The organism is Microcoleus sp. SVA1B4 (assembly GCF_036700545.1).
Taxonomy (GTDB): domain Bacteria; phylum Cyanobacteriota; class Cyanobacteriia; order Cyanobacteriales; family Microcoleaceae; genus Microcoleus.
This window is the reverse complement of record NZ_JAUBPB010000013.1, coordinates 1-57,671: the sequence shown is the minus strand read 5'-3', so window position 1 is coordinate 57,671 and position 57,671 is coordinate 1. Positions and strand designations below refer to the sequence as shown.

Genomic DNA, 57,671 nt, shown 5'->3' with positions numbered 1-57,671 from the left:
CTGTCAGCCTGCAATATTTCGCCACTGTATTGGTCGAGATAAATGGTGCTAACCCCGTTTGGATGCGGCTCGTTGGGAAATTTTTTCCGTACTTTAAAAATTGCTTCCGGCGTCAAAGGCAGAGAAATAAAAGTGGTTTTAGCTTCTGGCCAAACGGTATTAACTTGGTGTAAGATTTCGTCAAGGTTTTGCCTTGAACGGCTAGAGTGGGGATGAGAAGTCAAGGCTGGCTGTGGCTTTTCATTGGTTAGCCAATACAATGTCGATTCAACCGGCGCGTAAAAAATTATCGCTGTGCCTGTAGCGGAGATGAGTATGAGAAAAGCGACCGATACAATGCCAGAAACGTTATGTAAATCAAATACAGTCCGCTGCCAGTGAGCTTTCCAATTAATCGAAAATCCGCGAGCCAAATTGCGCCAACCAGTCCACAGCACCAAACCAGTAAAAGTTAGTCCTAGCATTACTAGACCGCAAATCCCTACAACAAGATGACCAAATTCTCCTCCAGCTAATTCCGCGTGTAACGTAAAAATAAAACCTGTAAAAGTTTCTTTCTTAAGGCGCGCACCCTTAATTTTTCCGCTGTAAGGATTGACATAAACGTTAACTACTTCCTCACTCTTTGACAGCATCGAAACTTGGCAAACTTCCTTCGCTTTTCGGGGCAGCAAGATACTAAGAGCTTGATTTTGCGGATAAGCTTTTTCGACAATTTGCAGGACATTTTCCAGCGGTATTCGTTCGGCTTGAGGAATTACTTGCAGGAGTTGGGGATTGAACAACCGCTCGATTTCAGGCCCGAAAACCAGTAAGCTGCCCGTTAAAGCAATTACTGCTAGAAATATTCCTACTACCAACCCCAAATACAAGTGCAGTTTGAATGCGAGTTTGCGGAACTTCATCTCTAGATTTTTCTCAAAGCCGTTAACTGTTATCATTAAGGTAAAACCGGTAGTCCGACAGGGAATGAATTCCCTGTCTCAAAGCTAAAGTCCTCTTAAGAGGACTGAGAAAAACACTTTTCAACTCATTAGTCCTCTTTTAGAGGACTTTAGCTATTAGACAGGGGTTTCAACCCCTGGCGGACTGGCGGACTAGCGGGTGGCCGCGAGGACTGGCAGACTAACAGCTTAAATTGACACCAATGGGTTCTTGGAGTGTCCCTACGGGGGATATTGAATCTACTTCATAAACCTGCAATCTGTAATTACCAGTTAAGGCGGTAATTAACACTGAGAGTCAAACCTCTGCCTGCATAATTAGAGCTGTCCGATCCAAATCCAGCTAAGTATTGGGAGATCACGGGAAAATATTGATTATTCAATAAATTCTCGACTTTGATTTGTAGCAGCCCAGAGCCAATTTTAACCGCGCTGACGTAATCCAGTGTGAGATAGCTGCTAATCAGGCCGCCATCCGAGCCGTCTTTGAAGGCTTGATCGCGATTTCCAGAATATAATAACTGTAACCGATTGTTCCATCCCGGCAAAGTTTCGTTTTGAACATAAGCTGTTAGCTTGAGGGGTGGAATTCTGCTGCTATCGAGGGCGATGTAACGGTTGTCCTCCTCATATTCGCCATGAAGATAGGTAGCAGTCCCGCCGATCGACCATGCTCGTGCAGGTTGCCAATCCACAGTCCCTTCTAAGCCGTAAATGCGTTCTGGGGCGCGGATTAGTTCCAGGCGACCTGTGTTGCCAACTGGTTGAAAACTGATTCCTAGATCGGAGGTATTGTAAAAAGCGGCAAGCGACATTTGCACGGATCGCCACCCTCCTCGAATGCCAATTTCGTAGCTGTTGACTTTTTGCGGTTGAGTTACTTCTAACGAAGATTCAATTCCCACAAAATCGTCGGGGGGTTGGCGGAGAATGCGGCCGAAATCTGGAACTGAGAAACCTTGAGAAAAGTTGCCAAATACGTTGAAGGTGTCATTAATTTTATAGACAGCCCCTGTATTAAATAGGGTGGCGTTAAATTTGCGATCGCCTCCTTCGATCTGGCGATCGTTAAAAGTGGTATAATCATTGACGTTTAACCCGACGCGTTCGTGACGTATCCCCCCACTTAGAATCACGATATCGTCAATATTCCATTCCAATTGACCGAAAAAGCCAAGGCTGTTGTAAGTGTAAGGAGGGACGAAAGGACGCTCGGAAATTTTCCGGTAAACCCTGCCACCACTTGCGTCAACTCTCTCTGGGTCGTACAGGTCGAAACGCTGTTTGCTATCTTCAGTAACATAGTCAGAACCCCAAGTTAATCGAAGATTTTCGGCACTGGATAAAGGAGTGGTGACCGCAAGCCTTCCTCCTATTTGTTCGTTCTCGGCTCGCGAACGAGCAACGCCGACAAACGGGCCAAAGAAATCGGACGTGCGAAAATCAGAGGGAACACTTACATTGGAATTCGTTCGATAGTAAATTTGACTTTGAAGGCTGCTGCCAAAAAGGTTTTGGTTGGTGTAACTGAGGTTGAGCTGTGTACTTTTATTTCCCGGTGTTTCCCCGTCAATATCCAAATCTCCGGTTCGGATGGCGCGGGCTTTTTGCCGTCCTTCCTGGTCGTCAACACTAAAGTCGGGAATCACATTGGGATCTTGGGTTTCCCGATAGTGATTGACAGTTAGTTGCAGCCGCTGGTTGGTGTCCAAATCTACCCCGACTTTGCCCATCACGTTGAAGAGGGTGCTGCTATCTCCGCCGAGTTCAAAATAGGGAATGCGCGAGCCTTTGGCATCGTAAAAAGCTCCACTTCTAGAGAGCGAGACAGTGCCCGTCAGATCGACATTGCCCGATCGGCCAGAAACCGTCTGCTGAGCGTTAAAGCTTAGAGCATCATCCGTGTTTGTTAAACCGCTACTGACGCCCACTTCAGTAACAGCACTTAGCCTTTCCTCAGTTGGCCGACGAGTAATAATATTAACCACGCCACCTGTAGCCTGAGCGCCGTAGATTGCGGTAGACCCCCGCACTACTTCAATGCGCTCGATCGCGCTAGGATCGATGTTTCTAAATTCTCTGCCAAACGATTGAAGATTGGTCGTTTGTGGCACGCCGTCAATCAGAACGGAAACGTCCCTACCCCGCAAAGTTTGTCCATAAGTGGCAGTCAATTGAGTCGGGGGCGCGAAACCGGGAACTTGATTTGCCAGAGCTTCCCCGATATTTCTTGATTGCCCTACCTGCTGCTGAAGTTCTTCGGAGTCTACCACCGTTATAGAGCGTGGCACGTTGGTCACTCTTTCTGCGGTTCGTGTTGCAGTGACGACGATTTCAATCGGGTCTCTCCCCGCCTGTGGCGTCCCAGGTGGCTGCGCTGTCGGCGGCAAGGGTGATCCGGGCGTCCCAGGTGGCTGTGCTGTCGGCGGCAAGGGTGATTCGGGTGTCCCAGGTGGCTGCGCTGTCGGCGGCAAGGATTCTCCGGGTGTTCCAGGTGGCTGCGCTGTCGGCGGTAAAGGTTCTGCAGGTATCTCTACCGGCTGCCCTGTCTGTGGGAAGGGTGCTGCAGGTGCCCCCGGCCGCTGTGTTGTAGGAGCAGGTGCCCCCGGGCGAGCCGTCATCTCCGAGGTGGGTTTTAAACTGAGAATCAGACCTGCAGCATTAGGAATCACCCGTGCCACTGGTTGACCCCTCTCGCCAACGACTTTGATTCGGATGCTGTTGTTATCTAAAGGAGTAACGGTGACAGAAGCAATTCCGGCTGCAGGCTTGTCTTGACGAAACTCATTTCCCCCCGGTAATCGCAGTTGAGCGGTGATGACATCAGCTTGTAAAGTTTCGCCAAAGCTGGCGCTGAAGACTTGCAGGGGTCTTCCATCTTCAGTATCTAGGATGATTTCAATGCCTTCTGACGTGGGGTTGAGGCGAACGCCCGTCACCTGCGCGATGTTGGAAGCGCACGCCGACTGAGCGACTACCGCCGACACGACTCCTGCCAGCCCAAGGCTACTTAGTAATTTCTGCGATCTGTTCATTACTCTTAAATCAACAATTAATGGAACTTCGGATATGTGGTTTGCGTTGCTTGCACAACATGATTTGTGGCAGCGTTGCTGCTCTTCTCTGGTTCCTGAAACTGACCTGCGGAAGATGCGGCCCTGTTGTCGGGCGCAGTTCGCTCCGATGCTCCCGTCGCTAGTGGCATTTGTCTGGGAATACAGCAGGCGCGTGAGGGCGAAATCCTCAGTCCGGTGGCGCTCTGGACGATCGCCCACGGTGGGCATTTTCCTCGGTTAAAGGAAGTAGTCGCTGGACGCTTAATGAGAAAGTGACTTAATTAGATAACAGAGCACTCACATCTGTCAAGAGTTAACTAATGAAAACTTATTGCATCTTAAGATAGGGGGTCAGACCCCTCTAGCTAGTTAGACACCACTTGCCTATTATGGTTTTGGCAAGGGCTAGACAAACGATCGCCTAAAATGCTATGGCAAGAGTTAGAAAAGATTGTCATATAGGAAACGATTGTAGTCAATAAATATTTCAACTACTCTTGACAATAAATATCATCTAGCATAGGATACTTAAAGTCGATAGCGGTAAAGCCCCTGAAGCTGATCTCGAAGCTGGCTCGGACTGAAATCGCCCCGGAGCCATTGTCGAACAGCGCGATCGACAACAAAACGTGAAAAAAAGCGCTAATACCCGAATTGAAGACTCAAACGCGCTGATGGGAGACTCGTAACGTCCGAAAGCTATTCACAGAAAGTCTATGTGGAAAGAATTTGGCGGAACTGGTTGGCGTACTGCAAACAAGATTTATTAGGTAAAAAGAATCATCGATGAGTGACGCAAGCATTAAGGGAAACCAACTCACCGAAAGTTGTACAAATTTAGTAGAACTCCTACAAAACAGAGCACTACACCAACCAGAGCAGAAATATACATTTCTGTTAGACGGAAAAACTGAAACCGCCAGTTTGACTTATCGAGAGTTAGATGCGATCGCCCGATCGCACGCCGCGCGACTTCAGACATTGGGAGTCACTGGCGAACGAGCCTTACTGCTTTTCCCGCCAGGATTGGACTATCTAGCCGCCTTTTTCGGATGCTTGTACGCCAAAGTTATCGCCGTTCCCCTCTATCCACCGAAGCTGAAACGGAATTTAGCGAAAATAAGTGCGATCGCCAAAGACGCAGGAGCAACAATTGCGATCGCACCCGCGCGACACCTGGAAAATTTAGAGCAGCTATGCGAGCAAGCGCCGGAACTCAAAGGGCTGCACTGGCTGAGTGCAGAAGCGCTTTCGGATGACGGCGAAAAGTGGCAGCAGCCACCCATCCATCCCGACGAAGTAGCTTATCTTCAGTACACTTCCGGCTCAACCTCCACCCCCAAAGGCGTAATGGTGAGCCACGCAAACGTTTTGTACAACATCGAATACATTCACCGAGGCTTTGACCACGATGCCGAAAGCGTTGCGGTAACGTGGCTTCCCCCGTTTCACGACATGGGGTTAATTGACGGATTGCTCAAACCTTTGTATCTGGGAATTCCCTCTTACTTCATGCCGCCAGCGGCTTTTATTCAGAACCCGATGTGCTGGTTGGAAGCGATTTCGCGCTACAAAGCTACCCACAGCGGCGGGCCAAATTTTGCTTACGACTTGTGTGCTAGCAAAATCAGCAAAATGTTGCTAGCACAATTTGAGGATGATGATTGTGGGGTAGGCGTCGGGCCTGCTGTGAAAATACACGGGACGGGCGGGACGCCCATCCCACAAAACAATCAAAATCATCCCGCTATTATGCAGCGCAAAATCTTGGGCGATGGCCAAAAAATGCTCGACTTGAGTAGTTGGCGCGTGGCCTATAACGGTGCAGAACCCATCCACAAAGAAACCCTAGAGCGATTTACCAAAGCTTTTGAGCCCTGCGGTTTTCAGGCGGATGCCTTTTGTCCTGCTTACGGAATGGCAGAAACCACGCTAAAAATTGCCACGGTTCGCAGCGGGACAACACCGACTTTCTTAGCTGTTGACGCTGGGGCGCTGGAAAATAATCACATTGTAGAAGTTGTCGAAGGCGAGGGGGGCGCGAGAACTTTAGTCGGCTGCGGTTTCCCTGAATTTGGCACTAAAGTTGCGATCGTCAATCCCGAAACTCTGACACAATGCCAGCCGCAGGAAGTCGGAGAAATTTGGGTAGCTGGCGAAACAGTGGCGCGAGGCTATTGGAATCGCCCAGAAGAAACAGAAAAAACCTTCCAAGCATATCTTTCAGATACGGGCGAAGGGCCATTTTTGCGAACAGGAGATTTAGGCTTTTTACGCGACGGAGAACTGTTTATTACAGGGCGACTCAAAGATTTAATTATCATCCGAGGTCGCAATCTTTACCCCCAAGATATAGAAAGAACAGCAGAACGCAGCCATCCCAGTTTGCGGCCAGGGGCGATCGCGGCATTCTCGGTGGAAGTCGCAGGCGAAGAACAGCTCGTTATCGTGCAAGAATTACAATCTCGCAAAGCACCGGATAATGTCGAGGAAATTATCAGCGCCATCCGTTCCAGCATTGCTCAAGAATCAGAAGTGCAAGTTTATGGAGTAGTGCTGATTAAGCCCGGAAGCATTCCGAAAACGACCAGCGGTAAAATTCAACGTCGCGCCGCCTATGCTGACTTTCTAGCTGACAATTTGGAAGTGGTCGCCAGTAGCATTTTAGAGTTAGCTGATTTTGGTGAAATAGAGAATCGCCTCACGCGAGAAATTCTGCTTAAATCAGAGTTAGAAGAACGGCAGTCGCTGCTTGAAGCTTACCTTTGGCAGCAGGTAAACCGCCGGGGAATGAATTCCCCGGCTAATAGCCAAAGTCGGCTAAAGCCGACTGAAATCGATCGACCTCTCAGTAGCTTTGGACTAGATTCTTTAAGAATTTTTGAGTTAAAAAATCAGATAGAGAGCGACTTTGGCGTTACTGTATCGGTTGCCGATTTGTTTGAAGATAGGAGCATTGCTCGACTAGCAGTGCAAATTCTAGAGCAACTGACAGGAAATACCAAAGCAGTCGTCCCAAGGCCAGTTTCTCGCCTACAAAATATTCCCCTGTCTTTTGCCCAAGAGCGCTTGTGGTTCTTCGACCAATTGGAACCCGGAAACCCATTCTATAACCTCTGCGGTGAAGTTCAGATCACAGGACAGCTCTATGCAGAAACACTTAGGCAAAGTATTGAGAAAATTATCGAGCGACACGAGATTTTAAGAACTGCGTTTGGTGGTGGCAAAAAAGAACAGATACAAGTTATTTTTGATGCGAAAACTTTCCCATTACCCCTGATAGATTTGAGCCATTTTCCCCCTGCGGAACGCGAGAAAAAAGCGCAAGAAATGTCGGCGGAAGAAGCACAGTTGCCCTTTGATTTAACTCAACCCAATCTGCTCCGTGCCAAACTTCTGCGCCTATCGGAAACAGAACATACCCTGCTTTTATCTGCCCACCATATCATTTTTGATGGGCTGTCTTTGGGCGTATTTTTACGGGAATTAGCGGCATTTTATGAAGAATTTACTAATAATAATTTAGCCACCATTCCACCTCTGCCAATTCAGTATGCAGACTTTGCCACTTGGCAGCGCCAACAAATGCAGGGAGAAATATTAGAAACTCAACTTACTTACTGGAAGCAGCAGTTAAGTCGCAGCGCAGCGGTTCTAAATTTACCAACAGACTTTTCTCGTCCCGCTGTTCAAAGTTACAAGGGAGGTCGGCAATTATTTGAATTGCCAGAGCACTTAACCGAGGCAATTAGGCAATTGAGTCGCAGTGAAAAAACTACTTTCTTTATGACATTGCTGGCAGCATTCAAAACACTGCTTTACCGCTACACAGGGCAAGAAGATATCCTCGTCGGTTCACCAATTGCCAGCCGCAACAGCAGCGAAACCGAATCATTAATTGGATTTTTTGTCAATACTTTAGTCCTGCGGACTGACATAAATGGAAATCCCACTTTTCGAGATTTGCTGAGTCGAGTGCGAGAGGTTGCATTAGGTGCTTACGCGCATCAAGATGTACCGTTTGAGAAGTTGGTTGAAGAATTGCAGCCGAATCGAGATTTAAGTCACTCGCCTTTATTTCAGGTGATGTTTGCCTTTCAAAATGCCTCTGAATTTGCCTTAGAATTGCCGGATTTAAGCTTGAACTGCCAACAGATTCACAGCGGTACAGCAAATTTCGATTTAACCCTGGAATTAGAAGCCACAGCAACAGGTATTAGAGGCTGGTTTGAGTACAGCCTAGACTTATTTGAAGCGGCTACGATCGCGCGAATGGCAGGACACTTTCAGAACTTATTAGAAGGCATCGTTGCGAATCCCTCCGCGCGTCTATCCGATTTGCCCCTGCTTGCAGAAACAGAACGCCAGCAACTTCTATTTGAGTGGAATAACACTGAGATAAAATACTCCCAAAATGAGTGCGTTCACCGTTTGTTTGAAGCGCAGGCTGCGAAAACCCCTGATGCGGTTGCGGTGCGATTTGAATGCCAAAGTTTGACTTACCAAGAATTAAATAATCGCGCGAATCAACTTGCCCATTACTTGCACTCCTTCGGCGTAAAACCCGATGCGATAGTCGGCGTTTATATGGAGCGATCGCTCGATGCGATCGTCGGAATCTTAGGCGTATTAAAAGCAGGCGGCGCTTATTTGCCCCTCGATCCGCATTATTCCAAAGAACGTCTTAATTTTATGTTAGAAGACGCTGGAGTTCGCGTATTGCTAACGCAAGCAAAATTAGCCACCGACTTGCTAGTCCCCAATATTTCCGCGATTTGCTTGGATGCAGAATGGGAGATAATTTATCAACAAAATCAGTCAAATCCTGATAGCGCCGTTTCGCCAGAAAACCTCGCTTATATCATCTATACATCCGGGTCTACCGGCCAGCCAAAAGGAGTGATGGTGCAGCATCAATCTTTGGCAAATTATACGCAGGCTGCAAGTGTAGAATATGGCATCGAACCAGGCGATCGCGTTCTCCAATTTGCTTCCCTCAGCTTCGACGCCAGCGCCGAAGAAATCTATCCCTGTTTAACGCGAGGCGCAACTTTGGTACTGCGCGGAAATTCCATGTTAGACAGCATTTCTTCCTTCCTGAAAAAGTGCCGGGAATGGGAAATCACTGTATTGGATTTGCCGACAGCTTACTGGCGCGAATTAACTGCCAGACTCAGCGCCGAAAAATCCGAATTTCCCCCGTCAGTGCGCTTGACAATTATTGGCGGAGAAACCGCACTTTCAGCATCCCTGAATCAGTGGCAAAAATGCGTATCAGAAAAAGTCCGGCTAGTCAATACTTACGGCCCCACAGAAACAACCATTGTCGCCACGTGGTGCGACACTCTCCCCTCTTCCTCCTCCTCTTCTCTCCCCTCTGCGCCCTCTGCGCCCTCTGCGGTTAAAAACTCCCCAAAATCGCTACCAATTGGACGCCCAATTCCAAATGCCCGCACCTATGTACTTGATGCTAATTTGCAACCAGTTCCCATCGGAGTCCCCGGCGAACTTTATATCGGAGGTGCGGGCGTTGCCAGAGGCTATCTCAACCGTTCAGATCTGAATCGAGAAAAATTTATTCCCGATCCTTTTAGCAGCAAACAAGGCGATCGCCTTTACAAAACAGGCGATTTAGTCCGCTATCTCCCCGACGGGAATTTAGAATTTCTCGATCGCACAGATCGTCAAGTGAAAATTCGCGGTTTCCGCATAGAGTTAGGAGAAATCGAATCCACACTCAGCCAACATCCAGACGTGCAAGAAGCAGTCATTCTCGCGCGAGAGGAAGATTCAGGCGAAAAGCGCTTAGTTGCTTACCTCGTTTTAAACTCAGCACTCAGCATTGGCAACTCTGCACTGATTAAAAATCTGCGTTCTTTTCTCCGGGAACAACTGCCCGATTATATGGTTCCTGCTAGTTTCATGTTTTTGGAATCGATGCCACTGACACCAAACGGCAAGGTAGATTTTAAGGCACTTCCCGCACCGGAAACCAACAGTTTAGAGGCAGATTTTATCGCTCCTGATACTTTAGAAGAACAAGTATTAGCGGAGATTTGGGTGGAGGTTCTGGGTTTAAAACAGGTGGGAATTAATGACAATTTCTTTGAGTTGGGAGGTCACTCTTTGCTGGCAACTCAACTGATTGCCAAGGTGCGCGATCGCTTTCAAGTTGAGCTATCGCTGCGCTGTCTGTTTCAATCCCCCACTGTCGCCAGTTTGGCAGTTGCGATCGCACAAGCTAAGAGCCAGCAGTCGCCCGAACCCCTGATTTCACTGCCCGCGATCGCCCCCGATCCTCAAAATCGCTATCAACCATTTCCGCTCAACGAAATGCAGCAGGCGTACTGGATCGGCAGAAATAGCTTTTTTGAAATGGGCAATGTTGCCATTCACGGCTATGTAGAAATTGAGAGCGACGAGTTAGATTTAGAGCGGTTTAGCCTCGCGTGGCAGCGAGTTGTAGAGCGTCACGATATGCTGCGGGCGATCGTACTTCCGAACGGACAGCAGCAAATTCTGGAAAACGTGCCCGCTTATAAAATTGAGGTTTTGGATTTGCGATCGCTCGATTCAAAAGTTGCCGGCGAACAACTCGAAGCAATTCGCGATCGCCTTTCTCACCAAGTGCTGCCGCTCGATCGCTGGCCGCTATTCGAGATTTGCGCTTCGCAAATAAGCGATCGCCGCATCCGGCTCCACATCAGCATTGACGCCTTGTGCATAGACGGCTGGAGTTTTCAAATTTTGTTTGGCGATTTGGTAAAGTTTTACCGCAATCCCCATACTGCGATCGCACCCTTGCAACTGTCTTTCCGCGATTGCGTGTTAGCTGCGATCGCCTTAGAAAACTCCCCATTTTACCAGCAATCCTTAGATTACTGGCGCACTCGCCTCAAAACCCTGCCACCAGCGCCGGAATTGCCCCTCGCCAAACAGCCGAATTCCTTAACGCAGCCGCGATTTAAACGCTGGAGCGATCGCTTAGATTTCTCAACTTGGCAGCGCCTCAAAACGCGCACAGCTCGCGCCAGCCTCACTCCTACGGGTTTATTGCTAGCTGCCTATGCCGAGGTTCTCTCCCTGTGGAGCAAAACGCCTCGGTTTACCCTCAACGTGCCGCGCTTTAATCGCCTTCCCCTGCACCCTCAAGTTGAGGAAATTATCGGAGAATTTGCCTCATTTACTCTGTTAGAAATAGACAACTCAAAGCCAGAAAGTTTTGAAGTACGAGCCAAGCGACTACAACAACAACTTTGGCAAGATTTAGAACACCAATATGTCAGCGGCGTGCGCGTTTTGCGAGAACTCGCCCAAGCGCAAGGGACAACCGCAGCGCTGATGCCAGTTGTATTTACGATCGATCCGCAAAACGCGCCTGGGGAAGATTCCTCTATCTTTTCTCTCATTCAAGAATTGGGAGAACTGGTGCACATCATCGGTCAAACGCCACAAGTTTGGATCGACGCGCAATTTACCGAAACTGCTGACGGGCTTTCTTTTAGCTGGGATGCGGTGGAAGAACTCTTCCCGCCAGGGATGATTGACGATATGTTTGAGGCCTACTGTCGCCTATTGCAACACCTCGCCAATGAAGAGGAAACTTGGCAGAAAACGGTGCAGTTTCAGCAAGCCTTTACTAACAGCATTGAGGCACCTATTCCCGATGTATTGCTGCACGAATTGTTTGCTGAGAAAGTCGCGTCGCGATCGCACGAACCCGCCATCATTACTTCAACGCGCACTCTGAGTTATCAAGAATTGTATCTGCGATCGAATCAAGTCGGTCATCGATTGCGAAATCTCGGAGTTCGCCCTAATCAATTGATTGCCGTCGTCATGGAGAAAGGATGGGAGCAAATCGTCGCTGTTTTGGGAATTCTAGCCTCTGGAGCCGCTTATTTACCCATTGATGCGGCGCTGCCAAAAGAGCGGCTGTGGTATTTGCTGGAAAATGGCGAAGTTCAATTTGTACTAACGCAATCTTGCTTAGATCGAAGCTTAGAATGGCCCGAAACTGTGCGGCGAATTTGCCTCGATACCGACGAATTGGCAACAGAAAGTGACAAACCTTTAGAAACAGTACAGGAACCGGAAGATTTAGCTTATGTGATTTATACTTCCGGTTCAACTGGCTTGCCGAAAGGCGTGGCGATCGCGCACCGAGGTGTAGTCAATGCGATCGCTCAGACCAATCAAGTGTTTAATGTGACCGAGGGCGATCGCGCGATCGCAGTCACCGCACTGCACCACGATATGTCGGTTTACGATATCTTCGGCATCCTAGCGGCCGGGGGCGCGATCGTCATTCCCGATGCCGCACAACGGCTAGACCCCGCTCACTGGAATGAATTGATGGTAAAAGAGCGCGTCACCATTTGGAACTCGGTTCCCCCGATGATGGAAATGCTGCTCGATTACGCTGCCGGACGTTCTGAGGTGTTGCCGGAGTGCTTGCGCTGGGCGTTTCTCGGCGGAGATTGGATTCCAGTAACGCTGCCTGAGAGGTTAAGGGCGATCGTCCAAGAATGTCGCGTTGTCAGCGTCGGCGGGCCAACCGAAACTACCCTTTGGAATATTTGGTATCCGGTAGAAACTGTTGATTCTTCTTGGAAAAGCATTCCCTACGGCAAGCCGATCGCTAACACCCGCTATTACATTTTGAATGAAAGGCTGGAAGACTGTCCCGTCTGGGTTGCCGGCGAGATGTGCTGTGCGGGAGTTGGGCTGACAAAAGGATACTGGCGGAATGAAGAAAAAACTCGCGCCACTTGCCTCACGCACCCCGTCACGGGCGATCGCTTGTACCGAACGGGAGATTTAGGGCGCTTCCTCCCTGACGGCAATATCGAATTTTTAGGGCGAGAAGATTTCCGCCTTAAAATTCGAGGATTCCGCATCGAAGCAGGAGAAATTGAAGCTGCTTTGAACGAACACCCAGCAGTCAAAGCATCCATTGTCACCGCATTCGGAGAAAATCACAGTCAAAAACGCTTAGTAGCATATATCGTTCCCCAACAAAATGCTGTCCTTGCGGTTGAAGAATTGCGACAATTTCTGAGTGAAAATCTGCCCGATTATATGGTGCCGTCTGCATTTATAGTTCTGGACGCGCTGCCGCTTTCGGCGAACGGCAAAGTTAACCGCAAGGCACTGCCTGAACCGGATGCCGCAATTCCCGAAGCAAAGATTTTTGTCGCACCGCGCACCCCGATTGAGGCAATGTTAGCGAGAATTTGCTGTGAGGTTCTCGGTATCGAACAGTTAAGCATTACCGATAACTTTTTTGAACTAGGAGGAAATTCGCTGCTGGCAATTCAATTAGCAGCAAAGGTACGAGAATCTTGTCACCTAGAATTGCCTTTGTGCGATATTTTTGCAGGGCGATCGCTCGCCGTACTTGCAGAAAAGATTGCTGAAGCCAAAAACAAAAACGCGACAGTTGAAGAACCCGCGATCGCGCCCGTTTCGCGATCGGCATACCGCATGAAACTCTCCTCTTTGCGCTAACCACAAATCAGTGATGAGTCATGAGTGAGCAGCCAATAATATCATGTCCGTTCGATTGACCGTTATTCCTGTAGGGGCGGGTTCACCAATATCTTTACTAAAAACGATAAATCTCGTAAACCCGCCCCGCCCAAGATATTACCTCATAACCAATCCCTAAATATCGGCTGCAATCCCAATTACCAATTACCAGTTACTAATCCAATGACGGTGCATTTTTCCGAAAAACCTCCAACAGATACTTGCGACTCTGCAAATACTGCGGAAGAAGAAGTATTTGCATTTCCCACCTCTTTTGCCCAGCAAAGACTGTGGTTTATTGACCAATTTGAACCGGGAAACCCTTTTTACAACCTTCCGGCGGCTGTGTTACTAAAAGGCAGGCTAAATGCAGTAGTGCTAGAACGAAGTTTCAAGGAAATTGTGCACCGTCACGAAGCTTTGCGGACGACATTTGCCACTGTAGACGGTCAACCCGTGCAGGTGGTTGGTCAGAAATTTAATTTCGGGCTGCAAGTTTTAGACCTGCAACAATTGCCAGAAATTCAACGAGAAGCGGAAGTAAAAAAACTAGCAGCAGCAGAAGCTAGTAAACCTTTTGACCTAACCAAAGGGCCGCTGTTGCGAGCTAGTTTGCTACAGTTAGATGCTGAGGAATATGTCTTGCTGCTGACGCTACACCACATTATTTTTGATGGCTGGTCAATCGGAGTCTTTCTGCAAGAATTAGCAGCACTTTACGAAGCGTTTGTGATGGCAAAACCATCCCCACTTCCCGAACTTTCCATCCAGTACGCCGATTTTGCTATTTGGCAGCGGGAATGGCTTGCGGGCGATTCCCTGCGGGATAGCTTCGCTTCACGCTTGCAAACTCAACTTAACTACTGGAAAAAGCAGCTCAGTGGCGCTCCCCCCTTGCTGGAATTGCCAGCCGATCGCCCCCGCCCCCCCGTGCAAACCTATCGGGGCGCGAAAGAATCATTCCTCATCCCGAAAACGCTAACGTCAGCCCTCAAAAAGCTCAGCCGCCAGGAAAATGCCACCCTGTTTATGACGCTGCTAGCAGCCTTTAAAACGTTGCTCTATCGCTATACAGGACAGGCAGATATCCCCGTTGGCTCTCCCATCGCCAACCGCAACAGATCGGAAATTCAAGGGCTAATCGGCTTTTTTGTCAATACTTTGGTATTGCGGACTGATTTGTCAGGCGATCGCACTTTTCGGCAATTGCTCGATCGCATTCGGGAGATGAGTTTAGAAGCTTACGCTCACCAGGATTTGCCGTTTGAGAAACTGGTTGAAGAGTTGCAACCCGATCGCAATTTGAGCTACAATCCACTGTTCCAAGTTGCTTTTGTTTTGCAAACTGCACCTGTTGCTGCGGAATCAATCGCCGGACTCAATCTCACTCTTTTAGATGTTGACAATCAGACAGCAAAAGTTGATTTAACGCTGCATTTAGAAGAAAAGCAGGAAGAAATTAGCGGTCAGTTTGAATACAGTACCGATTTATTTGATGCGGTAACTATTAGGCGGATGGCGGGGCATTTTCTCACGTTGCTGGAGGGCATAGCTGCCAACCCAGAGCGGCGGATTGAAGAGCTACCGTTGCTAGGGGAAAAAGAGCGGCATCAGTTGTTGGTAGAGTGGAATGACACCCGCGCCGATTATTCGAGCGATCGCTGCATTCATCAATTATTTGAAGCGCAGGTCGATCGAACTCCCGATGCCATTGCAGTCGTATTTGAAGACCAAAAACTCACCTACCGCGAGCTGAATGAACGAGCCAACCAACTCGCACATTACCTGCAAAAACTCGGCGTCAAGCCAGAAGTTTTGGTCGGAATTTGTGTCGAGCGATCGCTCAATACAATTGTTGGCATTCTCGGTATTCTCAAAGCTGGCGGCGCTTATGTTCCGCTCGATCCAGCCTACCCGCGCGATCGCCTTGCTTTTATACTCGAAGACGCGCAGGTAAATGTGCTGCTGACTGAGGAAAAGTTGTTGCCAACCCTTCCCAAATGCAGCGCCAAAATCCTTTGCCTCGATGCGGATCAAAGTGCTTTCTCCCAACACAGCAAAGAAAATCCCGCCAGCGCCACTACTGCCGAAAATCTCGCCTATATCATCTACACTTCTGGCTCAACTGGCATCCCCAAAGGCGTTTTAGTTCCTCACTCAAACGTCCTCCGCCTGTTTGCTGCTACCGAGTCGTGGTACAACTTCAACGAGCAAGATGTGTGGACGCTGTTTCACTCTTATGCTTTTGACTTCTCAGTCTGGGAAATATGGGGCGCTTTGCTATACGGCGGGCGACTCGCGATCGTGCCTTATTCAGTCAGCCGATCGCCCCAAGATTTTTACAGCTTGCTATGCAAAGAACGAGTCACAGTTCTCAACCAAACTCCTTCTGCATTTTACCAGTTGATAAAGACAGAAGAATCTGTCGGAATTGGCGAAGATTTAAGCCTGCGCTTAGTAATTTTTGGCGGGGAAGCTTTAGACTTGCAAAGCTTAAAACCTTGGTTCGATCGGCACGGCGATCGGCGCCCCCAACTTGTCAATATGTATGGGATTACAGAAACAACAGTCCACGTCACCTATCGGCCGCTGACTGCCGCTGATTTAAGTAAAAATGCCAGCCTTATTGGCCGTCCAATTCCTGACTTGCAAGTTTACCTGCTCGATCGCAACTGCCAACCTGTTCCCATCGGCATTCCTGGGGAAATTTACGTTGGTGGTGCTGGCGTCGCGCGGGGCTATCTCAATCAGCCAGAATTAACGGCCGATCGGTTTATTCCGAACCCCTTTAATGACCGTTTGAAAGCGCGGTTGTACAAATCGGGAGACTTAGCGCGCTACCTGCCGAATGGCGATATTGAATACTTGGGACGAATTGACCACCAAGTAAAAGTGCGCGGTTTCCGCATCGAATTGGGAGAAATTGAAGCAGCGCTAGGACAGCATCCAGATGTCGCCCAGGCTGTGGTTGTAGTGCGAGAAGATGTACCGGGCGATAAGCGCTTGGTAGCTTATATCATTGCTAACTCAGCAGCACAAAATAAGCATTCAATACTGATTCACGAACTGCGCTGCTTTCTGAAAGAAAAATTGCCGGAATACATGGTGCCTGCTGCTTTTGTGACGCTGGAATCGCTGCCTTTAACAAACAACGGCAAAGTCGATCGCAAGGCGCTTCCCGCACCCGATCGCGATCGCCCTGAACTCGAAGAGGCATTCGCCGCGCCAAGCACGGCTATTGAGAAAATCCTAGCGGAAATTTGGGCGCAAGTATTGGGGTTAGAACAAGTGGGAATTGACGACAATTTCTTTGAATTGGGCGGCGATTCTATCCTCAGCATTCAAGTAATTTCTCAAGCGAATCGAGCGGGGTTGCGACTTACACCAAAACAACTGTTTCAGCACCAAACTATTGCACAGTTAGCCACCGTCGCCGATACAACTGGGACCCCACAATCGGAACAGGGATTAATCACTGGCGAAGTTCCTCTGACACCGATTCAGCACTGGTTTTTTGAACAAAATCTCTCCGATCCACACCACTGGAATCAGGCGGTGCTTTTAGAGTTGCGGCAACCTCTCGAACCTGCATTAATTGAGTCAGTTTTGCAAGAATTGCTGAAGCACCACGACGCGCTGCGCCTGCGTTTTGCGCGAGGAGAATCTGGCTGGCTGCAGGAGTTCGCCAATCCCGACGAGGTTGCTCCGTTTACCTGCATTGATTTGTCGTCGCTACCTCCAGAGGAGCGAGAAGCCGCTTTCCAAACCGCCGCCGCTCAGTTGCAAGGCAGTTTGAATTTGTCAGAGGGGCCATTACTTCGCGCTGCCCTATTTGACTTGGGCAAACATCAGCCAAATCGCTTGTTATTGGCCATTCATCACTTAGCGGTTGATGGGGTTTCGTGGCGAATTTTAATTGAGGATTTTCAGACAGCTTATGGGCAAATAAGTTGCGGCAAAACAGTCAGACTCCCGCCCAAAACAACCTCATTTAAGCAGTGGGCAGAACGTTTGCATGACTGGGCGCGATCGCCCGAATTGCAGGAAGAGTTCGATTACTGGTTCGCCCTTTCTCACCAACCAACTTCTCGCTTGCCAATAGATTTCCCCACAGCAGCTAATTTAGTTGCATCTGAAAAGACAGTATCCGTTGCTTTGAGTGTTGAAGAAACAAAACTGCTCTTACAAGAAGTACCTGCAGCTTACCGCACGCAAATTAATGATGTCTTGCTAACTGCTTTAGGTCAAGCATTTGAACGCTGGACAGGCAATAACTCACTGTTAGTTGACTTAGAAGGTCACGGGCGCGAAGATATATTTGAAGGAGTAGATTTGTCGCGCACAATCGGCTGGTTCACAGCAGTTTTCCCCGTTTTGTTAAATTTAGAAAAACATTCCGATATAGGGGCTGCACTCAAATCAGTGAAAGAGCAGTTACGCGCAGTGCCAAATCGCGGTATTGGCTGCGGCGTCCTACGATATTTAAACCCAGAAATTTCTAAAAAAATGCACAAACTGCCGCAAGCTGAGGTAAGCTTTAATTATCTCGGACAGTTTGACCAAGTGCTGCCGAAATCTTCTTTATTAATGCTGTCCTCCGAGCCTAGTGGCCCCATTCGCAGCCCGCGCGGAAAGCGGCGTTACCTCCTAGAAATTAACGGATTTATTGCCAGCAACAAGCTGCAATTAGATTGGACGTACAGCGAAAACATTCACCGACGAGAAAGCATAGAAAATTTAGCAACGGGCTTTATAGAATCGCTGCGATCGCTAATTCAATACTGTCAGTCCCCCGACGCCGGCGGCTGCACTCCTTCTGACTTTGCAGAGTTTAAGTGGAGCCAGTGGAGCCAGGGCGATTTAGACAACATTACTGCAATTTTGGGAGAGCTGTAAGATGAGCAAAGGCAATATCGAAGATTTTTATCCCCTCTCCCCAGCGCAGCAGGGCATTCTCTTTCATTCCCTTTACCAGCCAGAATCGGGCGTATATTTCGGGCAACTGCTGTGCGTATTGCGCGGCGATCTCAATGTTTCTGCGTTGAGAAATAGTTGGCAAAAAGTTGTAGAGCGACATCCCATTTTGCGGACTTGTTTCGTGTGGGAAAATTTGAAACAACCCGTGCAAGCGGTGCGTAAACAGGCTGCATTATCTTGGCAGCAGATGGACTGGCGATCGCTCTCTGCATCGAAACAACAACAGCAGCTAGAAACGTTCCTAAAAGCCGATCGCGAGCAGGGCTTTGACTTGAGATCAGCTCCCTTAATTCGCATTGCACTGGCGCAGTTAGAAACAGATACTTTTCAGTTTATTTTGAGCCACCACCACTTAGTTTTAGATGGGTGGTCGCTTTCTATTGTTCTTGAGGAAGTTTTTGCATTTTATCAAGCCTTCTCCCAGGGCGAGGAATTCCACCTCAAACGCCCTCGCCCTTATCGGGATTACATCGCGTGGCTGCACCAGCAAGATTTATCTGCGGCTGAGTCATTTTGGCGGCAAACTCTCAAAGGTTTTGCAGCTCCAACTGCGATCGCCCGGAGCAATATTGTCGCGGGAAACCGTTTAGAAAGTAGTGGCGAACAGCAGGTGATATTTTCTGCAACAGCCACCGCCGCACTGCAATCTGCCGCGCGGCAGCATCAGCTAACATTAAATACCCTCGTACAGGCAGCTTGGGCGCTACTTTTGAGCCGATACAGCGGCGAGGAAGATGTGGTTTTTGGTACGGTTGTCTCCGGGCGACCGCCAGAGTTAATGGGTGCTGAATCGGTAGTGGGGCTGTTCGTAAATCCTCTGCCAGTGCGCGTAAAAATTGATCCACAGGATTCTATTTTATCCTGCTTGAAACAACTCCAAGCGCAACAAGTTGAGGCGCGGCAGTATGAGTACAGCCCCCTCGTTGAGGTGCAGGGGTGGAGCGAAGTTCCTCGGAGTTTGCCTCTATTTGAGAGTTTGGTCGTTTTTGAAAATTATCCTTCGGATGCTTCTTTGCAGGAGAAGATTCACAACTTAAAAGTAGAGAATATTCGCTCCTTGGAAACAACGAATTATCCTCTAACGGTGATGGCGATGCCCGGTGCGGAATTGACGCTGAAAATTATTTTCGATCGTAGCTGCTTTGAGGACAGTGCGATCGCACGAATGCTCAAACACCTGCAAACTTTATTGGAAGGAATGACTGCCAATCCTCACCAAAAACTATCCAATTTCTCCTTATTGAGCGCCGCCGAACGCCAGCAATTACTGGTCCAGTGGAACGACACCCAAGCGGATTATCCCAAAAATTCCTCAATTCACGAATTATTTGCAGCGCAAACAGAGCGCACCCCAGATGCAGTGGCTGCAATTTGCGAAAATGAACAATTGACTTACCGCGAATTGAATGCCAAAGCCAACCAAATGGCGCATTACCTGCAATCTCTAGGTGTACAACCCGAAGTTTTGGTGGGAATTTGTTTAGAGCGATCGCTCTCCATGCTAGTGGCCATTTTGGGCATTTTAAAAGTCGGTGCCGCTTACGTTCCTGTCGATCCTGCTTATCCCCAAGAACGCCGATCCTTCATGCTGGCCGACGCAAAAGTTCCGGTGCTTTTGACTCAAAAAAACCTCCTAGAAACCCTCCCCGAACACAGCGCAAAAGTCGTCTGTATCGACGCCGAATGGCAGGAAATTTCCCGCCAGAGCGATCGCAACCCCGCTGTTAAAGTGGCAGCCGATCGCCTCGCTTACGTCCTCTACACCTCCGGCTCAACAGGCACTCCCAAAGGCGTACTCGGAACCCACCGAGGCACAGTCAATCGCTGTTTTTGGAACCCCTATCCTTTTATCGAACAAGATATTTGCTGTCAAAAAACGTCCTTAAATTTTGTCGATTCGGTTTGGGAAATCTTTGCTCCTTTGCTGCATGGGTTGCCAACTGTGATTATTCGCGATCGCTCCGTCAAAGATATTAACCAATTCCTTCAAACCTTATCAAAGCAAAAAGTAACCCGACTGGTGCTGGTTCCTTCTTTGTTGCGCGCTATCTTAGATTCCTTCCCTGATTTAGACAGCCGTTTGCCTCAATTAAAGTATTGGATTTGCAGCGGAGAAACTCTGCCGATCGAACTTTGCCAGCAATTTCGAGAGCAGATGCCCCAGCGGGTATTAATCAATCTTTATGGCTCTTCTGAAGTAGCTGCGGACGTGACGTGGTACGATGCAACTAACTGTGTCGAGAAAGTTCCCATCGGTCGCCCGATCGCCAACACGCAAATTTATCTGCTCGATCGCAATTTGCAACCCGTTCCCATAGGAATTCCCGGCGAGATTTACGTCGGCGGCGATGGATTGGCAAAGGGCTACTTAAACCGCCCCGACTTAACCTCGGAAAAATTCATTTCTAACCTGTTTGGGCAAGAAAAATTAGATTTTCTCGGTAATACTCATCAAAAAGTTTTGTTCAAAACAGGCGATATCGGTTGTTACCTGCCGGATGGTAATATAGAATTTCTGGGCCGTGGCGATTGCCAAGTAAAAATTCGCGGTTTCCGCATCGAACTCGGAGAAATAGAGGCAGCGCTTTCTCAACATTCTTCTGTGTCCACCGCTGCTGTTTTGCTTCAGGAAAATGCACCGGGCAGTCAACGCCTAGTCGCTTACCTAGTTCCTAACTCAGGGTTCAGAAATCAGCACCCAGAACTTATTTCCGAACTGCGTTCATTCTTGAAGCAAAAACTGCCCGATTACATGGTGCCTTCAGCTTTTATGCTATTAGATGCGTTGCCATTAACGCCCAACGGAAAAATTGACCGTCTCGCCTTATCTCAAAGGTGCGATTACGTTTCTGATGAAACAGCATTCACTGAGCCACAAACGCCCACAGAGAAAGAAATTGCTGAGATTTGGACTGCTATTTTAGGGATAGAAAAAGTAGGAATTAACCAAAACTTTTTTGACCTCGGCGGTCACTCTCTGATGGCAACACAGTTAATATCGCGAGTGCGATCGTGCTTTGGGGTAGAGTTAGCGCTGTGCGATTTTTTTGCCGCTCCCACCATTCAGAATTTAGCTGAACTAATCGAGGAAGAAATTCTGGCAAACGCCGATGCTAATCAGATAGATGAATTGCTCGATCTCTTAGAAAAGAGTGATGGAGAGTCAGCACAAACTGTGATGCTAATTGAGTAAATATCGGGTTGCTAAAAAAGCACAAAAAGTCCTTTTATATCATGTCCGGTCAATTAACCAGGGTTCCTGTAGGGGCGGGTTCGCCCTAATTTCCAACACAAATCGGAGATTCTGGAAACCCGCCCCTCTCTCCTTGGGTATTGCGGTCAATCGCTCGGACATGATATTACCCTTAAGGCTTCGGTGGAAAATAGGATAGACAAAAAGCCCATTTGACAGGATTAATCTAATGAACAAACTAACAGTTAAAACCAAAGATTGTCAAGATGTAATGCAGCCCTTAAAAGCCTGTGTTACCACACTTGAAGAAAAGTTAATGGAGCTATTCAGTGCCTCAGAAAAGTCATTTGTGGCAGAAGAAGCAATGGAGGAGCGAATTTCTGCCCTAGTTCAAGACTTTTTGTACGCAAAAACCGCTAGTACAGATATTGACTTAGAGTTAATTATTCAGCAGTTTAGGGAAAACAAAATTCCCGCCCTTCCTACAGATGTTGGGAATTATATCGATGATTTGACCCAAACCCTCGTTGCTCATTCCATCCACACATCTTCCCCGCGATATATCGGTCACATGACGAGCGCACTTCCCTATTTTGTGCGCCCGATCGCGAAGCTTGTAACCGCGATGAATCAAAATTTAGTCAAGATGGAAACGGCCAAAGTTTTAAGCCCCTGCGAGCGCCAGACTTTGGCAATGATGCACCGATTAATTTACGATTTTTCTGAGGATTTTTATAACCAGCACATTCAAAAAAATGAGAGCACGCTGGGTATCATGACAACGGGCGGCACCCTAGCTAATATCACAGCCCTGTGGTGCGCTCGCAACGCTTCTTTAGGGCAAAAAAATAACTTTAGTGGCATTGAAAAAGAAGGCTTGTACGCAGCTTTAGAGTTTTACGGCTACAAGGGAATGGTGATCATCGGCTCCAATTTGATGCACTATTCTTTTGAAAAGGCTGCCGGTTTATTAGGCATTGGCGATCGCAATCTCCTAAAAATCCCCACCGATTCCAATCACCGCATGGATTTGGCAGCGCTGCGCCAAACTGTGGCCGAATGTCGCGATCGCAACCTGCACATTCTGGCAATTGTCGGTATCGCCGGCAGCACCGATTCGGGAAGTATCGATCCGCTGCCAGAAATAGCCGCGATCGCCCAATCCGCAAACGCTCACTTTCACGTCGATGCCGCTTGGGGCGGGCCCGTGCTTTTTTCCCAACGTCACCGGCACAAATTAGCAGGCATTCAACTAGCAGATTCCGTCACCATAGATGGACACAAACAAATGTATTTGCCAATGGGAATCGGTATGGTTTTATTCCGCAATCCCCAAACCGCCAAAGTTATTGAAAAAAACGCACCCTACACGGTGCGAAAAGACTCCCTCGATCTAGGCAAGCGCTCTCTCGAAGGCTCTCGATCGGGTGCGAGTTTGTTCTTGCAAGCCGCCTTAAATATCATCGGCCATCAAGGCTATGAGTTTTTGATAGATGGAGGCATCCATAAAACGCAGCACTTAGCCAATTTACTTCGGGAAAATCCAGCATTTGAATTGCTGCTAGAACCAGAAATTAATATTCTTTTATACCGCTACATTCCAGAAACATTCAGGGAAAAAGCAGCCAAAAAACAACTAACCGAAGCAGACAACCACTTCATTAATGAATTTAACGAGCGCCTTCAGGAGGCCCAGCGGCAAGCCGGTCACACCTTCGTCTCGCGAACAACCTTACAAAACACCTGTTATGGCAAAACCATTCCCATTGTTGCTTTTCGAGTCGTTCTTGCCAACCCCCTTACTACTGAAGCAGATATCAATTTTGTTTTAAACGACCAGCTAAAAATAGCAGCCAAGCTTTCCTTAACTATCACAAACAGCGACCGCTGCGAGGAGGTAAATTATGATGTATACTAATCGTTCAGAACGACTGAAAAACCTTTCGCCCCAGAAGCGAGCGCTCCTCCTTAAAGCATTGGGCAAAGAGGCAGTACAGGCTGAGCAATCTCAGCGTATTCCCAGGCGATCGCAGCAAAATTATGCTCCCCTTTCTTTTGCCCAGCAACGGCTGTGGTTTCTCGATCGATTGTCTCCCGAAAACCCGGCCTACAACCTTCCTGCTGCTGTGCGTTTACAAGGGCAATTGAATTTGTCAGCACTGCAACAAACACTCAATGAAATTGTCCGGCGTCACGAAGTTTTACGAACTGCTTTTGCAGAAGTGGACGGGCAACCTGTTCAACTGATTTCTCCTTCCTTGAATTTCGCTTTGTCGGTGGTAAACTTGCAACATTTACCAGAAACTGAGCAGCAAGCTGAAATTGAGCAGCGTACTCTTGAAGAAGCCCAACGCCCCTTTGACTTAACGCGAGATCCCTTACTGCGGGGCACTCTGCTGCAACTTAGTCCGGCAGAATATGTGTTGCTGCTGACGATACACCACATTATTTCTGATGGTTGGTCTATGGGGGTATTGGTGCGAGAAGTAGCCGCACTTTATGAAGCTTTTTCCACTGACAAACCCTCCCCGCTGCCTGAACTTCCCGTGCAGTATGCCGACTTCGCCAGTTGGCAGCGGCAGCATTTCCAGGGAGAGAAATTAGAAAAACAGCTCGCTTATTGGAAACAGCAATTGGGAGGCGATTTAGCTGTGCTGTCAACAGATAGGCAGCGCTCTCCCGTGCAAACTTTCCGAGGATCGCAGCAATCTTTTGTGATTTCTGCTTCTTTAACTGAAAGGCTGAAAACGCTCGCCCAGCAACAAGATGTCACCCTATTTATGACGTTGTTGGCAGCATTTCAATCCTTGCTATCCAGCCAAACAAAGCAGGATAACCTCGCGATTGGCTCTCCCATTGCCAATCGCAACCGCCTGGAATTAGAGGAGCTGATTGGATTTTTTGTCAATACTTTAGTGCTGCGAATTGACACCGCAGGTAATCCAACTTTCCGCGAACTACTCGGTCGAACACGCGAGGTCGCGTTAGCAGCTTACGCTCACCCCGATGTTCCTTTTGAAAAGCTTGTGGAGGAATTGCAGCCGGAGCGAAATCTCAGCTATAACCCGCTGTTTCAAGTGTGGTTTGTACTCCAGAATGCACCCATGCCACCCCTGGAGTTAGCTGGTTTGACCTTGAGCATTCTGGAATCCGATGTCGGTATGTCGAGACACGACTTAAGCCTCACTCTCTGGGAGAGTTCAGAAGGAATTCAAGGCTTATTTGACTACAAAACAGACTTATTTGAGGCTGCGACTATTGCCCGAATCGTAAGAGGTTTTCAAATCCTCCTCAACCAGGTAGTCATCCAGCCAGATATCAGAATCGACGACTTGGCAGAAATTCTTGCCGAAGCAGAAAGGCAGCACCAAATCGAGCAGCAAAAACAAATTCATCTTTCGGGAATTCAAAAATTAAAAATGGCTAAACGCAAAGTTATGAAGAGTTGAAAATGATGGCTCATATCAATTCCGGTTGCATTGGAATGATTAAACCGCAGAGTACGCAGAGAACGCAGAGGAAGAGAACAGAGAGATGAATAGTTCCGATGCTAACGGATTTGATATTAATCTCTCAGGTTTTTTCGGGAAAAAGAGATCAATTTTTCACCAAACCAAAAACTATGACAAATACAGAAACAAAGAATTTCAATTCCCAAAAGTTAGGCTCAGTTAGGCGCAAAGCCGTCAGCCTGTCCTCAGAGGAATTAGTCAAAACCGCCTACCTCCAGCCCGAAAACCTTCTACCTCTAGTTGTTCAGCCAACAGTAGAAAAATTAAATCTTGCAGGTTGGGCACAGAATAATCGCTCATCAATTGAAACGCAGTTATTGAAGCACGGAGGAATACTTTTTCGAGGCTTTGAAGTCGGCGGGGTGAATGGTTTCGAGCAGTTTATTCAAACTATTGCTGGCGACTTGTTGGAATATTCTTTTCGCTCAACTCCGCGCAGTCAGGTGAGCGGAAATATCTACACTTCCACCGAGTATCCTGCTGAGCAATTCATCCCACTGCACAATGAAATGGCTTATTCTCGAAATTGGCCGCTGAAAATCGCTTTTTTCTGCGTCAAGAAAGCCGAACAGGGAGGAGAAACTCCGATCGCTAACAGCCGCAAAGTGTTTGAAAGCCTGGATTCAAAGATTAGAGAAAAGTTTGCCCAAAAAAAGGTTATGTATGTGCGAAATTACGGCGGTGGCGTAGATTTGTCCTGGCAAAATGTCTTTAATACTGATAGCAAAATTGAGGTAGAAGAGTATTGCAAAAAAGCGGGAATAGAGTTAGAATGGAAAAGTGGCGATCGCTTGAGAACTCGCCAAATATGTCAAGCGGTCGCCCAGCACCCAAAAACGCAGGAAATGGTGTGGTTTAATCAAGCTCACCTCTTCCACATTTCCAATCTCGAACCCGTCGTTCGTAAAGAGCTTTTAACTTCTTTTAAACAGGAAGATTTACCCCGCAATGCTTATTACGGCGATGGCTCGCCCATTGAAGATTTTATCTTAGACGAAATTCGTCGCTGCTATCAGCAAGAAACGATTGTTTTCCCTTGGGAAGAAGGAGATGTCTTGCTGTTAGATAATATGCTAGCCGCGCACGGACGCACGCCATTCTCTGGTTCGCGTCGGGTTGTTGTCGGTATGGCAGAACCGTTTAGGGCGTGTTTTCAAACTCTTCTGTAGGTTGGGTTAAGCGTAGCGCCACCCAACAAATCTACAAAAAATGTTGGGTTTCGTTCCTCAACCCAACCTACAATTTAAGGCAATTCAGGGGAAAGAAAATACGCCCTAGCTGTCAAGACATTTAGGCTTATGAAAGGAACTGTAGATATGCAAAACGAAACAATCGAAGGGTTTAGACTTTCGCCACAGCAACGGCATTTGTGGGGGTTACAGCAAAATAAAAGCCAACAGACTTATCGCGTTCGAGGTGCAATTTTAATTACCGGAAATCTCGACAAAGAGATGCTTAAAAGTGCGCTGCAAAAGGTCGTGAATCGGCACGAAATCCTGCGTACTAGCTTTCACTGCTTGCCTGGGATGACACTACCCCTGCAAGCGATCGCCAGCACTGGTGAAGTTCCTATCTCGGAATATAATCTCAGCGGTTTGTCTCCCGAAGAACAAGAAGCTAAAATCGCAGCGCTTTTTCAGCAACTAAACCTGCTTCCTTTTGATTTTGAGCGCGGCCCACTTTGGCATTTCTCTTTAGTCACTCTGGCCCAAGACAAGCACCTATTGCTGGCGAACTTCTCTGCCTTAATTGCAGATAGTGCCACCCTGAAAAATTTCACCAGCGAACTCAGTCTTTCCTACTCAGCCTGCGCGTGCGGGGAAGAGTTCTCTGATGAGTCAATGCAATATGCCGATGTTGCTGAGTGGCAAAATGAGTTACTCGAATCAGAAGAAACGGCAAGCGGCCAAGAATACTGGCGAAAGCTGAACATTGAATCTTGGGATTTATTAACGCTTCCTTGGGAAAAGAAGAATGGAGAAGCGGAATTTCAGCCACAAGTAGAAAGGGTGGAAATTCGGGGTGATTTGTTGAACAGCCTGGAAGCGATCGCCCCAAAGCACAAAAGCGATATTTCTGCCTTCCTGCTGACTTGCTGGCAAATTCTCATTTGGCGGCTTACCAGAGAGTCAAACCCGATAATCGGCGTAGCCATTGACGGCAGAAAATATGAAGAATTAGAACACTCTCTGGGGCTGCTGTGCAAATACTTACCCCTAGGATGCCCAGTGCAAGACGAGTTAAATTTCTCACAAGCGAGGCAGCAAGTTGAGCTTAATCTCAACGAGATGTACAACTGGCAAGAATATTTTAGCTGGGAAGAAATCCTAGAAAACGAAAAAAGCAGCAGCTTTTGGCCCGTCTGCTTTGACTTCCAAGCAGAGCCTAAGAACTATGGTAATTCAGGCGTTTCATTTTCTATTGTTCGGCAAGATGCCTGCCTAGAGCCATTCAAACTCAAGCTCTCCTGCCTCCGCCTGTGCAATTCCATAAGCGCTGAATTTCACTATGATTCCGCTTTATTTGCTGCGGCAGATATAAAGCGCTTGTCAGAACACTTTCAGGCCCTTTTAGAAAGCACAGTCAAAAATCCAGAAGTCGCTATCAGTCAGCTAGACATACTCAGCGATCGCGATCGGCTGCAACTTCTCATTGACTTTAACCAAACTCAAAAAGATTATCCGAAAAATAAATGCGTTCATCAGCTTTTTGAAGAACAAGCAGAACGCAACCCAGACAACATTGCCGTCGTCTTTGAAAGTGAAAAAATCACCTACCGAGAACTCAACGATCGCGCCAATCAACTCGCCCATCACCTGCAAAACATGGGAGTTTTGCCCGACACAATTGTTGGAATTTGCGTCGAAAGGGGGGCGGGCACGGGGGCACCGCCCCTACAGGCAATCCTAGGAATGCTGGGCGTACTCAAAGCCGGTGGCGCCTATTTACCGATCGATCCAACGACCCCAATAGAGCGCAAAGCGCTAATGCTAGAAGACGCTCAGGTGAAGGTTTTGCTCGTACAACAGCGGCTCATCGAAAGCTTGCCGAAAACTCAGGCAAATATTGTTTGCATAGATACAGACATTCCCACTAATTCTGCCTCTTACACGCCCCATGTTTCTACAGACAATTTAGCTTACGTCATCTATACTTCCGGTTCCACTGGCATTCCCAAAGGAGTCGCGATCGAACACCGGCAACTGCTCAATTACCTGCACAGCATTCAGGAAAAATTAAACCTACCAGCCAAAGCCAGTTTTGCTACCGTTTCTACCTTCGCGGCAGACTTGGGAAATACAGCGATTTTCCCCGCCCTTTGTTTCGGCGGTTGCCTGCATATTATCTCGCAAGAACGCGCCACCGATCCAGAGGCACTGGCTGAATATTTCTGCCGCAATCCCATCGACTGCCTCAAAATAGTTCCCTCTCACCTAGCCGCCCTTTTAAATTGCTCTCAACCAAAGTCAATTTTGCCCCGTAAACGGCTTATTTTAGGAGGTGAATCTGCCAACTGGAGCTTAATTAAAAGACTCCGCAATCTTGCTCCCAGTTGCTCAGTATTCAATCACTACGGGCCAACAGAAACAACTGTAGGTGTCCTGACTTATCAAGTCGAATTTGATAAAATTGGGTGCGATTTTGACACAGTTCCCCTCGGTCTTCCGATTGCCAACACTCAGATTTATATCTTGGATTCTTACTTGCAGCCGGTGCCCATAGGCGTACCTGGTGAACTGTACATCGGCGGTGATAATTTGGCGCGCGGATATCTTAACCGCCCTGAATTAACCGCAGAAAAATTTATTCCCAATCCCTTTGACACGCAAGCAAAGACGCGACTGTACAAAACCGGCGACTTGGCTCGCTATTTGCCAGACGGAAACATCGAATTTATCGGGCGAATTGACGACCAAGTAAAAATTCGCGGTTTCCGCATTGAATTGGGAGAAATTGAGGCGGTGCTGGGGCAACATCCAGATATCGCGCAGGCTGTAGTTGTGGCGCCAGAAGACGAGATGGCACAAAAGCGCCTCGTGGCTTATTTGATTTCCGAGCTGAAACAAGCACCTACCCACAAGGAAATTCGCAATTTTTTAACGTCAAAATTGCCGGAGTACATGATGCCTTCTGCTTTTGTGATACTCAAAAGTTTTCCTTTAACTTCTAACGGAAAAGTAGACCGACGAGCACTGCCCGCACCTGACGAAATGCGATCGGAGTTGACAGAAAACTTTGTCGCGCCTCGCACAAATATCGAGGAAGTTTTAGCCGCTATCTGGGCTGAAGTTCTCAAACTTGAAAAAGTCGGCATTTACGACAACTTTTTTGAATTAGGAGGGCATTCCTTATTAGCAACTCAAGTAATTTCCAGAGTGCGCCAAGCATTTCAGGTCGAATTGCCTTTGCACCGTTTATTTGAGTCGGCTACTGTCGCCGATTTTGGTGTAGCGATCGCGCAAAAGCAAGCCGAACAAACAGACAGTGAAATGCTCGCTCAAGTTTTAGCAGACCTCGATCAACTGTCAGAAACCGAAATACAGGAAATTCTCGCCCAACAAGGAGTCAATCGATTTTAGATTTTAGATTTTAGATTTTAGATTGACCCCACGGATAAATGCGGGGGCTTGAGGATTTGAGATTTGAGATTTGGGATTGATTCCACGCATAAATCCGGGGCATTGTACCACCTTTGAAATTCGCTTGTCAGAAAATGAGTGATTTAATCGAACGCATCGCGGCTCTTTCTCCCCAAAAGCGCGAGTTGCTGTTGCAGCGACTCAACCAGAAAAAAGAAAGCGTTTCGCTAGAAAAAATTCTGCCTCAAAGTCGAGAGTCTAACACTTTTCCTCTGTCGTTTGCTCAACAGCGATTGTGGTTTTTTGAGCAACTAAATCCCGGCAACTTTACCTATCACATCCCCGCCGCCGTGCGTTTGACGGGAACACTTGACGCGAGAGCCCTCGATCGCAGTCTCAACGAACTTGTCAAGCGTCATGAAGTTTTGCGAACGGCTTTTAAGACAATAAACGGCCAACCCGTTCAGGCGATCGCTTCCAATCTGGAATTGAAAATTGTAGAAATAGATTTGCGATCGCTTCCTGAAACTGAACGATCGCGCGAAGTAGAACGGTTAATCTTCGCAGAAGCAAAGCTTGCTTTCGATCTCTCACAAGCACCCTTATTGCGTGCCAAATTGCTGCAATTGAGCGATTCAAACTGGGTGCTGCTATTGAGTACGCACCACATCATTTCCGATGCCTGGTCAATGGGAATATTTATTCACGAACTCGCCACCTTTTATCAAGCCTTTTCCACTGGCAAACCTTCTCCCCTTCCCGAACTGTCGGTACAGTACGCAGACTTTGCAAGTTGGCAGCGCCAGTGGTTGCAGGGAGAAGTTTTAGAGACGCAGCTTGCTTACTGGAAAAAACAGCTAGGAGGCAATCTCCCGGTACTAAATTTGCCAACCGATCGCCCGCGATCGGCAGTACAAACCTTCCGAGGTGCGGTGCATAAATTCACCATTCCCAAGGCAATAGCAGAGGAAATCGCCCTATTAAGCCAGCGGGAAAAAGCGACTTTATTTATGACGCTACTGGCAGCGTTTAAAACATTGATCTATCGCTACACCGGGCAAGAAGATATTTTAGTCGGCTCCCCCATTGCTAACCGCAACCGACGCGAAATCGAGGAATTAATTGGCTTATTTGCTAACACCTTAGTTTTCCGCACCAATCTGTCGAGCAACCCGACTTTTAAAGACTTACTGGGCCGCGTGCGAGAAGTAGCTCTCGGCGCATATAACCACCAGGATTTGCCCTTCGAGAAACTGGTAGAAATCATACACCACGAACGAGATTTAAGTCATAATCCGCTATTTCAGGTATTGTTTTCTCTGCGAAATGTTCGGACGCCGCAGATAAAATTGCCAGGAGTGACGTTGAGCAGTTTGGAAATAGAACGAAAAACGGCGAGATTTGATTTAGCGCTTGACTTGGAGGAAGGATTAGAGGGTATTAATGGAACGCTTGAGTATAGCCAAGATTTGTTTGACGCTAGCACTGCACGACGGATAGCCGGACATTTTCTAACCTTACTAGAAAGTATAGCTGCCAATCCCGAACAGCGCATTTCACATTTGCCAATCTTGACGAAACCTGAACAGCACCAACTGCTGTTCGAGTGGAACAATACTCAATCGAATTTTCCGCAAGATAAGTGCATACATGAACTATTTGAAGCGCAGACAGAGCGGACGCCGGATGCGATCGCAGTCGTCTTTGAAAATGAACATCTGACTTACCGGGAACTGAACACAAAAGCAAATAACCTCGCCAGTTACTTGCAAAAAATCGGTGTCAAACCAGAAGTTTTGGTGGGAATTTATGTCGATCGCTCCCTAGAAATGATGGTAGGGCTTCTCGGCATTCTCAAAGCCGGTGGCGCTTACGTTCCCCTCGATCCAGCGTATCCACCAGAGCGCCTTGGATTCATGCTGGAAGACGCGAAAATTTCAGTGTTACTCACTCAGAAAAAGCTATTAGAAGCCCTGCCCAAAAATAGCGCCTCCCTCGTGTTTCTGGATGCAGATTGGGAAGGCATATCGAGCTGCGACGAGCCACTCGTGGGTTTACAAAATTCCTCCAATTTAGCCTATGTCATCTATACTTCAGGCTCAACAGGTAAACCCAAAGGAGTGCAAATTTCCCACGCCTCTGCCGTTAATTTCTTGAGTTCTATGCGCCAACAACTCGCGATCGCAGACGGCGATGTTTGGCTAGCAGTAACATCCTTATCTTTTGACATTGCAGCGCTGGAACTGTTCCTGCCTATTACAACAGGTTCTCGCGTTGTTGTAGCCAGCCGAGAAGTGGCATCTAACGGCGAAAAGCTTTTAGAAACATTAACAAATTCTGGCGCAAGCATTATGCAAGCTACTCCAGCCAGTTGGAAAATGCTTTTAGCAGCAGGATGGCAGGAAAACAATCAATTAAAAATACTGTGCGGGGGAGAAGCTTTACCCCGACACCTCGCCAATCAGTTGCTTTTGCGCGGCGCTTCTGTGTGGAATTTATACGGCCCTACAGAAACCACGATCTGGTCAACTCTCTATCAGGTCGATCGCAAAGATGAATCAGTTTCCATCGGTCGCCCGATCGCTAACACTCAAATTTTCATATTAGACCGCTATTTAATGCCGGTTCCCGTTGGCGTATTTGGCGAACTGCACATCGGCGGTGCAGGCTTATCTAGAGGCTACCTAAACCGACCGGAACTGACGGCAGAAAAGTTTATTCCTAACCCTTTTGTAGAAGACCAAAGTCATGCTTCATTCATTCTTAATTCTTCATCGTTTATTCTTTCAGAACGCCTCTATAAAACCGGAGACTTGGCTCGCTATCTCCCAGATGGAAACATTGAATTTATGGGGCGCAGCGACCACCAAGTGAAAGTTCGCGGATTTCGCATCGAATTAGGCGAAATTGAAGCGGTACTCAGCCAATACCCAGCCGTGCGAGAAGCGATCGCACTCGTTCGAGAGGACAATCCGGGCGACAAGCGTTTAGTAGCTTATATCGTTCCTAACTCAGAACTCAAAACTCAAGACTCAGAACTTATTAATGATTTGCGCTGTTACCTGAAACAAAAACTGCCGCAGTACATGATGCCGTCAGCGTTTGTGCTGCTGGAAGCAATGCCTTTAACGCCTAACGGAAAGATCGATCGGCGATCGCTAAGAGCACCTGACACAAACACAGCCGAATTCGAGAGCAATTTTACCGAGCCTCGAACTCCCGACGAGCAATTAATTGCAGAAATTTGGGCGGAAGTTCTCGGTTTAGAGCGAGTGGGAATTCACGATAACTTCTTTGAATTGGGAGGTCATTCATTGCTGGCTACTCAGGCGATTTCTCGCCTGCGAGAAGCTTTTCAAGTTGAACTGCCCTTGCGCTCTCTTTTTGAATCCCCTACCGTCGCCACTGTTACCGAAAGCCTCTTGCAATATCGCGCCTCGCAAAAACTGAAAGCACCCCCCATCAAGCGTGCCTCAAGGCAGGGAGAATTGCCCCTTTCTTTTGCACAACAACGACTGTGGTTTCTCGACCAATTGCAGCCGGGGAATCCTGCCTATAATATCCCAGCAGCCGTGCGCTTGAAGGGGGCGCTCAATGTAGCCGTTCTAGAGCAAACTTTTCAGGAGATTATCAAGCGACACGAAGCATTGCGGACAACTTTTAATTCGGTGGAAGGACGACCCGCTCAGGTTATTATTTCATCTTTTAAATTCACATTGCCGATCGTAAACTTAAGAGAGTTATCGCAAGCTGAACGAGAAGCCGAGGCAATGCGACTCGCCGCTGAAGAAGCGCGACAGCCTTTTGACCTCACAAAATGGCCGTTACTGCGCGTCACATTGTTACATCTTGACGAGACAGAATACCTGCTATTACTGACAGTACACCACATCGTAGCTGATGGCTGGTCGATGGGGGTACTTGTGCGGGAAGTGGCGGCGCTTTATGAAGCTTTTTGCAGTGGCAAACCTTCTCCCCTACCCGAACTTTCTGTACAGTACGCAGACTATGCTGTTTGGCAAATAAACTGGCTGCAAGGCGAAGTTCTGGAAGCAAAACTCGCTGACTGGAAGCAGCAATTAGGTCAAATTTTGCCCCCGCTGCAATTGCCAGCAAAACAACCGCGTTCTGCTGTTTCTAGCGATCGAGCTGAGATTCAAAACTTCCAGCTTGATTGCCAACTTTCAGAAGCCCTAAACGCACTTAGTCGGCAACAAAATGTCACCTTGTTTATGACCTTGTTGGCAGCACTTCAAACGCTGCTTTATCGCTACACAAATCAAGAAGATATTGTCGTCGGTACTGACCTGGCAAACCGCACACAAGTTGAGACAGAAGCTTTAATTGGTTTCTTTGTCAATATCCTCGTCTTGCGAACCGATATGCGCGGCAATCCTACATTTCGCCAATTGCTCGATCGCGTGCGCGAGGTGACATTAAAAGCTTACACTCACCAAGATTTGCCCTTCTACAAACTGGTAGAAGAACTGCGGCCCGATCGCACCCTGAGTCAAACACCGCTCTTTCAAGTTTTATTCGTCATGCAAAATGCGCCTATGCCGAATTTAGAAATGGCGGGTTTAACTTTAATCCCGGTTGAAGTTGATAGCGGCACCGCTAAATTTGATTTAGCGCTATTTGTGTCGGAAACAGAGACAGGAATTGTCGGCAGTTGGAAGTATAATTCCGACCTATTTGACAGAGAGACGATCGCTCAAATGTCAAATCGCTTTGAAACCCTCCTCGGCAGCATTGTAGCGCAGCCTGATAGTCGTTTGAACACTTTAGAAATTCTCACAGAAGCCCAGAAGCAGAAACAAGCCATGCAAGAATTAAAGCGTGAAAAAAGCAATTTTAGTAAGTTCAAAAGCGTCAAGCCGAAGCCAGTGGCTTTGCCGCAAGGCGAATTGATAAAAACCGAGTACCTGCATCCCGACGAACCCTTTCCTTTAGTGGCAAAACCCGCAGTAGCCGATGTCGATATCGCAGACTGGGCGAAAAATAACCGCGAATTTATAGAGGCAAAATTGCTACAGCATGGAGGCATTCTTTTTCGAGGATTCATCGGCCCTGTGGTTGCCGCATTCGAGCAGTTTGCACTCTCAATTTGTTCGGAATTGTTTGGGGAGTACGGGGATTTGCCACGTGAAGGAGTTAGCGGAAAAGTTTACGGTTCAACTCCTTACCCAGCAGATAAAGCTATCTTATTTCACAGCGAGAGTTCGCACCTGCACCGCTGGCCGATGAAAATCTGGTTTTTCTGCGTTCAGCCAGCGCAACAAGGCGGAGAAACGCCGATTGTTGACTGCCGTAAAATTTACCAGTTGCTAGACCCGAAACTCAGAGAAAAATTTGCCCAAAAGCAAATTATGTACGTTCGTAACTACACAGACGGACTGGATGTAAGCTGGAAAGATTTTTTCCAAACAGAAGACAAATCCGTGGTTGAGGAATACTGCAGACAAGCTGGGATGGAATTTGAGTGGAAAGCAGGAAATAATTTGAGAACTAGCAAAATTCGCCCCGCAATTGCCAAGCACCCAAAAACCAAAGAAATGGTATTTTTCAATCAACTTCCCTTGCACCACATTTCCTGCTTAGATGCGGCAACCCGCGCTTCCTTGCTCTCTGTTTTTGGAGAAGAGAACCTCCCCCGCAATGTCTATTACGGTGACGGCACTCCTATTGAAGACTCAGTAATGGAAGAAATTCAGGCAGTGTACGCGCAAGCTGCTGTTAGTTTTCCCTGGCAAGCAGGAGACATCTTAATGCTAGATAATATGCTGGCCGCTCACAGTCGCAATCCATTTATCGGTTCGCGAAAAATTGTTGTAGCGATGGGCGAAATGATTCCTGAATCAGGAATTTAATTCCCTCTCATATCATGTCCGGTCGATTAGCCTGATTCCTGTAGGGGCGGGTTCACCAACAATATCTGCCAATAATTGACAATCTCAAAAACCCGCCCGGCCGGGATATTATGGTCAATCGATCAGACATGATATCATCTCTTCCCGGCAAAGGTAACGACAATAAAGTAGTGCTTTGATAAAGAGGAACAATGCAAACAATTAATGGATTTCGGCTTTCACCCCAGCAAAAATATCTGTGGCTTTTGCAGCAAGACAGCGCTGCTTATCGCATTCAATCCGCTATTTTGATGGAGGGAATTCTTCAAACCGATCGCCTAAAGAAAGCTTTAGAAAAAGTTAGCGATCGCCACGAAATTATCCGCACAAGCTTTCAGCGAAAGGTCGGGCTAAAAATTCCTATACAAGTTATCTCCGAACATAGCTCTGTTTCGTGGAACTGGGTTAACTTGAGTGAAGTAAATCCCCAGGAGCAAGAAGCCAAAATTGAAGAGATTTTTCAGCAAGAAAAGAGCGCTTTCTTCAACTTCGATCGCAATCCGGCTTGGCACTTGTCTTTAATTACACTTTCATCACAGAGGCATATTTTACTGGTTAGTTTGCCCGCACTGTGCGCCGATAGTCGCACAGTAAAAAATCTGGTTCAAGAAATCAGCCAGTGCTATGCCGCCTGCCTTAACGGCGAAGAAATTACCGATGAAATTGTGCAATACATTCAATTTTCCGAATGGCAAAATGAATTGCTCGAAGATGAGGAAGCGGCGGAGGGCAAAGAATACTGGACTGGGCATAATTTTTCAGCGCTAGCGAGTTTAAGGTTGCCGTTTGAAAATAGATTAATTAACGCGCCAGCTCAATTTACTCCCCAAGCTTTTGAGGTCAAATTAGAGTTAGCTTTGCTGGTTCAAGTGGAAGCGATCGCCCGCCAGTACAACGCCTCACTTTCTACATTCTTGCTCGCTTGCTGGAAAATTTTACTCTGGCGGCTGATTGGCCAATCAGAGAGCGCTGTTGGCGTGGCATTCGACGGTCGAAAATACGAAGAACTAGAGCCAGCGCTGGGGCTGTTTGCCAAATTTTTACCGCTGCGGAGCCAACTAACAGAAAACTTTTCCTTCGCGGAAACCTTGCAGCAAATTCAGCAGGAAGAACGCGAAGCATACAAGTATCAAGAATACTTCTCCCACGAATATCTAGGTAACTCTTCCGGCTTTCCATTTGGTTTCGAGTTTGAGGAACAACTCGAAAAGCATTCGGCTAGTGGCGTATTTTTTTCGATTTACAAGCAGTATGCGTGCTGCGATCGCTTCAAAGTTAAACTCTCTTGCCACCGCCAAAAAGACTCGCTCGCCGCTGAGTTTCACTACGATCCTATCTTCCTTGCAGACAAAAGTATCCGGTGCTTGGCAGAGCAATTTTACGCCTTAGTGCAAAGTGTAGCCAGCAACCCACAAACCGCAATCGGCAAGCTCGAAATGCTGAGCGATCGCGCCCGAAATGAATTATTAGTAGAATTCAACAGCACAAAAGCAGATTACCCGCTCGATAAGTGCGTGCATCAGCTATTTGAAGAACAAGCAGAGCGATCGCCCAACAGTATAGCTGCTGTTTGTGAAAATCAGCAAATTACCTACAGCGAACTCAACGCCCGCGCTAACAAAATCGCCCATTACCTGCAACAATTAGGTGTCAAGCCAGAGGTGATTGTTGGCCTTTGCGTCGATCGCTCTTTAGAGGCGATCGCTGGAATTCTAGGCATCCTCAAAGCAGGTGGCGCGTACCTACCGCTCGATTCAGCCATGCCCAAAGAGCGTCTAGCATTGATGTTGCAAAATGCTCAGACTCCAGTGCTGTTAACGCAACAGCATCTCATCAAAAATTTACCTGAAACTCAGGCACATATCGTCTGCTTAGATACAGACATTCCCTCTTTTTCTCCTACTACTTTCGTCTCTGCTTCTCCTGAAAATTTAGCTTACATTATCTATACCTCCGGTTCCACCGGCACCCCCAAAGGAGTCGCCATTGAACACCGACAACTGCTCAATTACCTGCACGGAATTCAGGAAAAATTAAACCTGCCATCAGGTGCAAATTATGCCACCGTTTCTACCTTCGCAGCCGACTTGGGAAACACCGTTATTTTTCCGGCTTTGTGTTCGGGTGGATGCCTGCACATCATCTCTCAAGAACGCGCCACAGATCCTCAAGCAATTGCGGCTTATTTTCAGCAACATTCTATCGATTGTCTGAAAATTGTTCCCTCTCACTTAAAAGCTTTGTTGAGCGCTTCTAACGCCTCGCAAATCTTACCGAAAAAGCGATTAATTCTCGGCGGTGAGCCTTTGATGTGGAATTTAATTGAAACAATTCAGAAATACAATCCCGACTGCTCGATATTCAACCATTACGGGCCGACAGAAACAACTGTAGGCGTGCTGACTTATCAGGTACGAATGCAGGGCGATCGCATTTCCCAGACAGTTCCTTTAGGTCGCCCGCTACCCAACACGCAGATTTATTTGCTCGATTCGCACTTGCAGCCGGTTCCTGTAGGGGTAGCGGGTGAATTATATATTGCGGGTGCGGGATTGGCTCGTGGCTATCTAAACCAACCAGAACTCACCGCAGAAAAATTTATTTGCAATTCATTCACTCAGGAACCGGAAACTCGACTTTACAAAACTGGCGACTTAGCTCGCTATTTGCCAGACGGAAATATAGAATTTATCGGGCGAATTGACGACCAAGTAAAGCTGCGAGGTTTCCGCATTGAATTAGGGGAAGTTGAGGCGGGGCTGTCTCATCATCCCTCTGTACGCGAGGCAGCCGTTTTACTTCAGGAAAATGAACCGGGAAATCAGCGTTTAGTCGCCTATATCGTTTCTCACTCAAAACTCAGCGTTCAGGACTCACAACTGATTGAGAGCCTGCGTTCATTCCTCAAAGAAAAGCTACCCGAATACATGATACCTTCTGCTTTTGTGGTTCTGAAAGCGCTGCCACTGACTCCCAATGGCAAAATAGATCGTCAAGCGCTTCCTGCACCGTCCATAGCAGCCAATTTTACAGATACGTTTGTAGGCCCTCGCACTCCCGGTGAGGAGATTCTTGCCGGAATTTGGAGCCAGCTTCTCAACCTTAAAAAGGTAGGAATTCACGACAATTTCTTTGACTTGGGGGGACACTCATTACTGATTACTCAGTTGTTAGCTAAAGTGCGAGAATCTTTTCAGGTGGAATTGCCTTTGCGCGTTTTGTTTGAAGCTCCTACGGTAGCTGGTTTAGCTGAAAAAATCGAAATGCAGCAAGGGGGCAACACAGCGGGCGATCGCACTGCAAGTTTCGATATTAACGCTGAAGTTGTTTTAGACCCGGCAATTCGCCCTGCAACTCCATGGAGGGAGCCAAAAACTGAACCAGCTTGCATTCTGTTAACAGGGGCGACGGGCTTTTTGGGAGCCTTTTTACTCCGCGACCTCTTGCAACAAACTCAAGCAGAAATTTATTGCCTAGTCCGTTCTGCCGATGCAGAATCAGCTAAAAAGCGGATTCAAAGCAGCCTCGAATCCTATTTAATTTGGGATGAAAGCAGCAGCGATCGCATTATCCCAATTGCTGGAGATTTGTCTCAACCACTTTTGGGGCTTTCCGAGGAGCAGTTCGGAGTTTTAGCCAGTAAAATTGATGTCATTTACCACAATGGCGCGTTTGTCAAGTTTACTTATCCCTACTCGGTTCTCAAACCGGCTAACGTTTTGGGGACGCAGGAAGTTCTGAGATTGGCGAGTCAAAGTAAGCTAAAACCAGTCCATTTAATTTCTACTATTTCCGTTTTTTCGGCAATGGGAGAATCTGGGATTAAGCACGTGCGAGAGGAGGACGAACTCACTCCGGGAGAGGGTCTCAAAGGCGCTTATACTCAGACTAAATGGGTGGCAGAAAAGTTAGTAGAGGTCGCGCGCGATCGCGGAATTCCTGTTAGCATTTACAGGCCAGGTCGCATTTCTGGGGACAGCAAAACAGGGGCTTGCAATCCCAGCGATTTACTATACAGGTTAATCGCTGGTTGCGTGCAACTTGGATGTGCACCCGATGACGATAAGCTGATGAATGTAGCGCCTGTTGACTATGTGAGCGGAGCGATCGTTCATCTTTCGAGCCAAAAAGAATTGCTCGGAAAGACGTTTCATTTAGTCAACCCTCAGTCCTTTCAAATGAGTGAATTGCTGGGCTGGATTTGCTCAATGGGTTATCCAATCAAACGAGTTTCTTCTGAGACTTGGCAAGCAGAAATAATCAATCGCGCTGGAAATTCTCCCGATCATGCTTTGTACCCGCTTGTCGGTCTTTTTTCCGAAAAAGTTTCTGATGCAGACATGGCTAAATCTGCGACGCTGCAATTTGATTGCCAGAATGCGTTGAAGGGACTTTCTGGAACGGACATTATCTGCCCGCAAGCGGATGCGAGTTTGTTTCGGACTTATTTTTCCTATCTTGTCGATTCTGGCTTGATAGGTAGCCGCAATTAAAACCTGTAAGGGCGCAAAGCATTGCGCCCCTACCTAGCTCAATCTCTGGAGAATTCAAAATGAACGAACAATTGCAGCAAAGACACATGAAATCGCTGATAGAGCGCTACACCGATCGCACAAAGACCTCTAAGAATTTCGCGCAAAAATACCGTCCGGTTCTCGCTGACAATCGGGCTTCTGATGGGTTTCGCTTTCCCGTCAAGGAGATGTTTTATCCCCTTGTCGCTGAGCGATCGCTTGGCTCTAAAATGTGGGATGTTGATGGCAACGAATACATCGATATCACAATGGGATTTGGCATCAATCTTTTCGGTCATAATCCGCCCTTTATTAAAGAAGCTTTATTAGAGCAACTCGATCGCGGCGTACAAATTGGCCCACAAGCAGACCTTGCCGGAGAAGTTGCGGAATTAATCTGCGAATTAACGGGAATGGATCGCGTCGCTTTTTCTAATACCGGCACAGAAGCGGTGATGGCAGCCCTACGATTAGCTAGAGCGGCAACTAAACGCAATAAAATTGCTTTGTTTTCTGGTTCTTATCACGGTCATTTTGACGGAACTCTCGCAGTTGTAAAAAAGATAAATGGCGATTTATGCACCATTCCAAAAGCGCCAGGAATTCCCGCTAATTTTATTGAAGATGTTTTAGTTTTGGATTACGGAAGCCCTCATGCCCTGGAAATTATCAAAGCTCATCAGCACGAATTAGCGGCGGTTCTCGTGGAGCCGGTGCAAAGCCGCCGTCTCGATTTGCAACCTAAAGAATTTCTCCAGCAACTCAGGCAATTAACAAAAGAATCAGAAATTGCGCTGATTTTTGATGAAATGGTTAGTGGTTTCCGAATTCATCAAGGTGGCGCGCAGGCGTGGTTTGGCATTGAGGCAGATATTGCAACTTACGGTAAAATTGTCGGGGGCGGTATGCCCATTGGAGTTATCGCTGGAAAAGCTGCTTATATGGATAAAATTGACGGCGGTTTGTGGAACTACGGCGATGATTCCTACCCCCAGGTAAAAACAACAATTTTTGCCGGCACTTTTTGCAAGCACCCACTTGCTCTGGCCGCTGCGCGTTCCGTACTGCGCTATCTTAAAAGTCAAGGCCCCGCCCTTCAGCAGCAGTTGAATCAGCGAACTTCGCAGCTAGTTGAAACCCTGAATGCTTATTTCAAAGAAAATGAAGTCTCTGTCTGGCTTGTAAATTTCGGATCGCAATTTCGCGCTGCTGCATCCGTTGAGATAGATCCGCTACTTTTTCACTTACTCGAAAAGCGTATTTTCATATCCGAAGGTCGTAGCTGCTTTCTCTCTAGCGCTCACACTAATGAAGACATCGATCGCATCATTCAGGCTGTTAAAGAAAGTATTCAAGAAATGCGCGAAGGAGGCTTTTTCCCGATTCAGCAATAAACTTGGTTTTTGATCTCGCGCATTTTTAACGGAATCAGATTTAACTCTCTTCCGAACCTCAATTTTCAGGAATGGAGAACAGGGTGCTCATTAGGGACAGAAATTATTGAATATTTCTACTTACCGTTGTCTCGGATGATTCACTTCGATCTACTCAATCCATGTAGGCTGCCCGTTGGGGGTTGCGGAATGTGGGTTTAAATGTCTGTGCGTTGCATCTGCGGTTTCCTCGCTCAAAGATTTATGCAATAAGTCTAATGAATAATGGCTACTGACTACTTACTAAATCAATCATTAATAAATTCACCTTCACAGATAATCGAGTCTCTGTTCTCCAAATCTTCTTGATTCCAGACCGCGTTTAATGCTGCAGAACTTAAGGAAGTTGACATCGTATTTAATGTTGTGTTGTAGTATTCCGCAGCATTATTAAGTTCCACCTGCGGCGCTTCCTTGAAGTATGAATTAATATCAGGCGTGCACCGCTGGGCTTGGTAGTATACATAAGCTTCAGCATTAATGCACATTACGTGGTAAAAATCCTTATTTGCTGCCGCAACATCTCCAAGTTTATACAGCGCTAAACCCCGGTTGAGATAAGCTTTAACATAGTTCGGATCGAGTCTTACTGCTTGGTCAAAGTCTTCAATTGCAAGCTGCATTTGTTTTAATTTATAGCGAACGCAACCTCTGTTATAATAGGCATAAACATTTTGTGGATCGATGGCGAGTGCAATGTTGTAATCGGCCATCGCCTGCGTATTGTCTCCTAGTTGGTGGTAACAGAGACCTCGATTTATGTAAGCTTTGATATATTTAGGATTCAACCGCAGCGTTTCGTTAAAGTTTTCCGTTGCTGCCTCTTTTTCTCCCAAAAGGTAGTAAGCGCGCCCCCGGTTGTAATAGGTTTTATAATTGTTGGAATTGATAGAGAGAGCTCGATTGTAGTCTTCTATTGCTTCTTCGTAGTTTCCTAAATTAGCAAGTACCAGTCCCCGGTTGTTGTAGATAGCGTGGCTGTTAGGCTTATTTGCTAAAGCACAGTTTAAATCTTCAATGGCTTTGTCGTGTTCTCCGAGATGACGCCAAGCATTGCCTCGATTCAGGTAAGCCTCGAAGAAATTAGGATTGATATCTAGGGCTTGGCTGAGGTCTGCGATCGCTTTTTGGTAGTCTTTCATGTAATAATACACCAAGCCGCGATTGTTATAGGCTTTGGCATCGGCGGGATTGAGTTGCAGTATGCGATCGAAATCGTCGATCGCCGCTTCATAGTTTCCTTTCTTGGCGCTGTGCAAACCGCGCTTGTAAAATTGTTTGAGGTTCATAGGTCAACTTTCAGGAGTGCTTGATGCTGGGGGTTGATTCCTGTGCAGTCAGTTTTGAGTTCGACAGCCGTTAATCTGTTGAAAGAGCATCCACACGCAGTCAGAGTAACTCTTAAATGATTCCCGGCAATCTACCCTAGACAGGATTTTTGGTTTATTTTAACAGTAGTTAAATCCTGTTGAAAGGCTCTGCACGTCGGCTGGATTGACTTATTAGTCAGTTCGATTGTTTACCCGATCGACTTGATCTCAAAAGTCTAGTTTTACTTGGTGCTGTGTGTTTCTTGATGCGGCGGCGATCGGCTCGATCGCCAAATTAAGTTTGAGACCGCTACTCTGTATAAATTGTTGCCAGCAGTCCTACCGAGTAAACTCTATATTTTTTTAACAAACTTCGTCTCAGTATTTGCGGCAGTACGTCTCTACAAACTTTTGTTGCCTAATTACCAATTACCGATTGATTTCCTCTTCCACATAAACTCTCAATTTCTCCAAATCGGGAAGTTCGATCAATTCTTGTTCCTTTTCCTTAACCGACATGGGCATCATCACAGGTTTACGGTGTTCGATCCAGCAACTCGCCAGCGGTAAAGTTTGTTCCAAATCTTCCAAAGGCCTCGGAATTACCATCACCGCGTTCAACTCGCCAATTCGCTCAGCTTCGTACATCCCGGCTTCTACGGCTACTGCTACATCTGCAACTGCACCGCGAATAATTGCCGTGCACAAACCGGCGCCTATTTTCTCGTAAGCTGCCAAGTGTACGTCTGCGGATTTGAGCATAGCATCGCAAGCACCGACCATTGCCGGAAATCCCCGCGTTTCGAGCAAACCGATCGCCTGATTGCTTAGCCGAGAATAATTGCCACTTTCGGAAAGTTCAGTCAGGCGAAAGCCGATCGGCAAAACCACTTCCAAATTAGCCAAAGGTCTAGCAATCACCAACTTAGAAACAAACTGCCCGAACTGTTCGGCAGTTTGAGCTCCAGCTTCCACAGCCAAACGCACATCGGAAATTCTGCCCCGGACGATCGCGGTACAGTGACCGGAACCAATTTTTTCGTATCCTACTAAAATCACTCCTGCCGACTTCAGCATCATGTCAGCAGTCCCCACAATTGCCGGAAAACTCTTGGTGGATACCAAACCCAAAGCAGTGTCTTTGAAGTATTCCTGGCGCTGCGATCGCTCTTCGTGACTGTTACGATCTGTTTGTCCGTCCATCTTCTATTACCCTTAGAAACTTCCCAAAATAAAAATTTGTTGATAGTTTATAGTTTCTCAGATGAGAAGACAGACTGCACGAGCTACAAGACACTGATTGCTGCGGCAAGGCCTTACCAATTGCTGAGCTACCAATAATATGAGATTACCTATTTATATTTGATCTTCCTGCCTTCAGCATAGCTGTCTTTTGCCGAAATGACGGCTACCCGGAACCGCCCGATAGAGTTTGACCGTTTTCCTCCGATCGATTAAAAGCTTGTCGGTGCGGAAACAGTGTCCCCAACAGCCGATTGATGTGAGCTTGGCCGTACAGAATAGTTGGCGTTTCCCCTGGTTGGGGCGGCTCTGCGGCGGTGGATTCCGGCGGGTCTGGGGCCGTCTCCGGCGCAGTTTGAGGCGGTGTTTCGGGGGGTTGTGGCGGCTCGATCGGCTCGATCGGTTGATCGACTGGTGGCGTAGTGGCTTCGGGGGTTTCTGGTGATGTTGGCGCTGCTGTTGGCGCTGCTGCGGTTGCTTCTGGGGTGACTTGGCGGCTGGTATCTCCCATTAGAGAACCTGCTGGCATAATTTGCATTTGGTCGATACAAGGATTGATTAGGGTGGTCGCTGCGCCAATACAGGCATTTTCCCCGATCGTTCCCGCACCTACCACCAGCACCCCTGCACCCAAAATAACGCCCGCCGCGATTTCCAGAGTACCTTCACGGGCGTGAAGGATAACTCCCATGCCGATACAGGCACCGGCGGCGATCGAGATCCGGCTTCCGGGCTCTGCTTGCAGGATTGCTCCAGGGGCGATCGCCGCACCCTCATGAACAACTACATCGCCACTCATCAAAATCTGAGAGTTGCTACTTAATTGCAGGGGCGATAAATACATTCGACTTCACCATGAAAGGAGCTATTTTTTTCGATAAAACGACTTTAAATTATGGGTTTTCTCGACTGATAAATTTAACCATGTCAATCTAAGAAACGATAATTTACTAATACTGATAAGCTTGATGCTTTAACGTTTTATAGAAACTTTCAGAAGATTCTAGATTTTGACCAACATTTGTCAATCGAGCTTTTTAACTATCTCAAATCCAACTTCAATCCGCTGGGGTTTCTCCCGTTGGCCCCAGTGCGAGGACTTAACGGAAGAAACAAGCTAATTACCTAGCAAATTAAGGACGCTGGATAATTTCTTCCAGTACCCGGCGCTTCGCCTTGGAGTCGATACCCAGCAAGCGGACGTACTCGCCGCTGTGTTCTTTGAGACAGCTTTCGAGGGCGGAAATCACTTCGGCTTCGCGGTTGGAGGCGATCGGGGCGCAACTGCTCCAAGAACCGGTGCGGAAACGGCGCGCGTCGGCGTGTTCCGTGCCAATTTTGTAGCCTTGGGAAAGCAGGTTGCGGATTTGGTCGATCGTCTTGCCGGTCAAACTGCCGCTGCTGGCCGAACCAGTCGAAGCTGCTTTGTATCCCGATGTTGCTGCCGACTTAGATGTTCCTGCAGGCTTAGCCGATTGAGCAACCGGGCCGTCGGGACGCTGAATAATTTCTTCAACTATGCGTCGCTTAGCTTTCGGGTCAATCCCGATCAAGCGCACGTACTCACCCGGGTACTCGTTCATCACAGCTTCCAAAGCGGCGATCGCCTCAGATTCATTTTTGACTTGCAGCGAAGCCCCGCTTTGCCAAGAACTGGTGCGGAAGCGGCGCGCGTCGGCGTGTTCCGTGCCAATTTTGTAGCCTTGAGCTAGCAAGCCGCGAACCTGAGTCACTGTTTCGGCACTCAATTTTCCGCTTGACACGGAACCGCTATTGTGGTATGAAGCTTGTTGTGCAACTTTACCGTTAGATTGGTGAGTTTTCGCACCGTTAGAACCGTTAGAGCCGTTGTCTCCCGGTCTTTGGACGATTTCTTCTAGTACGCGGCGCTTGGCTTTGGTGTCAATCCCGATCAAGCGGACGTATTCTCCTTGGTGCTCGGCCATGCAAGCTGACAAGGCCGCGATTACTTCAGAGTCGCGGGTTGAGGAAATGGGGCCGCAAGTGCGCCAAGAACCGGTACGGAAGCGGCGTGCGTCGGCGTGTTCGGCTCCCACGCTGTATCCTTGAGCTAGTAAATTACGGATGCTATCGGCAAGAGTTGAACTCAATTGGGTGCCGGCATGGGTAGAATATTTGGTTTGAGTCATATTTGGGTTTTTAGTTTGCTCGTTGCGAATTGGTGCTAGACAGGCGATGTTCTCAGCGCAGCGATAACCCGTTCTCAGAGCGTCATTGATGCCGATGACATGGGTCGCAAATTGAATGTCAGAATCTTGAACGTCAGGCAAGCGATCGGCTTGCTTCTGATTAGTGATGATGGCTCCCGAAGGTACGTACTTACCGGGGGGAATCTCCACATCTTTAATTAGTACGTGCATCATGACAATGCAGCCGTTGCCCACTCTGGCATTGAACACCGTGGAGCGAAAGCCGATAAAGCAGTTGTCGCCCACGTAGGCCGGGCCGTGAATTAAACTCATGTGGGTGAGGGAAGTATTTTTCCCCACCCACACAGAATAAGATTTGTCGTCGTCTCCTGTGACTCGGCCTTGTTCTAGGCCGTGAATCACTACTCCGTCTTGAATGTTGCTTCCTTGTCCGATATAAAAAGGAGTACCTTCATCGGCGCGGATAGATGTCCCGGGGGCAATCATCACATTAGAACCGATCTGCACATCCCCAATAATGTTAGAAAAGGAATGTACGAAGGCGGTGTCGTGAATTTTAGGCTCAGCCAAGTTTTTCGACCAAGGCGTCGGGGGAGCCGCAACGTTGCGGACTGCCATAAATTAAGTTCTCCTAAGCTGAAAATTTTTTGTTAGTTGTTAGTTGTCAACTGTTCACTGTTAGCTGTTCACTGTTCACTGTCAACTGTTCACTGTTAGCTGTTCACTGTTCACTGTTCACTGTTCACTGTTCACTGTTCACTGTTCACTGTTCACTGCCAACTGTCAACTGCCAACTGTCAACTGCCAACTAGCGGTATGGGTCGTCTTTTTTACTGTAAATGAGGCGGTTTTCTACATTGACAGTATCTATAATGCCTACTACTAGAGCATCGATCGGACGGTTTTCGCTTCCGGGCGCGATCCGGGCTGCGCTGCCTCGGGTTACTAAAACCCATTCATCTATACCAGCGCCCACACAGTCAGCGGCTACCTCATAGCCGGGAACTGGCGAACCTTCCTCATCGATGAATTGCAGCAGTAGAAATTTCGATCCTCTCAGTGTCGGCTCTTTTTGGGTACTGACAACTGTGCCGAGAACTTTGGCCATTTGCATTTTAGGTAATAGGTAATAGGTAATTGGTAATTGTCATTTTTTCACTTAGTCACTTGTCGTTTTTAGATTTGCTTTCTTCTGTCTGCTCGGCGCCTTTTAGAGTTCTTCGTCTAGTAACTAATGACTCGCCAGAAACGGGTAAAATTCCCCACTTAAGTGGATGATCCCGAAATTTTAGACTAAGAGTTCAAGCTCCCCAATTCAATGCGAGAGTCAATCTAAAATCTAAAATCTAAAATCGACGGACTCATGACTAATGACTAATAACCAATATCCCATGCCCACCTCAATTAAAAATTAAAAATGCTAAATCAAAAACATCGCGATTTTTAATTTTTAATTACCAAACGCCCCTAACAGCCGTGAAGCGAAGCTATCCCGTAGGGAATCGCCTATCTTATGATCTGTTGAGAGGGCGAATGCCACTCACGCCTTCACGGAACTGTTCTACAGCTTCGGTGTAGCGAATCGGCAGCACGTACTCTAAGTTTTCGTGAGGGCGGGCGATAATGTGGGTGGACATCACTTGTCCGCCGTTAACGCGCTTCACTGACTCTACTCCGGCTGCGACAGAAGCTTGCACTTCCGAGACATCTCCTCTTACAATGACCGTAACCCGAGCGCTACCGATTTTTTCGTAGCCTACCAAGGTGACGCGGGCTGCTTTGACCATCGCGTCAGCGGCTTCTACCACTGCGGGGAAGCCTAGGGTTTCGATCATGCCAACTGCAATTGCCATTGGTTTTACTCCTGATTGAATATTTGGGGAACTAAACAGTTAATTTTTGACGATCGCACAAATTTTTCTTTAACGAAATTTTTGTGCGCTAAGAACTTAGTAGCCTCGGAACTGTTCTACTGCTTCTGTATATCGAATCGGCAGAACGTATTCTAGGTTTTCGTGGGGGCGAGCGATGATGTGGGTAGAGACGACTTCTCCGCCGTTGACCCGCTTGACGGATTCCACTCCGGCTGCGACTGACGCTTGGACTTCCGACACGTTGCCGCGCACAATTACGGTGACGCGGGCGCTGCCGATTTTTTCATAGCCCACGAGGGTAACGCGAGCAGCTTTGACCATAGCATCGGCAGCTTCCACCACAGCGGGAAAACCTTTTGTCTCAATCATTCCCACGGCAATTGACATTTTTGAATCTCCTTTGAGGATGAGCGAAATTACCGTTACAAATCTTTGAGAAATCTAAAAATTTGGACGGGGAGGCCCACATTTTTTAGTAAGGCAGTGTAAAGCTTCCTATCCTATAAGAATAGGGGAAGCTGTCCACCTTGACAATATAAACTAACATCATAATGTTTAATAACAAAAATTAAAATTTTTTATGTTACTTAAAATAATTTCATATTTATTTAATAATCTTAATATTTAGAGGGGTAGATACCGAGAGCGAGGGGGGATTAAAGTAAGTAAGAATACTCATAAAGTAGAGTTCGGTATGCGAAGCCGGAGCCGATCGCTGGCGGGAAACTAGGGGAGTTCAAAATGGGGATCGCGGGTAAATCGCCAAAAAAGGCAGTCTTGGCCCATCGGCAGGCATTTTTTTCTTTGAGTGCCTCGTCTGCTCAGCCTATAATTTTGTGTTGAGATAATTATCAGTTTTGATGCTTTCATGTATAGTTAATCTGGACTGCAAATTATTTTGCCACAACTATACGATCGGGTTTAGTCAAAGTTTTAGGGCCTCGCGCGATCGCCCGCTACTGTTTTTGTATAAAAGCAGCCAGTAATTTCAAGTTTAAGGCATAAATTAAATGACTCAATTTCTCCTCCAAGCCTGTTGGTGGGTACCTTTATATGGCTTAATAGGCGCAATTTTAACTTTGCCGTGGTCTACCGGCACCATTCGCAGAACAGGCCCAAGACCAGCAGCTTACTTCAATTTGCTGATGACAGTGGTGGCTTTCATACACGGATCAGTTATTTTTACAGCGACTTGGGATCAACCGCCGCAACAGTTGCTCGTGCACTGGGTGCAAGCAGCCGATTTAGATTTGTCTTTTGCAATAGAAATCTCCACGGTCAGCGTCGGAGCAATGGAGTTAGTTACACTTCTGAGTTTGCTAGCACAAATTTACGCTCTAGGCTACATGGAAAAAGACTGGGCGCTAGCTCGATTTTTTGGGCTGCTCGGTTTTTTTGAAGCAGCAATTAGCGGCATTGCTATTAGCGACTCACTGCTTCTAACTTACGCTTTATTGGAAATGCTGACGCTTTCAACTTACTTGCTAGTCGGGTTTTGGTACGCTCAACCGCTGGTAGTAACAGCCGCTAGAGATGCGTTTTTAACCAAGCGTGTAGGAGACGTGCCACTGCTGATGGGAGTAGTGACGCTTTCAACTTTAGCAGGAAGTTTGAATTTTTCCGATTTAGAAACATGGGCTGAAACTGCAACTTTGTCTCCCCTAGTGGCGACTCTTTTAGGTTTGGCTTTAATCTCCGCCCCTACAGCCAAGTGCGCTCAATTTCCCTTCCATTTGTGGCTCGACGAGGCGATGGAAGGGCCAAACCCGGCTTCGATTATGCGGAATACGGTAGTTGTGGGCGCTGGGGCTTATGTTTTGATTAAACTTCAGCCTGTTTTAGCGCTGTCGCCCGTGACGGATGGGGTGCTGGTGGTTTTGGGTGCGGTGACGGCTGTTGGCGCTTCCTTGGTGGCGATCGCCCAAATCGACCTCAAAAGAGCACTATCGCATTCTACCAGCGCTTCTTTGGGTTTGGTGTTTATCGCCGTGGGGCTAAATCAAGTTGACATTGCTTTACTGTTGCTGTTCGCGCACTCGATCGCCAAAGGCCTATTATTCATGAGCGTAGGGTCAATTATTACCACAACTAACACTCAAAATTTAACAGAAATGGGTGGGTTGTGGTCAAAGATGCCTGCCACGACTACGGCTTATTTAGTAGGCGCTGCGGGGATGGTAGCCCTGTTGCCTCTGGGCAACTTTTGGGCGATGCGACGCTGGCTCAACGGTTTTTGGACGGTGCCTTTGTGGCTGGTAATAGTGCTGCTTTTAGTTAACGGTTTGACAGCCCTAAATTTAACCCGCATATTCGGTTTAGTGTTTGTGGGAAAACCGCAGCCGAAAACTCGCAGAGCTCCAGAAGTTGGTTGGCCGATGGCTTTGCCGATGGTAATTTTGACAGTGATGGGGCTGTTGGTTCCTTGGATGTTGCAGCAGTGGCAACTGTTAATTAGTTGGACTGGGCCTTGGGCGGAAACGGGAGATTTTGATACTTTAAATTTGCTGTTGAAGACGCTGGATACGCCGCTGTTGCTGTTATCTGGGTTGATTGGCGTTGCGGTTGGGGTAGCGATTTATTGGTACGGGGTTTTACCTCGACCGGTACGGCTGCCTGTGCCGGCGTTGCAGGATTTGTTTGCTTACGATTTTTATATCGATCGAGTTTACCGTCTGACTGTCGTTTGGGCTGTGGCTTCTATTTCTAAAATCAGCGCTTGGACTGATAGGTATGTGGTGGACGGGGCGGTGAATTTGTTCGGTTTTGCCACAATTTTCAGCGGTGAAGGGTTGAAGTACAGCGGCACCGGTCAGTCGCAGTTTTATGTGTTGACTATTGTGGCGGGGGTTGCTGTGTTCCTGGCGTTGATTATTTGGCAGTTTTAAACCGCAGAGTTTGGCAGATGAATCTATTCTGGGTTTGTCTGCTTTTTGTCTGATGTTATTTAATTTTAAACCGCAGATGAACGCAGATGATTTTATTCTGGGTTTGTCTGCTTTTTTATCTAATTTTATTCAAACTCGATCGGCCACAATTCGATCACTGGAACTTCCCAACCGGGCAAAAGTTCGGGAATTGAAATCATGTCGCCGTCTCTCAATACCACTGGATCTGCTTGGGGAGTGTAAATTGTTATTGTGCGCTTGTCAGGGTCGATTAATATTCCTACTTTGGCTCCTAGTTCGATAAATGATAAAATTTTTTCTCGCAGGGGTTTGAGGCGATCGGACTGAGATTTGATTTCTACAACTAAGTCGGGAACGAGTTCGGCAAAATACCTTTTACTTTGTTTGAGGCGATCGGCGGTTACAAACGAAACATCGGGTGCTGTAAGATTTGAATTGGGGAGAATAAACCCGCCACTGGACTCAAACACTCGTCCAAGTTTGCGGGGTTTGACCCAGTTTAGTAAAAGTCTGACTAACTCTGCCCCAATTTCGCTCGATACAATGTCTGATGGGCCCATAAGGATAATCTTCCCGTCTACGAGTTCTAATTGGTAGTCTAGATGCGCTTCCGAGAGTATACCTTGCAGTTGTTCCAAGTCGGCAAAGGTGAGGCGGGTGGAAGGAGAACCGGATTTAATTTGCAAATCTTCTCGATCTGTAAGACTTGAGGTCATAGGAGGATTCCAGACACATTTGAATCTATGTTAACAAGAAAATCAGCCGATCGCTTTTTTATGCAGTTGCTTTGCGTTAATGTTAAATATATACCAATCCTTGCAGGAGTCGTAAATTTTTTACCCCACCCCAACCCTCCCCGATGCCTTGGGGAGGGAGTAAGAAATTCACAAATGATTTAGGATTGCTATATCTCTAAAAACTGCGTAATAAAGGAAAGTTTTAATTGATGCTCAGTGCTTTAATCTGGATACCTATGTTGGCGGCTGCCATGATTGGGCTCTGGCCCGGTGCGATCAGTTCTAAAATAGTTCGGAATGTCGCGATCGCCATTGCGGGTATAACTTTTATTCTCTCGGTGATTTTGGCAGTTCAGTTTGATGCCAGTACCAGTCAGTTGCAGTTTGCGGAATTCATTCCTTGGATAGATGTTTTGGGATTGAATTACAATCTCGGTGTTGATGGTTTGGCTCTGCCTTTGGTAATTTTAAATACTCTGCTGACAGGAATAGCTATTTACGCTACGGATGAGTCGATCCGCAGACCTCGACTTTATTATTCTTTGATTCTGTTAATTACCGGCGGCGTAACAGGGGCTTTTTTATCTCAAAATTTGCTGCTGTTTTTCCTGTTTTTTGAGGTAGAATTGATTCCGCTTTACCTGTTAATTGCGATTTGGGGAGGCGAGCGCCGGGGTTATGCTGCTACTAAGTTTTTAATCTATACTGCATTTTCGGGAATTGTGCTCCTGGCTGCTTTCTTGGGTACTGGTTGGCTTAGCGGTGCTTCGAGTTTCGATATGGTTGGTGCAGCGGGCGCATCGCATTTACAAGGAGGATTGCCATTGCCTTTGGTAAGGCAAATTGTTTTGCTGGCAGGGGTGTTGCTGGCTTTTGGAATTAAGATGCCTTTGGTGCCTTTTCATACTTGGCTGCCGGATGCTCACGTAGAAGCTTCGACGCCGGTTTCGGTGCTGCTGGCGGGGGTGCTTTTGAAGCTGGGAACTTATGGGATGCTGCGTTTTGGTTTGGGTTTGTTTCCAGATGCGTGGGCGGTGGCGGCACCTTGGTTGGCGAGTTGGGCGGTGGTAAGCGTGCTTTACGGGGCGAGTTGCGCGATCGCCCAAAAAGATATGAAAAAAATTGTAGCTTACAGTTCGATCGCTCACATGGGCTACATTTTGTTAGCTAGCGCCGCAGCTACTCCGATTAGTATGCTGGGAACAGTTTTGCAAATGGTTAGCCACGGTTTAATTTCAGGGCTGCTATTTTTGAGTGTCGGCGTTATTTACAAAAAATCCGGCACCCGCAACATCGATGTGCTCAAAGGTTTGTTCAATCCCGATCGCGGTTTGCCGATGATTGGCAGTTTAATGATCCTCGGCGTGATGGCTAGTGCCGGCATTCCAGGTTTGGCTGGATTTATTGCTGAATTTTTGATATTTCGGGGCAGTTTGCCAGTGTTTCCCGTGCAAACTTTGCTCTGCATGATCGGCACTGGTTTAACTTCAGTTTACTTTTTAATTATGGTCAACCGCGCCTTTTTCGGCCGCCTTTCGGATGTGGTGGTAAATTTGCCGCAAGTCCGCTGGGACGATCGCATTCCTTCGCTGGTTTTAGCAATAATTATTGCCATCATGGGAGTGCAGCCGGGAGTTTTAGTTGCTTTGAGCGAGAAAACTGCGATCGGAATGGTTGCTAATGTGCCACCCCAAGTTAAAGTGATTGCTCAAAACTTGAAATAAAATATGACCTAAGTTCGTAGCATCTGACATCTTGCAGCAATATCAATAAGAGGATTTTTCGTGGGGTCGGGCGGGTTTATATAACCTATTTGCAAGCTTTAAGGCTGTTGGCGAACCCGCCCCTAGGGCTAATTGAGAATGGTGCAAGATATCAGTAGCATCGGACTTTAGTCCTATGGCAGTTTTCAATCCCATAAAATACAGCAGACGGCTGTAGGGACACGGCACTGCCGTGTCCCTACCTATTCCATTCATCAGTGTATCCGTGTTCAAATCCGTGTCGTGCCTTCCTTCAATTAAGGTTAAATAAAAATGACAAGTACCGTATTAAAACCATCTTCCCATCCCCTATCCGCATACATTGACATCTTGGAATCAGGCAAAGCTTTACTGCCTGAATCTACGGAAAATGTGGTTGAAGTTATCGGCGTACTGAAAAGTTATGCTATTGTTTTAGATGCCTATTCTCGCAATCTCAACTATATTGCAGAAGAACAGTTTTTAGTGCTTTTTCCGTTTTTTAAATATTTCAACGGAGAGGTGACGCTGCCGAAATTAATTCGCTATTTGTGGCACGATCGCATAAATTTTGAGTATGCTGAGTATTGCATGAGAACAATGCTTTGGCACGGCGGCGGCGGTTTGGATAGTTATTTGGATTCCCCGGAATTTAGCAGTTTGGTCGAAAAGGCGATCGCTGCTAAATTGAAAGGCAATTTTTTCATGCAGGGACTAAACAAAACCTTTCCTAATTTTTTGCCGGAACAAGTGCGGATGCTGGCTTACTACACCGGTCTCGGTCAGTTTTGGCGGGTAATGAGCGATTTGTTTATGGACTTATCTGATTCCTACGATCGAGGGGAAACTAAGTCTATTTCTGACGTTGTTAATTTTGTCAAAGCCGGTTTAGTCGCGGCCGCCAGTCTGCCAATTACTTACAGCGTCAAGATTCACGGTCAAGTCTACGATATCATTCCGGCCTCGGCTAACTTAACATTTTTACCAGATGTAGCCGTGCCTTATGTAGAGGCTGTTTTCTTTCGGGGCACAGCTTTTTTTGGCACAGTTTCCTACAACGCTCAAGCCCATCAAATCCCGGAAAAACAAAAAGATTTTGCCTACGGGGCTTTGTTTGCTGATCCATTACCTATTGGAGGTGCAGGGATTCCGCCAACTCAATTGATGCAAGATATGCGCCATTATTTGCCGGAGTATTTGCACGAAGTTTATCGCACTAGCTGTCGCGGTGAAGACGATGTGCGGGTGCAAATTTGCCAAAGTTTTCAGAAGTCGATGTTTTGCGTGACGACGGCGACTATTTTGGGTCTAGCACCTCATCCCATGAATACCTCCGATCCAGAGGAAAGAAAGGCTAATCGAGCTTATTTGGAAGGTTGGATGGATCGATTTGGGAATTCTCGCTTGGATTGGGCAAATCAGCCAACTAACAGGGCCTGTCAGTTGTTCCCCGAACGGTAATTGTAGGGTGCGTGACAGCGAGAAATATTTGACTCGCTTGCGAATGCGGACACTCACGCACCGCTTCTAGGAAATGCAATTGTAGGGTGCGTGACAGCGAGAAAATTTGACTCGCAAGTTGCGAATGCGGAAGTCACGCACTGCAATTTGTATTGACAATAAGGGTTATAAGGGTTATTATCAAACAACTAGCATTGTTTAATACATCGAATAAACTGATATCTTTCACGTATCCCGTCAGTCCGCAAGGGGTTTAAACCCCTTGCTCAAAGCTAAAGTCCACAGCGACGAGCACTACAATCGCAGCACGGGAGCCGGTGAAACCAGGTTTTTTGCCAAAAAGACGCGTTCTAGCCAGTAGATCAGGTAAAAAACCCGGTTTCTAAGCATCAGATCGCCTAAGTTCTTAATCGTTTGTGAAAATGCTGCTTTCTGGTGAGTTCAAATGACTTTGACATCATTGAATCAAGCTTTACATCGAATTTTAAAATGGTTAGAAGAACACAAGCCGGAAGCTATTTCATTATTACAACCAGGCTTGTCTAAGAATGAAATTGAAGAACTTGTTAAAGACTTGCCAATTCAATTTCCACAAGAACTTTACGAGTTATACAAATGGAAAAATGGTTCGGAAGATAGTCTAGGTATAGCAAATGCTGCTTACATTTTTGAGTATTTTAGTTTTTATCCTCTAGAAACTGCTATAGAACAATATCGATCGAAGCTAAATTTTAATAAGCCGTGGAGAAATAATATATATAGTTCCCGTTGGATGGAAATATTTTTTTGTTATATACCAGAAGTTGGAGGTTATGTATTAGTTGACGGCAGTCAAGAAATCAGTCAGGTAATTTTCGCCTATCATAAAGACGCTGATGACATTACCAAGAAATATACCAACCTCACCAGCATGATGGTAACGATAGCAGAGTGTTATGAAACAGGAGCTTATTCCGTAACTAAACATGAAGATTTTACAGGCTCAGTAACTAAAGATTATCAAAAAGCGCATCAAATTTGGTGCAAACACAACTCAGAGATCGTAGATTCACTACTGGAAAAACTGCAAGAATTATCGTCTTATCACTCCTTTATAGATATAGCAGCCGATATAAGGGAGCTAAAAGACCCAAGAACTGTAAAACTCCTAATTCGGGCTTTAGAAAGACCTGTTTTGACTTACGATGATTTAGGGATTCAAGGATTAGCTGCTAAGATGTTGGGAGAATTAGGCGATGCTGGGGCTGTTGAACCTCTCATTTCTGCTTTACAAAACGATAGCTGGATGACTCAATATTGGGAAGCAAGATCGCTAGGTCAGGTCAAATATAAACCAGCAAATGACCCTTGGATCGAACCTTTGAAAAATAGCCATAATCGAGTTCGAGAGATGGCAGTTTGGGCGTTAGGAGAAATCGGAGATTTAAGAGCAGTAGAACCCCTGATTGATGCTTTGCGGGATAGCGATTATAGGGTAAAACAAGCGGCAAATGAAGCCTGGGATAAACTGGTTGCCAGGTTTCCTGAGATTGATGAAGAAATTCCCTTTTAACCTAATTAGTAATTCATCTGTACTATCTAAATTCGGATTAAAAGACTGAGACCGTGAGAATCGGTTCCGCAAGTTCCCAGCAAAGCATAAGTTTCTGCTAAATCTTTGACTAAAGCAGTTTGCATGGGACTGGGTTTCCAAGGATTGGGATTACCGTAAGCATAGTAAATTTCTACACCGTCAATGCCGAAACCGGCTGCTTCTGGGATTAGTTTATCTGCAGTCGATCGATACCTGCAAGGATGTGCGAGAACTGCTAAACCTCCTGCTTCATGAATAGCTTCAATTACCCTAGCTGCTGAATAACAATAAGTACCTTCAGTGCTTTTACCTCGTAGGTATGGTTGGAGACTGGGATTTTGCGGATCGAAGGCGTAACCGAGAATGTGTACGTCGTTGTTGAGCAATTCGGCATTAATTTCAGCGCCTGTCCAGAGACTAGGTGCTTCACTATTTTTGTCAGGATGGTTTAATTTCCAATTATCCAGCCAAATTTGAGCTTTAACGTAGCCTTCGGTGCTGTGGTGGTCGGTGATAGCTAAGCCCTTGAGACCGCGGGCTATGGCTTGTTCCATCAATTTCTCTGGCTGCAATCGCCCGTCGGAGTAGACTGTGTGCATATGAAAATTATAGGAACCCGGACAGCTATCGGCATCAATTGTCTGGAAGACTTGTTTGAGTGCTGAGATATTCTGGGCTTCTGGTTTGAGACTAGAAGCGGGGGACGTAGCGAAATTGACAGCCATAAGCGTTATTATAGAAAAAACTAGCTTTGTTTAATATATCTAATAAATTCATATGTTGCACCTGTGGCAATAGTCGGCTGTAGGATTGAAACATCTGGCTGATTGTGGCGTTCGGCACAAGATATCAATTCACTCGCACATCTTGCACAATTCTCTATCCAGCATTTTATCGTCGGGTGGGGGCGGGTTTATGAGATTATTGATTTTAACTACCAGCCGGGAAGTCCCGGGCGTATATTCAGAGGGGATGAATCTGAGCGCTAAGCGAAGTACCCCGAATG

26 protein-coding genes (1 of these 26 running past the window's edge) are annotated in these 57,671 nt (G+C 47.1%); 15 read left to right on the top strand and 11 right to left on the bottom strand.

Features of this window, described 5'->3' with window-relative positions:
- Window positions 1-941: the 5' portion of a PepSY-associated TM helix domain-containing protein gene (locus QT987_RS08895; RefSeq protein WP_333239106.1), read on the bottom strand. It extends 241 nt beyond the left edge of the window; 941 of the gene's 1,182 nt are visible here — the first part of the coding sequence; the start codon lies at window positions 939-941; its stop codon lies off the left edge, out of view.
- Window positions 942-1,210: 269 nt separating this feature from the next.
- Entirely contained in the window at window positions 1,211-3,979 is a 2,769-nt protein-coding gene (locus QT987_RS08890; RefSeq protein ID WP_333239104.1) for a TonB-dependent receptor domain-containing protein, read from the bottom strand.
- A gap of 126 nt (window positions 3,980-4,105) precedes the next feature.
- Between QT987_RS08890 and QT987_RS08885 the strand changes: the two genes are divergently transcribed.
- From QT987_RS08885 to QT987_RS08835, 11 genes are all read left to right on the top strand, one after another.
- Entirely contained in the window at window positions 4,106-4,276 is a 171-nt protein-coding gene (locus QT987_RS08885) for a hypothetical protein (RefSeq protein ID WP_333239102.1), read from the top strand.
- A 510-nt stretch (window positions 4,277-4,786) separates the two neighbouring features.
- Complete coding sequence (locus QT987_RS08880; RefSeq protein WP_333239100.1) at window positions 4,787-13,510, top strand: amino acid adenylation domain-containing protein; 8,724 nt, start codon at window positions 4,787-4,789, stop codon at window positions 13,508-13,510.
- A gap of 204 nt (window positions 13,511-13,714) precedes the next feature.
- The gene (locus QT987_RS08875; protein ID WP_333239098.1) at window positions 13,715-18,427 is read left to right on the top strand and encodes an amino acid adenylation domain-containing protein; all 4,713 of its coding nucleotides are present in this window, start codon (window positions 13,715-13,717) and stop codon (window positions 18,425-18,427) included.
- A 1-nt stretch (window position 18,428) separates the two neighbouring features.
- Window positions 18,429-21,701 carry an amino acid adenylation domain-containing protein gene (locus QT987_RS08870; protein ID WP_333239095.1) on the top strand — a complete coding sequence of 1,091 codons (3,273 nt, stop codon included), beginning with the start codon at window positions 18,429-18,431 and terminating at the stop codon, window positions 21,699-21,701.
- A gap of 229 nt (window positions 21,702-21,930) precedes the next feature.
- On the top strand, window positions 21,931-23,619 hold the full coding sequence (gene panP, locus QT987_RS08865) for a pyridoxal-dependent aspartate 1-decarboxylase PanP (protein ID WP_333239093.1): 1,689 nt from the start codon (window positions 21,931-21,933) through the stop codon (window positions 23,617-23,619).
- Window positions 23,606-25,150, top strand: a complete 1,545-nt coding sequence (locus QT987_RS08860) for a condensation domain-containing protein (RefSeq protein WP_333239091.1) — start codon at window positions 23,606-23,608, stop codon at window positions 25,148-25,150. The genes panP and QT987_RS08860 overlap by 14 nt, the downstream gene beginning before the upstream one ends.
- 173 nt (window positions 25,151-25,323) lie before the next feature.
- Entirely contained in the window at window positions 25,324-26,382 is a 1,059-nt protein-coding gene (locus QT987_RS08855) for a TauD/TfdA family dioxygenase (protein WP_333239089.1), read from the top strand.
- A gap of 147 nt (window positions 26,383-26,529) precedes the next feature.
- Complete coding sequence (locus tag QT987_RS08850; protein WP_333239087.1) at window positions 26,530-29,793, top strand: amino acid adenylation domain-containing protein; 3,264 nt, start codon at window positions 26,530-26,532, stop codon at window positions 29,791-29,793.
- A 134-nt stretch (window positions 29,794-29,927) separates the two neighbouring features.
- Entirely contained in the window at window positions 29,928-35,663 is a 5,736-nt protein-coding gene (locus QT987_RS08845; protein ID WP_333239085.1) for an amino acid adenylation domain-containing protein, read from the top strand.
- Window positions 35,664-35,854: 191 nt separating this feature from the next.
- Window positions 35,855-40,195: an amino acid adenylation domain-containing protein gene (locus tag QT987_RS08840; protein WP_333239083.1), complete on the top strand. Its 4,341-nt coding sequence runs from the start codon at window positions 35,855-35,857 to the stop codon at window positions 40,193-40,195.
- A gap of 59 nt (window positions 40,196-40,254) precedes the next feature.
- A complete protein-coding gene (locus QT987_RS08835; RefSeq protein ID WP_333239080.1) occupies window positions 40,255-41,610 on the top strand; it encodes an aspartate aminotransferase family protein in 1,356 nt (451 codons plus the stop codon).
- 287 nt (window positions 41,611-41,897) lie between these two features.
- On the opposite strand, the gene QT987_RS08830 is transcribed toward QT987_RS08835, so the two are convergent.
- The 7 genes from QT987_RS08830 to QT987_RS08800 form a co-directional block, all read right to left on the bottom strand.
- Window positions 41,898-42,938 carry a tetratricopeptide repeat protein gene (locus QT987_RS08830; protein ID WP_333239078.1) on the bottom strand — a complete coding sequence of 347 codons (1,041 nt, stop codon included), beginning with the start codon at window positions 42,936-42,938 and terminating at the stop codon, window positions 41,898-41,900.
- A 450-nt stretch (window positions 42,939-43,388) separates the two neighbouring features.
- The gene (locus tag QT987_RS08825; protein ID WP_333085236.1) at window positions 43,389-44,162 is read right to left on the bottom strand and encodes a BMC domain-containing protein; all 774 of its coding nucleotides are present in this window, start codon (window positions 44,160-44,162) and stop codon (window positions 43,389-43,391) included.
- A gap of 205 nt (window positions 44,163-44,367) precedes the next feature.
- Window positions 44,368-45,045: a carbon dioxide concentrating mechanism protein gene (locus QT987_RS08820; RefSeq protein ID WP_333239076.1), complete on the bottom strand. Its 678-nt coding sequence runs from the start codon at window positions 45,043-45,045 to the stop codon at window positions 44,368-44,370.
- A 289-nt stretch (window positions 45,046-45,334) separates the two neighbouring features.
- Window positions 45,335-46,990 carry a ribulose bisphosphate carboxylase small subunit gene (locus QT987_RS08815; RefSeq protein ID WP_333239074.1) on the bottom strand — a complete coding sequence of 552 codons (1,656 nt, stop codon included), beginning with the start codon at window positions 46,988-46,990 and terminating at the stop codon, window positions 45,335-45,337.
- Between the two features lie 190 nt (window positions 46,991-47,180).
- Window positions 47,181-47,486 (bottom strand): EutN/CcmL family microcompartment protein, encoded by a 306-nt coding sequence (locus QT987_RS08810; protein ID WP_172186882.1) that lies wholly within the window; start codon window positions 47,484-47,486, stop codon window positions 47,181-47,183.
- Window positions 47,487-47,883: 397 nt separating this feature from the next.
- A complete protein-coding gene (locus QT987_RS08805) occupies window positions 47,884-48,225 on the bottom strand; it encodes a carbon dioxide-concentrating mechanism protein CcmK (protein WP_006635058.1) in 342 nt (113 codons plus the stop codon).
- Window positions 48,226-48,321: 96 nt separating this feature from the next.
- Window positions 48,322-48,633 carry a carbon dioxide-concentrating mechanism protein CcmK gene (locus tag QT987_RS08800; RefSeq protein ID WP_006635059.1) on the bottom strand — a complete coding sequence of 104 codons (312 nt, stop codon included), beginning with the start codon at window positions 48,631-48,633 and terminating at the stop codon, window positions 48,322-48,324.
- Between the two features lie 623 nt (window positions 48,634-49,256).
- Here QT987_RS08800 and QT987_RS08795 point away from each other — a divergent pair.
- Window positions 49,257-51,131 (top strand): NAD(P)H-quinone oxidoreductase subunit F, encoded by a 1,875-nt coding sequence (locus tag QT987_RS08795; RefSeq protein ID WP_333239072.1) that lies wholly within the window; start codon window positions 49,257-49,259, stop codon window positions 51,129-51,131.
- 125 nt (window positions 51,132-51,256) lie between these two features.
- Here the strand turns inward: QT987_RS08795 and QT987_RS08790 are convergent, their stop codons facing one another.
- Entirely contained in the window at window positions 51,257-51,868 is a 612-nt protein-coding gene (locus QT987_RS08790) for a Uma2 family endonuclease (RefSeq protein WP_333239070.1), read from the bottom strand.
- A gap of 230 nt (window positions 51,869-52,098) precedes the next feature.
- Here QT987_RS08790 and QT987_RS08785 point away from each other — a divergent pair, with 230 nt between their 5' ends.
- From QT987_RS08785 to QT987_RS08775, 3 genes are all read left to right on the top strand, one after another.
- Window positions 52,099-53,613, top strand: a complete 1,515-nt coding sequence (locus QT987_RS08785; RefSeq protein ID WP_333239068.1) for an NADH-quinone oxidoreductase subunit M — start codon at window positions 52,099-52,101, stop codon at window positions 53,611-53,613.
- Between the two features lie 312 nt (window positions 53,614-53,925).
- Window positions 53,926-55,092, top strand: a complete 1,167-nt coding sequence (locus QT987_RS08780; RefSeq protein ID WP_333239066.1) for a CO2 hydration protein — start codon at window positions 53,926-53,928, stop codon at window positions 55,090-55,092.
- 445 nt (window positions 55,093-55,537) lie between these two features.
- Window positions 55,538-56,644 (top strand): HEAT repeat domain-containing protein, encoded by a 1,107-nt coding sequence (locus QT987_RS08775; protein ID WP_333239064.1) that lies wholly within the window; start codon window positions 55,538-55,540, stop codon window positions 56,642-56,644.
- Between the two features lie 26 nt (window positions 56,645-56,670).
- Here the strand turns inward: QT987_RS08775 and QT987_RS08770 are convergent, their stop codons facing one another.
- Window positions 56,671-57,390, bottom strand: coding sequence for a PHP domain-containing protein (locus QT987_RS08770; protein ID WP_333239062.1), 720 nt, complete (start codon window positions 57,388-57,390; stop codon window positions 56,671-56,673).
- Between the last annotated feature and the right edge of the window lie 281 nt (window positions 57,391-57,671).

Coding starts and splice junctions, on each gene's coding strand:
- panP (WP_333239093.1), top strand. CDS start 21,931: ATGAACAAACTAACAGTTAAAACCAAAGATTGTCAAGATGTAATGCAG.
- QT987_RS08820 (WP_333239076.1), bottom strand. CDS start 45,045: ATGTATTTATCGCCCCTGCAATTAAGTAGCAACTCTCAGATTTTGATG.
- QT987_RS08805 (WP_006635058.1), bottom strand. CDS start 48,225: ATGGCAATTGCAGTTGGCATGATCGAAACCCTAGGCTTCCCCGCAGTG.
- QT987_RS08770 (WP_333239062.1), bottom strand. CDS start 57,390: ATGGCTGTCAATTTCGCTACGTCCCCCGCTTCTAGTCTCAAACCAGAA.
- QT987_RS08880 (WP_333239100.1), top strand. CDS start 4,787: ATGAGTGACGCAAGCATTAAGGGAAACCAACTCACCGAAAGTTGTACA.
- QT987_RS08825 (WP_333085236.1), bottom strand. CDS start 44,162: ATGGACGGACAAACAGATCGTAACAGTCACGAAGAGCGATCGCAGCGC.
- QT987_RS08800 (WP_006635059.1), bottom strand. CDS start 48,633: ATGTCAATTGCCGTGGGAATGATTGAGACAAAAGGTTTTCCCGCTGTG.
- QT987_RS08810 (WP_172186882.1), bottom strand. CDS start 47,486: ATGCAAATGGCCAAAGTTCTCGGCACAGTTGTCAGTACCCAAAAAGAG.
- QT987_RS08795 (WP_333239072.1), top strand. CDS start 49,257: ATGACTCAATTTCTCCTCCAAGCCTGTTGGTGGGTACCTTTATATGGC.
- QT987_RS08775 (WP_333239064.1), top strand. CDS start 55,538: ATGACTTTGACATCATTGAATCAAGCTTTACATCGAATTTTAAAATGG.
- QT987_RS08790 (WP_333239070.1), bottom strand. CDS start 51,868: ATGACCTCAAGTCTTACAGATCGAGAAGATTTGCAAATTAAATCCGGT.
- QT987_RS08840 (WP_333239083.1), top strand. CDS start 35,855: ATGCAAACAATTAATGGATTTCGGCTTTCACCCCAGCAAAAATATCTG.
- QT987_RS08815 (WP_333239074.1), bottom strand. CDS start 46,990: ATGGCAGTCCGCAACGTTGCGGCTCCCCCGACGCCTTGGTCGAAAAAC.
- QT987_RS08830 (WP_333239078.1), bottom strand. CDS start 42,938: ATGAACCTCAAACAATTTTACAAGCGCGGTTTGCACAGCGCCAAGAAA.
- QT987_RS08875 (WP_333239098.1), top strand. CDS start 13,715: ATGACGGTGCATTTTTCCGAAAAACCTCCAACAGATACTTGCGACTCT.
- QT987_RS08835 (WP_333239080.1), top strand. CDS start 40,255: ATGAACGAACAATTGCAGCAAAGACACATGAAATCGCTGATAGAGCGC.
- QT987_RS08860 (WP_333239091.1), top strand. CDS start 23,606: ATGATGTATACTAATCGTTCAGAACGACTGAAAAACCTTTCGCCCCAG.
- QT987_RS08855 (WP_333239089.1), top strand. CDS start 25,324: ATGACAAATACAGAAACAAAGAATTTCAATTCCCAAAAGTTAGGCTCA.
- QT987_RS08850 (WP_333239087.1), top strand. CDS start 26,530: ATGCAAAACGAAACAATCGAAGGGTTTAGACTTTCGCCACAGCAACGG.
- QT987_RS08845 (WP_333239085.1), top strand. CDS start 29,928: ATGAGTGATTTAATCGAACGCATCGCGGCTCTTTCTCCCCAAAAGCGC.
- QT987_RS08870 (WP_333239095.1), top strand. CDS start 18,429: ATGAGCAAAGGCAATATCGAAGATTTTTATCCCCTCTCCCCAGCGCAG.
- QT987_RS08785 (WP_333239068.1), top strand. CDS start 52,099: ATGCTCAGTGCTTTAATCTGGATACCTATGTTGGCGGCTGCCATGATT.
- QT987_RS08890 (WP_333239104.1), bottom strand. CDS start 3,979: ATGAACAGATCGCAGAAATTACTAAGTAGCCTTGGGCTGGCAGGAGTC.
- QT987_RS08780 (WP_333239066.1), top strand. CDS start 53,926: ATGACAAGTACCGTATTAAAACCATCTTCCCATCCCCTATCCGCATAC.